General features: G+C 40.6%; 59 protein-coding genes and 1 pseudogene (1 of these 60 running past the window's edge). 24 read left to right on the forward strand and 36 right to left on the reverse strand.

Annotated features, from left to right (window positions below):
• Nucleotides 1-640 (forward strand): DUF4184 family protein (locus LGZ98_RS10955; RefSeq protein ID WP_262978076.1); only part of this gene is annotated, 640 nt, incomplete at its 5' end.
• A 148-nt stretch (nt 641-788) separates the two neighbouring features.
• Here LGZ98_RS10955 and LGZ98_RS10960 read toward each other — a convergent pair.
• The 3 genes from LGZ98_RS10960 to LGZ98_RS10970 form a co-directional block, all read right to left on the reverse strand.
• Nucleotides 789-1,055 (reverse strand): hypothetical protein, encoded by a 267-nt coding sequence (locus LGZ98_RS10960; protein WP_262978077.1) that lies wholly within the window; start codon nt 1,053-1,055, stop codon nt 789-791.
• 219 nt (nt 1,056-1,274) lie between these two features.
• A complete protein-coding gene (locus LGZ98_RS10965; RefSeq protein WP_262978078.1) occupies nt 1,275-1,574 on the reverse strand; it encodes a hypothetical protein in 300 nt (99 codons plus the stop codon).
• A gap of 790 nt (nt 1,575-2,364) precedes the next feature.
• Nucleotides 2,365-2,622 (reverse strand): type II toxin-antitoxin system ParD family antitoxin, encoded by a 258-nt coding sequence (locus tag LGZ98_RS10970; protein WP_228902570.1) that lies wholly within the window; start codon nt 2,620-2,622, stop codon nt 2,365-2,367.
• 327 nt (nt 2,623-2,949) lie between these two features.
• On the opposite strand from LGZ98_RS10970, the gene LGZ98_RS10975 reads away from it, so the two are divergent.
• A complete protein-coding gene (locus LGZ98_RS10975; RefSeq protein WP_262978079.1) occupies nt 2,950-3,531 on the forward strand; it encodes a beta-class carbonic anhydrase in 582 nt (193 codons plus the stop codon).
• A gap of 150 nt (nt 3,532-3,681) precedes the next feature.
• On the opposite strand, the gene LGZ98_RS10980 is transcribed toward LGZ98_RS10975, so the two are convergent.
• From LGZ98_RS10980 to LGZ98_RS10995, 4 genes are all read right to left on the reverse strand, one after another.
• Nucleotides 3,682-5,283 (reverse strand): APC family permease, encoded by a 1,602-nt coding sequence (locus tag LGZ98_RS10980; protein WP_262978080.1) that lies wholly within the window; start codon nt 5,281-5,283, stop codon nt 3,682-3,684.
• 60 nt (nt 5,284-5,343) lie between these two features.
• Complete coding sequence (locus LGZ98_RS10985; protein ID WP_262978081.1) at nt 5,344-6,924, reverse strand: aldehyde dehydrogenase (NADP(+)); 1,581 nt, start codon at nt 6,922-6,924, stop codon at nt 5,344-5,346.
• Nucleotides 6,925-6,966: 42 nt separating this feature from the next.
• On the reverse strand, nt 6,967-7,887 hold the full coding sequence (locus LGZ98_RS10990; protein WP_262978082.1) for a dihydrodipicolinate synthase family protein: 921 nt from the start codon (nt 7,885-7,887) through the stop codon (nt 6,967-6,969).
• A 303-nt stretch (nt 7,888-8,190) separates the two neighbouring features.
• Nucleotides 8,191-9,027, reverse strand: a complete 837-nt coding sequence (locus tag LGZ98_RS10995) for an AraC family transcriptional regulator (RefSeq protein ID WP_113040559.1) — start codon at nt 9,025-9,027, stop codon at nt 8,191-8,193.
• 306 nt (nt 9,028-9,333) lie between these two features.
• Between LGZ98_RS10995 and LGZ98_RS11000 the strand changes: the two genes are divergently transcribed.
• The 5 genes from LGZ98_RS11000 to LGZ98_RS11020 all read left to right on the forward strand — a co-directional run bounded on the left by LGZ98_RS11000 (nt 9,334) and on the right by LGZ98_RS11020 (nt 13,988).
• Nucleotides 9,334-10,284, forward strand: coding sequence for a 4-hydroxyproline epimerase (locus tag LGZ98_RS11000; protein WP_113040560.1), 951 nt, complete (start codon nt 9,334-9,336; stop codon nt 10,282-10,284).
• Complete coding sequence (locus LGZ98_RS11005) at nt 10,281-11,408, forward strand: NAD(P)/FAD-dependent oxidoreductase (protein WP_262978083.1); 1,128 nt, start codon at nt 10,281-10,283, stop codon at nt 11,406-11,408. Before LGZ98_RS11000 ends, LGZ98_RS11005 begins: the two co-directional genes overlap by 4 nt.
• Nucleotides 11,405-11,659, forward strand: coding sequence for a (2Fe-2S)-binding protein (locus LGZ98_RS11010; RefSeq protein WP_113040562.1), 255 nt, complete (start codon nt 11,405-11,407; stop codon nt 11,657-11,659). Before LGZ98_RS11005 ends, LGZ98_RS11010 begins: the two co-directional genes overlap by 4 nt.
• A 2-nt stretch (nt 11,660-11,661) precedes the next feature.
• On the forward strand, nt 11,662-12,945 hold the full coding sequence (locus tag LGZ98_RS11015; protein ID WP_262978084.1) for an FAD-dependent oxidoreductase: 1,284 nt from the start codon (nt 11,662-11,664) through the stop codon (nt 12,943-12,945).
• A gap of 80 nt (nt 12,946-13,025) precedes the next feature.
• Nucleotides 13,026-13,988: a P1 family peptidase gene (locus LGZ98_RS11020; protein WP_262978085.1), complete on the forward strand. Its 963-nt coding sequence runs from the start codon at nt 13,026-13,028 to the stop codon at nt 13,986-13,988.
• A 218-nt stretch (nt 13,989-14,206) separates the two neighbouring features.
• On the opposite strand, the gene LGZ98_RS11025 is transcribed toward LGZ98_RS11020, so the two are convergent.
• Entirely contained in the window at nt 14,207-15,190 is a 984-nt protein-coding gene (locus tag LGZ98_RS11025) for a class I SAM-dependent methyltransferase (protein WP_262978086.1), read from the reverse strand.
• A 620-nt stretch (nt 15,191-15,810) separates the two neighbouring features.
• On the opposite strand from LGZ98_RS11025, the gene LGZ98_RS11030 reads away from it, so the two are divergent.
• Both LGZ98_RS11030 and LGZ98_RS11035 read left to right on the forward strand, forming a co-directional pair.
• A complete protein-coding gene (locus tag LGZ98_RS11030; RefSeq protein WP_262978087.1) occupies nt 15,811-16,044 on the forward strand; it encodes a hypothetical protein in 234 nt (77 codons plus the stop codon).
• Nucleotides 15,999-17,234, forward strand: coding sequence for a stiblene epoxidase (locus tag LGZ98_RS11035; protein ID WP_262978088.1), 1,236 nt, complete (start codon nt 15,999-16,001; stop codon nt 17,232-17,234). The genes LGZ98_RS11030 and LGZ98_RS11035 overlap by 46 nt, the downstream gene beginning before the upstream one ends.
• 114 nt (nt 17,235-17,348) lie before the next feature.
• On the opposite strand, the gene LGZ98_RS11040 is transcribed toward LGZ98_RS11035, so the two are convergent.
• Nucleotides 17,349-19,052, reverse strand: a complete 1,704-nt coding sequence (locus LGZ98_RS11040; protein WP_113040566.1) for a glycoside hydrolase family 18 protein — start codon at nt 19,050-19,052, stop codon at nt 17,349-17,351.
• Nucleotides 19,053-19,453: 401 nt separating this feature from the next.
• Between LGZ98_RS11040 and stlA the strand changes: the two genes are divergently transcribed.
• The 6 genes from stlA (at nt 19,454) to LGZ98_RS11070 (ending at nt 24,209) form a co-directional block, all read left to right on the forward strand.
• A complete protein-coding gene (gene stlA, locus LGZ98_RS11045; RefSeq protein WP_113040567.1) occupies nt 19,454-21,052 on the forward strand; it encodes a phenylalanine ammonia-lyase StlA in 1,599 nt (532 codons plus the stop codon).
• 127 nt (nt 21,053-21,179) lie between these two features.
• Nucleotides 21,180-21,317, forward strand: coding sequence for a hypothetical protein (locus LGZ98_RS11050; protein WP_228902209.1), 138 nt, complete (start codon nt 21,180-21,182; stop codon nt 21,315-21,317).
• Complete coding sequence (gene ydfG / locus LGZ98_RS11055; RefSeq protein ID WP_113040568.1) at nt 21,277-22,026, forward strand: bifunctional NADP-dependent 3-hydroxy acid dehydrogenase/3-hydroxypropionate dehydrogenase YdfG; 750 nt, start codon at nt 21,277-21,279, stop codon at nt 22,024-22,026. Before LGZ98_RS11050 ends, ydfG begins: the two co-directional genes overlap by 41 nt.
• 131 nt (nt 22,027-22,157) lie before the next feature.
• Nucleotides 22,158-22,520 (forward strand): DUF1283 family protein, encoded by a 363-nt coding sequence (locus LGZ98_RS11060; protein ID WP_113040569.1) that lies wholly within the window; start codon nt 22,158-22,160, stop codon nt 22,518-22,520.
• Between the two features lie 21 nt (nt 22,521-22,541).
• The gene (locus LGZ98_RS11065) at nt 22,542-22,814 is read left to right on the forward strand and encodes a DUF1161 domain-containing protein (RefSeq protein WP_191214686.1); all 273 of its coding nucleotides are present in this window, start codon (nt 22,542-22,544) and stop codon (nt 22,812-22,814) included.
• A 363-nt stretch (nt 22,815-23,177) separates the two neighbouring features.
• A complete protein-coding gene (locus LGZ98_RS11070) occupies nt 23,178-24,209 on the forward strand; it encodes a metallophosphoesterase (RefSeq protein WP_113040571.1) in 1,032 nt (343 codons plus the stop codon).
• Between the two features lie 145 nt (nt 24,210-24,354).
• Here LGZ98_RS11070 and bioD read toward each other — a convergent pair whose 3' ends face one another.
• Complete coding sequence (bioD, locus tag LGZ98_RS11075) at nt 24,355-25,029, reverse strand: dethiobiotin synthase (RefSeq protein ID WP_113040572.1); 675 nt, start codon at nt 25,027-25,029, stop codon at nt 24,355-24,357.
• Between the two features lie 119 nt (nt 25,030-25,148).
• Between bioD and LGZ98_RS11080 the strand changes: the two genes are divergently transcribed.
• A complete protein-coding gene (locus tag LGZ98_RS11080) occupies nt 25,149-25,271 on the forward strand; it encodes a hypothetical protein (protein ID WP_262978089.1) in 123 nt (40 codons plus the stop codon).
• A 53-nt stretch (nt 25,272-25,324) separates the two neighbouring features.
• On the opposite strand, the gene mlc is transcribed toward LGZ98_RS11080, so the two are convergent.
• Nucleotides 25,325-26,536: a sugar metabolism global transcriptional regulator Mlc gene (gene mlc / locus LGZ98_RS11085; protein ID WP_113040573.1), complete on the reverse strand. Its 1,212-nt coding sequence runs from the start codon at nt 26,534-26,536 to the stop codon at nt 25,325-25,327.
• A gap of 251 nt (nt 26,537-26,787) precedes the next feature.
• The gene (locus LGZ98_RS11090; RefSeq protein WP_113040574.1) at nt 26,788-27,702 is read right to left on the reverse strand and encodes a LysR family transcriptional regulator; all 915 of its coding nucleotides are present in this window, start codon (nt 27,700-27,702) and stop codon (nt 26,788-26,790) included.
• A gap of 204 nt (nt 27,703-27,906) precedes the next feature.
• Between LGZ98_RS11090 and LGZ98_RS11095 the strand changes: the two genes are divergently transcribed.
• Nucleotides 27,907-29,136: an MFS transporter gene (locus LGZ98_RS11095; protein WP_223121351.1), complete on the forward strand. Its 1,230-nt coding sequence runs from the start codon at nt 27,907-27,909 to the stop codon at nt 29,134-29,136.
• 154 nt (nt 29,137-29,290) lie between these two features.
• Nucleotides 29,291-30,307: a hypothetical protein gene (locus tag LGZ98_RS11100; protein ID WP_113040575.1), complete on the forward strand. Its 1,017-nt coding sequence runs from the start codon at nt 29,291-29,293 to the stop codon at nt 30,305-30,307.
• A 109-nt stretch (nt 30,308-30,416) separates the two neighbouring features.
• Here the strand turns inward: LGZ98_RS11100 and LGZ98_RS11105 are convergent, their stop codons facing one another.
• The 14 genes from LGZ98_RS11105 to LGZ98_RS11170 all read right to left on the reverse strand — a co-directional run bounded on the left by LGZ98_RS11105 (nt 30,417) and on the right by LGZ98_RS11170 (nt 41,737).
• Nucleotides 30,417-30,566 (reverse strand): hypothetical protein, encoded by a 150-nt coding sequence (locus LGZ98_RS11105; protein ID WP_158536448.1) that lies wholly within the window; start codon nt 30,564-30,566, stop codon nt 30,417-30,419.
• The gene (locus LGZ98_RS11110) at nt 30,566-31,102 is read right to left on the reverse strand and encodes a hypothetical protein (RefSeq protein WP_113049487.1); all 537 of its coding nucleotides are present in this window, start codon (nt 31,100-31,102) and stop codon (nt 30,566-30,568) included. The genes LGZ98_RS11105 and LGZ98_RS11110 overlap by 1 nt, the downstream gene beginning before the upstream one ends.
• 575 nt (nt 31,103-31,677) lie before the next feature.
• A complete protein-coding gene (locus tag LGZ98_RS11115; RefSeq protein WP_262978090.1) occupies nt 31,678-32,235 on the reverse strand; it encodes a recombinase family protein in 558 nt (185 codons plus the stop codon).
• Between the two features lie 6 nt (nt 32,236-32,241).
• Nucleotides 32,242-32,523: a virulence factor gene (locus LGZ98_RS11120; RefSeq protein WP_228902223.1), complete on the reverse strand. Its 282-nt coding sequence runs from the start codon at nt 32,521-32,523 to the stop codon at nt 32,242-32,244.
• On the reverse strand, nt 32,524-32,715 hold the full coding sequence (locus LGZ98_RS11125; protein WP_228902225.1) for a DUF5397 family protein: 192 nt from the start codon (nt 32,713-32,715) through the stop codon (nt 32,524-32,526).
• A gap of 140 nt (nt 32,716-32,855) precedes the next feature.
• A complete protein-coding gene (locus tag LGZ98_RS11130) occupies nt 32,856-33,824 on the reverse strand; it encodes a hypothetical protein (protein WP_262978091.1) in 969 nt (322 codons plus the stop codon).
• Between the two features lie 796 nt (nt 33,825-34,620).
• Complete coding sequence (locus LGZ98_RS11135; RefSeq protein ID WP_113040579.1) at nt 34,621-35,181, reverse strand: hypothetical protein; 561 nt, start codon at nt 35,179-35,181, stop codon at nt 34,621-34,623.
• A gap of 52 nt (nt 35,182-35,233) precedes the next feature.
• Complete coding sequence (locus tag LGZ98_RS11140; protein WP_113040580.1) at nt 35,234-35,479, reverse strand: acyl carrier protein; 246 nt, start codon at nt 35,477-35,479, stop codon at nt 35,234-35,236.
• 12 nt (nt 35,480-35,491) lie between these two features.
• Nucleotides 35,492-36,268, reverse strand: coding sequence for a hotdog family protein (locus tag LGZ98_RS11145; protein ID WP_228902237.1), 777 nt, complete (start codon nt 36,266-36,268; stop codon nt 35,492-35,494).
• Between the two features lie 5 nt (nt 36,269-36,273).
• Complete coding sequence (locus LGZ98_RS11150) at nt 36,274-37,527, reverse strand: beta-ketoacyl-[acyl-carrier-protein] synthase family protein (protein WP_262978092.1); 1,254 nt, start codon at nt 37,525-37,527, stop codon at nt 36,274-36,276.
• Between the two features lie 892 nt (nt 37,528-38,419).
• The gene (locus LGZ98_RS11155; protein WP_011146467.1) at nt 38,420-39,799 is read right to left on the reverse strand and encodes an ATP-binding cassette domain-containing protein; all 1,380 of its coding nucleotides are present in this window, start codon (nt 39,797-39,799) and stop codon (nt 38,420-38,422) included.
• A 202-nt stretch (nt 39,800-40,001) separates the two neighbouring features.
• Nucleotides 40,002-40,667 carry an SAM-dependent methyltransferase gene (locus tag LGZ98_RS11160; protein WP_113040583.1) on the reverse strand — a complete coding sequence of 222 codons (666 nt, stop codon included), beginning with the start codon at nt 40,665-40,667 and terminating at the stop codon, nt 40,002-40,004.
• A complete protein-coding gene (locus LGZ98_RS11165; protein ID WP_011146465.1) occupies nt 40,667-41,539 on the reverse strand; it encodes an aKG-HExxH-type peptide beta-hydroxylase in 873 nt (290 codons plus the stop codon). Before LGZ98_RS11165 ends, LGZ98_RS11160 begins: the two co-directional genes overlap by 1 nt.
• A gap of 60 nt (nt 41,540-41,599) precedes the next feature.
• Nucleotides 41,600-41,737, reverse strand: coding sequence for a hypothetical protein (locus tag LGZ98_RS11170; RefSeq protein ID WP_011146464.1), 138 nt, complete (start codon nt 41,735-41,737; stop codon nt 41,600-41,602).
• 350 nt (nt 41,738-42,087) lie between these two features.
• Here LGZ98_RS11170 and LGZ98_RS11175 point away from each other — a divergent pair.
• The 3 genes and pseudogenes from LGZ98_RS11175 to LGZ98_RS11185 form a co-directional block, all read left to right on the forward strand.
• A pseudogene (locus LGZ98_RS11175) lies at nt 42,088-42,639 on the forward strand (ABC transporter substrate-binding protein); the annotation flags it as partial.
• A 634-nt stretch (nt 42,640-43,273) separates the two neighbouring features.
• A complete protein-coding gene (locus LGZ98_RS11180; RefSeq protein ID WP_011144683.1) occupies nt 43,274-43,729 on the forward strand; it encodes a ParC-related protein in 456 nt (151 codons plus the stop codon).
• The gene (locus LGZ98_RS11185) at nt 43,726-44,043 is read left to right on the forward strand and encodes a type II toxin-antitoxin system RelE/ParE family toxin (RefSeq protein WP_011146462.1); all 318 of its coding nucleotides are present in this window, start codon (nt 43,726-43,728) and stop codon (nt 44,041-44,043) included. Before LGZ98_RS11180 ends, LGZ98_RS11185 begins: the two co-directional genes overlap by 4 nt.
• A 326-nt stretch (nt 44,044-44,369) precedes the next feature.
• On the opposite strand, the gene hcaD is transcribed toward LGZ98_RS11185, so the two are convergent.
• Genes hcaD through hcaE form a run of 6 tightly spaced genes read right to left on the reverse strand, consistent with a single transcriptional unit; the run spans nt 44,370 to nt 49,543 of the window.
• A complete protein-coding gene (gene hcaD / locus LGZ98_RS11190) occupies nt 44,370-45,539 on the reverse strand; it encodes a phenylpropionate dioxygenase ferredoxin reductase subunit (RefSeq protein ID WP_113040584.1) in 1,170 nt (389 codons plus the stop codon).
• A gap of 1 nt (nt 45,540) precedes the next feature.
• Complete coding sequence (locus LGZ98_RS11195; protein ID WP_113040585.1) at nt 45,541-46,494, reverse strand: 3-carboxyethylcatechol 2,3-dioxygenase; 954 nt, start codon at nt 46,492-46,494, stop codon at nt 45,541-45,543.
• Nucleotides 46,484-47,326, reverse strand: coding sequence for a 3-phenylpropionate-dihydrodiol/cinnamic acid-dihydrodiol dehydrogenase (gene hcaB, locus LGZ98_RS11200; protein WP_011146459.1), 843 nt, complete (start codon nt 47,324-47,326; stop codon nt 46,484-46,486). The genes LGZ98_RS11195 and hcaB overlap by 11 nt, the downstream gene beginning before the upstream one ends.
• Nucleotides 47,326-47,643, reverse strand: coding sequence for a 3-phenylpropionate/cinnamic acid dioxygenase ferredoxin subunit (gene hcaC / locus LGZ98_RS11205; RefSeq protein ID WP_011146458.1), 318 nt, complete (start codon nt 47,641-47,643; stop codon nt 47,326-47,328). The genes hcaB and hcaC overlap by 1 nt, the downstream gene beginning before the upstream one ends.
• The gene (gene hcaF / locus LGZ98_RS11210; protein WP_228900449.1) at nt 47,643-48,185 is read right to left on the reverse strand and encodes a 3-phenylpropionate/cinnamic acid dioxygenase subunit beta; all 543 of its coding nucleotides are present in this window, start codon (nt 48,183-48,185) and stop codon (nt 47,643-47,645) included. The genes hcaC and hcaF overlap by 1 nt, the downstream gene beginning before the upstream one ends.
• Entirely contained in the window at nt 48,182-49,543 is a 1,362-nt protein-coding gene (gene hcaE, locus LGZ98_RS11215; protein ID WP_262978093.1) for a 3-phenylpropionate/cinnamic acid dioxygenase subunit alpha, read from the reverse strand. Before hcaE ends, hcaF begins: the two co-directional genes overlap by 4 nt.
• A 136-nt stretch (nt 49,544-49,679) precedes the next feature.
• On the opposite strand from hcaE, the gene hcaR reads away from it, so the two are divergent.
• The 3 genes from hcaR to LGZ98_RS11230 all read left to right on the forward strand — a co-directional run bounded on the left by hcaR (nt 49,680) and on the right by LGZ98_RS11230 (nt 52,432).
• The gene (gene hcaR, locus LGZ98_RS11220; RefSeq protein ID WP_011146455.1) at nt 49,680-50,564 is read left to right on the forward strand and encodes a DNA-binding transcriptional regulator HcaR; all 885 of its coding nucleotides are present in this window, start codon (nt 49,680-49,682) and stop codon (nt 50,562-50,564) included.
• A 116-nt stretch (nt 50,565-50,680) separates the two neighbouring features.
• Nucleotides 50,681-51,580, forward strand: a complete 900-nt coding sequence (locus LGZ98_RS11225; RefSeq protein WP_262978094.1) for an alpha/beta fold hydrolase — start codon at nt 50,681-50,683, stop codon at nt 51,578-51,580.
• 69 nt (nt 51,581-51,649) lie between these two features.
• Nucleotides 51,650-52,432, forward strand: coding sequence for a fumarylacetoacetate hydrolase family protein (locus LGZ98_RS11230; protein ID WP_113040589.1), 783 nt, complete (start codon nt 51,650-51,652; stop codon nt 52,430-52,432).
• A gap of 349 nt (nt 52,433-52,781) precedes the next feature.
• Here LGZ98_RS11230 and LGZ98_RS11235 read toward each other — a convergent pair whose 3' ends face one another.
• The 4 genes in view from LGZ98_RS11235 to LGZ98_RS11250 are tightly spaced (at most 40 nt apart) and all read right to left on the reverse strand, a layout consistent with a single transcriptional unit that may run on beyond the window.
• Nucleotides 52,782-54,131, reverse strand: a complete 1,350-nt coding sequence (locus LGZ98_RS11235) for an amidase (RefSeq protein WP_262978095.1) — start codon at nt 54,129-54,131, stop codon at nt 52,782-52,784.
• Nucleotides 54,128-55,522 (reverse strand): MFS transporter, encoded by a 1,395-nt coding sequence (locus LGZ98_RS11240; protein WP_262978096.1) that lies wholly within the window; start codon nt 55,520-55,522, stop codon nt 54,128-54,130. The genes LGZ98_RS11235 and LGZ98_RS11240 overlap by 4 nt, the downstream gene beginning before the upstream one ends.
• 17 nt (nt 55,523-55,539) lie before the next feature.
• Nucleotides 55,540-56,802, reverse strand: a complete 1,263-nt coding sequence (gene purD / locus LGZ98_RS11245; protein WP_011146450.1) for a phosphoribosylamine--glycine ligase — start codon at nt 56,800-56,802, stop codon at nt 55,540-55,542.
• Between the two features lie 40 nt (nt 56,803-56,842).
• A protein-coding gene (locus tag LGZ98_RS11250; RefSeq protein WP_011146449.1) for an ATP-grasp domain-containing protein crosses the window boundary here: on the reverse strand, nt 56,843-57,671 show its 3' portion. The gene runs 359 nt beyond the window's last position; only the last 829 of its 1,188 coding nucleotides appear in the window; its start codon lies beyond the right edge, outside the window; it ends in the stop codon at nt 56,843-56,845.

Raw genomic sequence — 57,671 nt, forward strand, 5'->3', positions numbered from 1 at the left:
TGTTGGGTTATATGATGTAGCAACTACTGCGCATCACTTACCCGGATGGTTTTATACCGCATTTCCTTTATGTCTATTGATATTTTTAATTGTACGTCTTTTGTCATATCCTTTATCCGTTCTTTTCCCAATACCTTTTACTCGTTATGAAAAACAGGGTTATAAGGACGGAGTTGTTTTTGTGCTGTCGTTATTTCTAGGAGCTGTAACCCATATTGTCTGGGATGCATTCACACACGATAAAGGTTTTTTTGTCGAGCTAATTCCTCTATTAAAATTCCGCATTTTACATTCCATTACCAATGGGCAGGGGGTAAGTATATATAAAATTCTACAGCATCTCAGTTCATTATTAGGATTATTTTACCTCACCATGAAGTATTGGCGATATCAGAAAAAGTTGGACCCTATTATGCAAAAGAAGAACAAAAGAAAACTTTACCATTTAATTGTTATTGGGTTTATCTCAGGTTTTTTAACATGCCCTGTAGCATTGTTTTTATCCTGGGAGGTATCAGGGATAAATATAAGCAGGTTTATTTTTAAGGAACTTACTCTGTCTGTATCGGTTTTTTCTATTATTTTGATATTTATTGCGTTATGGATAAGGTATTCTTCTTCGAAGAATAAATCGGTTTAATAAAGATCTATTGACATTCAAATAGATTGATTCAAACAACGTAGCCAATAAAGGAAAAATAGGAAATATTATTTTTCATGAAAAAAGCAAAAACCCCGTTATTTTTAACGAGGTTTGTCAATTTTATGAAAAAGTCTACAATGAGGTTTTATCTATCTATTTGACCTTCATAGTAAGCAACATATAGTCCATTACCACAATATTTAGATTTTTTTAAACGCCATGTAACTCCATTTCCTTCATTAAATCTATCGGCAAAACGGTCCTCAGCATGAACAACAGATCTAACAGGTTTCCCATTAGAAAATCCTTGATCATTTACACAGTTTTCATATCCGCTAAATGCCGATGCAGTCCCAATGCCTCCGATTAATGCTGTTGCTAATGCCCCAACTGTTAATAATTTCTTGAACATAAAACTCTCCTTAAATAGTTTCAGAATTTACATATTCAAACATATTACTTATCAAAATCATATGTGACAATGCATGCAAAATCTAAGTCATCACATCGATGATGTTACAATTTTAAAATTCAAAAACTGCTTATATTTTTCATCTTAGATTAGAAACCTAACTGCCATTATATTGTCAGTGTTCTAAAAAGCCTCTAATAAGAGGCTTTCGGTATAATTTTAAATTTCTCTACCTTCATAGTAAGCAGCGTGAACTTTCCTGTTACCCTCATAACACTCTCCATAATACCCTTTAAAATACCATTTAATCGTTTTATTAACATTAGACTCATACCGAGTAAATACATTAGCAAAATTGTTAGTGGGATTACGCAAAGTTATTTTATACTTCAAACCAGAACTATCTGCGCCTGCTATTTCTACGACTTGGGTCGGACAATCACCAATTGCCGATGCAGTCCCAATTCCTCCGATTAATGCTGTTGCTAATGCCCCAACTGTTAATAATTTCTTGAACATAAAACTCTCCTTAAATAGTTTCAGAATTTACATATTTAAACGTATTATTTACCAAAATCATATGTGATAATGCATGCAAAATCTAAATCACCACATCGATGATGTTACAATTTTAAAATTCAAAAACTGCTTGTATCTTTCATCCTAGGTGGAATTAGGCTGGAAACCCAAATTCCATTTACCATAATAGTAGCAGAAATCAAAAATGGCAAATCTAATATATAATGATAATTTATTTTCCTATAGTTTTTCATGAAACTATCTTTAATGCCAGTATATTTAACCTCTCTGGAATTTATGATTTATCTCACATGTTTAATCTGGAAAGGTAACAATCTGGTGGTGTTTTAAATAAGGGCAAGTCGGCGCTGACAATTGAGATCGTTTATATTTCACCCACTCACGCCGGATGGATTTTCTGGTAATAATGTCAACTACCCTGACTCTGGATGATATTAATGTGATTAACATCAAACATTTTCACTCATTATTTTTTGAGAATAATCATGGTAAAAAATTCTTTTTATAATTATTGCCTTCAAATGCTATATCTATTAATTATAATATTCCTGAATAAGTACTTTTATCGTAATTATATGACTACCAAATAAAAACATTAAGGTTAATCGTCAAACATAACTAAACATGAGCCTCAAAAAAATACCAGTGTGTTCATCCAGAAAAGTAGGAGAGGAGGGTAACAACATATTAGGTAGGAGGAAGGCTATCCACCGTAACACTGGAAAAGGGAGGGATGTCAAAAATCACCGAGTCTATGTGAAGTTGTTTATCATCTAAGGTTATTTAACATAATATACATTATGCGCACCATGATAACCAAATAAGAAATAAACGCCTGCGTCGCCGTGATGCAGCAAACTAATGGAGATGTCGCTAGTAGCTCGAAAGTTCTTTTCAGTAGTTCATCGTGATAACGCCTCGCCTGGTTTTGACCAAATTGCTGTATCGTATAACGACCAGATTGGATCATATCACCAACGAACCCGTTGAAATGTTCACCAAGGGTAACACTAGTTACTCGTGCCATAAATTCGCCTCTTCATGTATTACTGAATAATACAATACTTCCCTACCCCACTTATATGACCGGCTGTCTGAAATTTAGCTTCCATTGGCAGAGTAATAACCTATAGCTCGCTGCTCTTGTGCATAAGTGCATACAGACGATTTACTTGACCAGTACAAAGGATACGAGTATATAGTTTTTCATAAGTTTTTTTTATATATCTGTATTTTCAGCCTCATATTCATTTATCTAGATGGATGTCCTAGCTTTATCAAGAAGTTGATTTTTTATCTATATCTTTGTTTTATATCATAATTTATTAAACCGGAAAATATGAAGGGAGGAAGGATGAGCTGTGTTATCAAAGAAATAAGTGACGCTAATATTGCATATGCAGCAACTTTTGGTGATAAAAAAAACCTTGGTTTACCTGCTGTCAGACGATTTGCCATATTGACGTGTATGGATGCTAGGTTAGATCCAGCAAAATTTGCAGGTTTATCTGAAGGTGACGCTCATATTATTCGTAACGCAGGCGGAAGAGCCAGTGATGATGCCATTCGTTCACTTATCATTTCCTATAAACTTTTTGGCACAAAAGAGTGGTTTGTCATTCACCATACTAATTGTGGGATGGAGCTTTTTACAGACAATATCATGGGCGATCTGCTAGAAAGCAGCCTGGAAAGCGCGATAATGACGGAAGAGGGATTTAAAGATGTCGGCAACGGTACAGGATCATCTGAGGGAAAATATATCAAATGGCTTACCATTAACAATCAAGTTGATAGCGTAGTTGAAGATATTCATCGTATTCGTACCCACCCTCTTGTCCCCGCAAATATCTCCATATATGGGTACATATATGATGTGAGGTCAGGAAAATTAATTGAGGTTCCTGAAGCAGCAAGCATTGCAGAAGGTGCTTAATTTTTCAGAAAATGAGGACGTTCGGCTAGAATGAATCTATGCTCATCTCCATTTTTGTAACTATTGATCTGAATTTATGATGAGCTTATTTAAAGCTATCGGCATCAATGTGGACAAGGATGTCCATGCCTCAATGAGTTTCCATCAGCACTAATCCTCATCCTCCGTTGGTAAAATAGCATTGGGTAAAGCACTAAAAGTTCCCCAATAGAAGGCGATTAGAGCGATCACTGCTACTGCAACAATATCCCAAGGTGCAGGAATAATGCCTTTACCGCCAAATGTTCCTAAATAGGATAGAATGATCATGGCACTGTAAAAACTAATCAACCACAGGGCCGAAGTTATCTGTTGGCGCAAACTTACTTTGCCTATAGGAACTTTATTTTTGAATAACAAGTAGATAAAGAACAAGACAATTTGTAATCCGAGCAACCAGGAAACGGTTTTCCAACCAGACCAATAAACAATGAAAGCGGAAATAATAAAAGAAAGCGGGCCAACGAGCGCAAACCATTTAACATAAAAAGGACGTTTTATCTCCCTGGCATTACGGCGTAAGGCAGAAGCGGTTACTGGCGCTAATGCGTAGCTCAAAATTAACGCCGCAGAAACAACACTGATGAGTTTTTCCCATGAAGGAAAAGGCAATGTCCAGAAAACAGAAAGAATAAACGTCAACCAAAGTGCAGGACGTGGTATCCCCGATTTTTCATCAACATGGGTAAACACATTAAATAACGTCCCACTTTTTGCCCAACCATAAACTACACGGGGAGTGGCATTCATATAAATATTCCCAGTACCGCTTGGAGAGATCACCGCATCACATACCACCAAAAAAGCGAGCCACCCCACTCCGAGGATTAAGGCTATATCACGAAACGGCAATGAAAAATATTGCCCAATGTTATTCCAGCCCCCGAAGAGTAAATCAGAGGGTATCCCGCCAAGGAAAGCTAACTGTAATAAAACATAAATAACCGTAGACAGTGAAATAGACAGAATGAGGGCAATAGGAATTGTCTTTTGGGGTTTTTCCACTTCACCAGCGACAGAAATAATGGGCGTTAGACCAAGATAAGCAAAGATAATGCCCCCCGTTGAAACCGCAGCTTCAACACCCGATACCCCAAAAGGAGAAAATCCGTGAACTTGCAAATTACTCGGATTGAAATAATTAAACAGGACAATAATGACGAGCAGCGGAACGATGAACTTGAAAATACTAATAATATTGTTGGATTTCGCAAAGGTTTTCACGCTGTTGTAATTAAGATAAAAGAAAAATGCTAATAAAATAAATTGAACCAGCCAGCCTGTCAGTGTCGGATCACCAGAACCAGGTTGACTCAGAAATGGAAACCACGCCGCCGCATATTGTCGAGCGGCGACGACTTCAATGGCTATTAAGCTGGAAAACGCAATTAAGGTGATAGAACCCATTAAATATCCCATGAGTTCACCGTGAGAAAACACCGGATAGCGGATAATACCACCTGATTTCGGCAGTGCCGCGCCCAGCTCGCAATAAACAATACCGAGTAAGAGCACAGCAATACCGCCAATCACCCAAGAAAAAATCCCTGCCGGTCCTGCAATAACAGACACATGACTGGCCGCAAATAACCAGCCAGAGCCAAAAATAGCCCCTAAGCCAATGAAGGTTAAATCCGTGAGTGTTAACTGTTTCTTAAATTTACCCTGCCCTGAACCGGATTTTGGTCGTGAAGAGGCTTCGTATAGCGCCATAATTATTCGCCTTTTTCTGTTTCTTATTTGATATACGTCAACGTGGAGTCACTGCGCGTTTTACAATACTTCCCGACTCATTACCCCATTGATTAATCGAGAAATATTTAACGGATTATGGTCTTGCAGTGCGGGGGGAAGTAAGGATTTGGGATAGTTTTGGAAACAGACCGGGCGCAGAAAACGCCAGAAGGCCAGTGTACCAACTGAAGTCCCCCTTGCATCCGAAGTCGCAGGGTAAGGCCCGCCATGAACCACGGCATCACAGACTTCAACGCCTGTTGGGTAGCCATTGACAACCACCCTGCCCGCAATGTTTTGTAATCGTTGACTGAGCTCGTGTGCATTCGCTAATTCATCGTGCTCACCAATCAAGGTAGCGGTAAGCTGCCCCTGCAAACAGTCAATTGCGTGTAAAAGCTGATATTGGCTTTCGACTTCGACCACAATAGCAACAGGACCGAAAACCTCCTCTTGTAACAGGGCATTTTTATTCAACAACAAGGCAATATCTGCGCGATACAACATCGCACTTGCCTGATTTTCATGATGTTCGCCAATGGCTAACCGTGTCATTAAGGGTTCATCATCCAGTTGATGAATACCTTTTTGGTAATTGAGTAATGTGCCACGGTTTAGCATTGACTGTGCCGGACGAAACGTGATCTCCTGCGTCAAGTGAGCAATAAATTGATCAAATTCTGGTGAACGAATACCCAAGATGATGCCTGGCTTGGTACAAAACTGCCCGCTACCTAATGTGAATGAATTTGCCAATTCTTGGGCGATCTGTTTTCCTCGCTGTACTAAGGCGTTTGGCAGCACAATGACCGGGTTGATACTCGACATTTCAGCAAAAACCGGAATAGGTTGTGGTCGCTGCATAGCCATATCAAACAGTGCACGCCCACCAGCGAGTGAGCCGGTAAAACCAACGGCTTGAATAATTGGGTGTTTGACGAGATCTGCTCCCACGCTATTGCCATAAATCATATTGAATACACCTGCGGGCATTTGTGTGGCGATAATAGCGCGTTCTATCGCTTCTGCTATGGCTTCAGCGGTAGCCATATGACCGCTATGTGCTTTAAAAACAACGGTACAGCCCGCCGCTAATGCTGACGCCGTGTCACCACCAGCAGTTGAAAAAGCCAAAGGGAAATTACTGGCGCCAAAAACCGCAATAGGACCTAGAGGAATATGGCACTGGCGAATATCAACTCTGGGAAGCGGTTTTCTCTCAGGTTGCGCAGTATCAATACGGGCAGCATGAATATCACCACGGCGTAACAGCGTGGCAAACAGCCTCATTTGCCCGCTCGTTCTCGACCGTTCACCTTGAAGTCGAGCTGGAGGCAGAGCCGTTTCTTCTGATACAAGGGTAATAAAGTCATCACTGAGAGCATCAATTTCATCGGCAATTTTATCTAAAAAAACAGCACGTTCTTCTAACGATGTCTGGCTATAACGGGTAAATGCATCGGCTGCCGCTTGGGCGGCGAGATCGACCTCATGTCGTGTAGCCTGATAAAACGCATAACCTATTGGTGAGTTATCCACCGCTCGCTGGCTGTGCAAACAGCGTTCTCCCTCTGCTTGCCTGCGCCCCCCAATAAACTGCATACCTGAATGTTCCAACATAACGATTCCTCCGAGGGTATCAGAAACAAGTTACAGCCCAATTCAGAGACCTACATCAGGCAATGAAGGACGATTAGCGAGAGCTTTTTCTACAATGGCGCGTACTTCAACCAATGTTTCCCCTTCAAGTGGTAAACGCGGTGGACGGGTAATGGCACTACCACGGCCAACCATTTCTTCACACAGTTTGATGCATTGCACCAAATCAGGGCGGAAATCCAAATGCAACAGAGGCATAAACCAGCGATACAATTCCCGAGCTTCTTCATAACGTTTCTGTTTAGCCAGACGGAATAAAGTCTCTCCTTCCCGAGGAAAGGCATTCGACATACCTGAAATCCAACCTTCTGCGCCCACTGCGACTGACTCTAAAACGACGTCATCCAAACCGGCAAAAAGAATGAAGCGATCGCCTGCCTCGTTGGGAATATCACTAAAAGGCCGGGTATTGCCTGATGAATCTTTAAATGCAACGATATTTTCGCAATCGGCCAGAGACGTCAGAATTTTCGGCGTAATATCATTTTTATACAGCAGAGGGTTGTTATATAGCATGACGGGTAAATCGGTAGAGGTCGAAATTGTACGGAAATACTCCCTGTTTTCTTTCGGTGTTGGAGTATAAACCAGAGGTGGCATGATCATCACCCCATCAGCCCCTGCCTGTCGGCATTCAGCAACCATTTTGCACGCATTATCGGTTGTCAATTCTGCGATACCCGAAAGAACGGGAATTTGCCCACCAGCAACATCTACTGCGAGTTCAACGATAGTACGCTTCTCCTTCATAGACAGAGATGTGTTTTCCCCCACAGAGCCATTGACGACTAAACCGGAAACCCCATCTTTAATCAGGTTCGTCATTACCTTCTGTGTGGCGTCCAAATTAATGGAAAAATCGGGGTTAAATTGCGTCGTCACTGCCGGGAAAACCCCCTGCCAGCTAACCTTTCTCTTGCTCATAGCTCTATCCTTTCGATCGTCATTTAAAATGCAAATTGTTTTTATTTTGTTAATAAAATGTGATTCATTGGTTTTAGTGGAATGATGGCGATTTCACTACTGAGAAGCTTGTGACTTTTCACAGTGAACAATGACGAAATCAGCATAATAGGAATGGCAAACTTAAAGCTGAGAGGCTTTGATGGAGTCGATAATTCCTAATGACAGGTAAAAAGACTGGCTTCTCAAATATATGATTAATTAACCCAATCTCGTACAACAAATTGGATCACGAAAGAGCGGAAGTATTAGTAAAACGGCAAATTACTCCAATCCTATTGACTGACGAAAATCACTGGGAGTGAGTCCAGTTGACGCCTTAAATTGCCGAGTAAATGCACTGTGATCAGTATAACCACATTGCAAGGCAACATCTGTAATAGGTAATTTCGTAGCCAGCAATTCCGACGCTTTTTCAATTCTGATTTTGTGGATCATCTGCCGGGGTGTCAGGTGAAAGATGCGTTTACAGTAACGTTCCAATTGAGCAACCGAGAGACGTGTTAAATGAGTTAGCTCTTCGAGACGAATGGTTCGATCAAAATTTTCACGAATATAATCATCAACGATAGCCAACTTTTGGTACACAGGATGATTTTCCTTAACTTCCATCAAATCATGAGAAATTCCTGCCATACCAATAACTTGATTATGTTGATTATACAATGGCAATTTATATGTCATGCACCAACCTGCTTTACGTCCATGATAAAAATGGAGCTCCAGTTGGTTTTGGATAATTACCCCTTGATGCAACACACGTAAATCCTGTTCGGTGTAACAACTGCCCATCTGAGCAGGAAAGATTTCGGAAGAGGTTTTACCGAGTAGCGAAGAGATCGACTTAAATCCGCAGCGTGTGGCTAGCGTAAGGTTCACAATTAGATAACGTGCTTTGATATCTTTGATAAAGAAAACCACACTGGGAATCGCATTTAACAATGGTGTAATTAAGGCAACCGCATTGAGAATATCTTGCAGGTTATTGGGTTTGTGATTAACTAATCCACTACAAAGCGCCGATAAAAACTCAACATTACAAACATCATAACCATTTGTGCTAATGCCGTTTTTTTCATTGTTCCGGTATATATTCATCATCTGTATCTCCAATCTATTAACATTAAAATAGGATTTTTGACTCGTGTTTAGCTATTTATATTCCGCCTTCCTTATTTAACTATTTGATTTTATAGATCAATTTATAAATTTTCTGGTAAAAACAGAAATAATCCTTATCAGGTTTATTTATAATTTTTCATTTCATTATCTTATTGGAATGTCTCACTGATAATTCAGTGATTCTTTCATTGTGCTGATTTCAGCATATTGCAGTATGAAATTCATCAAGCGACAAACGAAATACTACGCCACCATTTATTAAAAATACGTTAATTGGGTGGCTTTATGGCAGATAAGCATGATTATCAGATGGTTCGCGTCATTGATTCACACACAGGTGGAGAACCTACCCGCACGATAATCGAGGGATTTCCATCTCTTGGCAAAGGAACCGTTGCCAAACAGCGTCAACGCTTTGAAGCCGAATTTGATCACTGGCGTAAGGCTCTCATTCTTGAACCAAAAGGGAATGATATGTTGGTAGGCGCACTTTTATGTCCGTCTACTGTACCTGACGCCGATATGGGGGTGATTTTCTTTAATAACGCGGGATATTTAGGCATGTGCGGACACGGCACTATGGGTCTTATTGCTTCGCTCTATCATCTAGGCTGGTTGAACCCTAGCAAGTATAAAATTGAGACCCCTGTTGGGATTGTAGAGGCAGTGCTCCATAAGGATGAAACCGTGTCTGTTTATAATGTTCCCTCTTATCGTTATCAGCAAAATGTCACCGTGAACGTGCCAGGTGTGGGTGATGTTAATGGAGATATTGCCTGGGGAGGAAATTGGTTTTTTCTGATCGGTCAACATAACCTGTTTCTAACCCTTAACCATATCGATGAACTTACGCAATACAGTTGGGCAGTTAGGCAGGCACTGGAACAAGCGGGGATAACCGGTGAAAACGGTGAGTGTATCGACCATATTGAATTGTTCGCTCCTGATAACGATACAGATAGTCGTAATTTTGTATTATGTCCGGGGAAAGCCTATGACCGTTCACCGTGTGGCACTGGAACAAGTGCTAAGTTAGCCTGTCTGGCGGCGGATGGAAAATTGCAGCCGGGTGAAATTTGGCGCCAATCCAGCATTATTGGAAGTGTTTTTGAAGCCCAATATCAGTGGGTTGGTCAAAAAATTGCCCCAGTGATCCGGGGAACAGCGCATGTTTACGGTGATAACAAATTAATCATTGCCAATAACGATCCTTTTGTCTGGGGAATCAATGTATGACCCCTCCCCAAATATCGGATGTCATTATCGTTGGTGCTGGCATCATTGGAGCCGCATGTGCTTATCAGTTGGTACAAGATGGTTTGAGAGTTGCTGTAATTGATGATGGTGGTAAAGGGGCAACACAGGCAGGGATGGGGCATCTCGTGTGTATGGACGATAATCCTGCGGAACTGGCACTGAGTAGTTACTCATTAGATATATGGCGAACATTCACCCCCCATATGCCAAAAAATTGTGCATGGCGTAGATGCGGCACACTTTGGCTGGCAGATGCAGAGGACGAAATGGAACTGGCTGAGGAAAAAAGCGCACGTCTTGCCTCCTATGAAATCGAAAATATTCCGATGACAGCGACACAAATTCATCAGATGGAACCGATGGTGAGGAGTGGGATTGCCGGCGGCTTGTCTGTTCCTGCGGATGGGATTGTCTATGCACCCAATGTCGTACACTGGTTTTTTACTAGCTGTAATCAAAAGATTCAGTTTATTACAGGACAAGTGCACGCCTTAGAGCCTCAGACCGTTGTGCTGCGTGATGGAAAGAAATATTGTGCGCCGAGAATATTGCTAGCAAATGGGCTATGGAGCACACATCTGTTACCTGAATTACCGATTGTCCCTAAAAAAGGGCAACTGGCGATTACAGATCGTTACCCTACCTGTATCACACATCAACTGGTGGAATTAGGGTATAGCGCCAGTACACATACTTTGGATGGTACGTCAATCGCTTTCAATGTTCAGGCCCGCCCTACCGGTCAGCTTTTAATTGGCTCTTCACGCCAGTTCCATAACGAACAACACACTATTGATCTCTCCCTACTCCGTTCTATGCTCCAGCGCGCACTTTATTTTTTACCTCAACTTGGTCAGATGAATATTTTACGTTGTTGGTCTGGCTTTCGTGCTGCGACTCCAGATGGCTTGCCGCTATTGGGGCAACATCCTGATTACGAATGGCTATGGCTGGCTGTGGGCCATGAAGGATTAGGTGTAACGACCGCACCGGGCAGCGCCAAAATCATCTCTGCATTGATGCTGAACAGAAAAACGGAGATTGATCCACTGCCTTACCAACCCGCACGTTTCACTGCTATGGCCCGTCAGAGGTTACCATGACACTCAAAAAACCACCATTTACTGCTTTGTTTATTGATGGCGAACTGATCACAGTTCCTGCGGGGATTACTGTAGCGGCGGCGCTAGCTTATATCGGTAGTGAGCATTGCCGTATATCTGTATCACATCAATTGAGAGTGCCTTTTTGTGGTATGGGGATCTGCCAGGAATGCCGTTTAATGATTAATGGTCGCCGTCGTGTAGCGTGCCAGACAGTTTGTGAAATGGGTATGAAAGTCGAGAGGATCTGAACATGGCAACACCATCTTTTTCTACGATATTACACTGTGATGTGCTGGTTGTTGGCGCAGGACCGGCAGGATTGGCTACCGCACAGGCTGCGATACAAGGGCAACAATCCGTTATCCTGATTGATGACAATCCCAAAGCAGGCGGACAAATTTGGCGTCAAGGGCCATTTCATACATTGCCGCCGATGGCGAAAAATTATCTATCGGTACTATCAGAAGATGCATTGATCTATTTACCCAGTTGTAAAGTAATTGCAGTAGACAGCCAATGCGTAATGGTTGAAACGGCAAGTCGGCACCGAATAGTTCACTACCAACGTATCATTCTCTGCACCGGCGCTAAAGAAAAATTACTTCCCTTTCCTGGATGGACATTACCGGGTGTCACGGGCGCAGGCGGATTACAGGCGTTGATAAAAAGCGGTCTCCCCATGATTGGTGAGCGTGTTGTTATTGCAGGTAGCGGTCCCCTTTTGCTCGCGGTTGCCGAAACAGTAAAAAAAGCAGGAGGGAACGTGGTCGGTATCATTGAACAGGCGCCTTTACACCGCTTATTTTCGTTTGGCTTACGACTGCTCCGCTGGCCTAACAAGTTGCATCAAGCCATCGCTCTCATGCCACTTAAAAATTACTACAAAAACAGTATGGTGTTGGGAGTGGAAACCTCGGTAGAAGGCAGGTTAACTGGTGTGTATATCAGTAATAAAGGGCAAAAACGAAAATTACCCTGTACCCGTTTAGCTTTCGGTTTTGGTTTAAGGCCAAATACGGAATTGGCACAATTGCTTGGTTGCTTGCTGGACGAACAAGGAAATATCCAAGTAGATGCGTGGCAACAGACTACTATACCTGGTGTATATGCAGCGGGAGAATGCACAGGTATTGGCGGCAGTGAGCTTGCATTGTGTGAAGGATTTATTGCCGGGTTTGCAGCGAGTGGTAAATACGTACTAGCTGAAAAATGGCAACAGAAACGAAGAAAATGGCGGTGTTTTGCCACAGCAATAGCACAAACGTTTAAATTAAATAGAGAGATCACACAGGCACTTCCCCCCGATACCTTGATCTGTCGTTGTGAAGACATAAGTTTAAACGAACTTGAACCATTTCAAGATTGGAATAGCGCAAAAATGGCAACACGGTGTGGCATGGGAGCTTGTCAGGGAAAAATCTGTTCTGCCATTCTCCACGATATCAAACATTGGGCAATACCATCCCCTCGCATTCCACTATCACCTACCCGTCTTGAAACGCTGGCAGCAGGAGACACGGAAGAGTTTGTTTAGTCACCTTTTGCTATGATTCATCTCGATAAACATTAAAACTTGTAATGTATTACTTTAAAAATCAAGGTGTGGACATATTTATGTATAAGACAAATGGAACAATTTTGGATGTACCGGGTGTTAAGGTTGGGCATGCTGAAGATAAATTGGAGCAAACCGGTTGTAGCATCATTATTTTCGACGACGGAGCTGTTTGTGGCGTTGATGTCAGAGGTTCTGCACCGGGGACAAGGGAAACCGAGCTTTTAGATCCCATTAACACTGTTCAGAAAGTCAATGCAGTGGTGCTAAGTGGAGGGAGCGCTTTTGGATTAGATTCCGCCTCTGGCGTAATGCGCTATCTTGAAGAAAGAAAAAAAGGATTTGATACCGGTGTCGCTATCGTACCTATCGTTCCTGCCGCAATAATTTTTGATCTAAACTTTGGTGATCCTGCTGTTCGTCCTGACGCTGAAATGGGCTATCTTGCGGCACTAAACGCTTCTGTAACCCCTTTTCCATCGGGAAATATTGGCGCCGGCGCCGGGGCCACTATAGGTAAGATGGCCGGTTTTGACAAAGCCATGAAAGGTGGACTTGGAACAGCATCGGTTAAATTACCTGGCGGGCTGACAATTGGCGCAATGGTTGTTGTAAATGCTGTTGGTGAAATCAGAGACCCTAAAAATGGTAAAACCATTGCAGGTGCATGTGATAAAAATGGTCATCTTATTCCCTACATTATAAAAAATAATAAAGATAATAATTTCATTCAAGGGGCAAATACGACTATTGGCATAATTTGTTGTAACGCCAATATGAATAAAAGCCAGATGAAAAAAGTTGCCCAGATGGCTCATGATGGTCTTGCGAGAACGATATACCCTGTTCATACCATGAGTGACGGGGATACTATTTTTGCAGCGGCAACAGGTGGTGTGGATTCATCGGTGAATACTGTTGGTATTCTTGCTGCCGAAGTCATGGCTGCTGCGGTTTTAGATGCGGTAAAATCAGCTAAATCAAAATTTGGTGTTAGAGGTTATGCCGATTTAGCGGATTAAAAAGTTCGGTGCAAAAACTGCGACATCTAGCCAAACGCACGAATGCAATTGTAGTAACAGGGCACGATCCGGATGCCTGGCCAATATTCCGTAAGGCACCGGAATATTACGATTAACTCGAATTCATCAATGCAAAATATAGCCAGAAACTAGAAAGTGGATGTTTCTGGCTTGGTACTCATTTTACTAAAGCTTAACTTACTCTCCGAGAATAACCGCTATTCCTCCCCTCCCCCTCTTAACCAATCATTGACAAAAGACTGGGCATTTTCAGATTTAAATCCAATCGAAGATATGCCGGTTGGCTTCCATAAAAGCTCAATAACACGAATCTTTTGGTTATAATCAAGAGCATTAAATATTTCACGTAATTGTTCATTTAAAAGTAAATCTTGAAATTGAAGAAAATATTCATCATTGAATTGATCGCAACATCCTGCAAAAAGCTTATTACCGTTCTCACGATTGAACCCACAACATCTCACACGCTTAAAGCCAGCTTTATAATAAAAATCGCATATTTCATCATATCTGTATGCGTTGACGATAGGATTCAAAAATGCATCCACATTAACAGCAACCTGATCAACACTATCATCTAAATGATTAGCTGTACTATCGCCATATTGATTTCGACTTAAGTTTTCGCACAGCTTATTCATTAAATCAGTATTTAAAAAATATTCTTCTGCATGATTTTGTTTTACAAAAATCTGCAAAAGTTCCCGCTGCCTCAATCGTTCATATTCTCCTATAGCGTTGTATAACCAAATTAGCGCGATACCCTCTTCATTTAATGAACGTGAAGCTGCTAAAAAACCCTCTTGTGGACATTCCATATGATGGATAACACCGGTAGAAACAACAACATCAAATTGATTATCTCGTGTTAGCTTCTCAATCGTATTATTTTCTAGCGTGACGTTATCCAACTGATGATAAGATATCAACTTATCTGCCACCTCTAACGCTTTATCCGTCATATCAATACCTACAAATTGGGTATCGGGATACATACTTGCCAGCCCTAACAAACGATGTCCCGTTCCACACCCTAAATCAAGCACATATTTTCCCGTTAAATAATCCGGCTTAAATATAAGCCCTATCACCGTGGCCATATCATAAATAAGATTGTCTCCAATGGCGGAACTAGGATATGGATATCGGTTATACATCGCTTTGACGTCCTGATTACTCATATTTATTTCTCCGAACAAAATGACAAATCAATAGTAATAGCCCATGATCACGAATAATAGATTACAAATAATAGTATAGAAGTCACCCTCATAAAATTCATGACAACGAGTAATAAAATATTTCATAATTGGGAGAAAAATATATTAAATTCAATTAGAATGGAAATAATTTCATATTAATCAGAATATTAATGGAGATAATATATCTACTGAAATAATATTCAACCATCAAACTTTCCCTTAACTTGCTAGAGAATAGCAGAGTTATTACTGATCATATTAATAAATATCTTAAATAGTTGAAGATAGAAACAAGATGAATATTAATCTATTCACACAAACATCATTTACTGTCATGTTATCTTGAATACATAAAACAAACACGAAGTTAGATTAACACATATCACTATAAAATATTCATTTTATGAAAAATTATAAAATATAAACATTAAAAATTCACTTTATCAATTTAAACGATCAATTTTTTAATTAAATATTATTTAATAAACAGACACATAACTTTTTTACCAAATATTTTTAGAGATAAAACCCCAAGCTTTCTTGCTCTATTTCGATGTACAGTATATTTTTATTTTAAATACTATAAAAAAGTCATGGCTGTGATTAGATATAATCACCACGATTTAGCCAGAATCGTTCATATCTATACCCTATGGATTTCAAGATGCATCGCGACGGCAAGGGAGCGAATCCCCGGAAGCATAGCGAACAATGTGACCGAGGTGAGTGAGTGCAGCCAACAAAGAGGCAACTTGAAAGATAACGGGTATATAACAGGAGAAATATTATGCACGTCGGTATTATTGGGGCGGGGATTGGGGGTACATGTTTAGCACATGGATTACGTAAAAATGGAATCAAAGTGACGATATATGAACGAAACTCTGCTGAATCCTCCATACTTCCCGGTTATGGAATTCATATTAATACATTCGGCAAGCAGGCACTGCAAGAATGCCTCCCGGATGAAAACTGGCTAACCTTTGAGGAGGCATCAAGATATATTGGCGGACAATCACGGTTTTATAATGAACGTATGCGTCTTCTCGCCGTTCATGGCGGTATTTCTCCAATGGCAGGAAAAATTATTTCCGAACAACGTTTGTCAATTAGCAGAATTGAACTGAAAGAAATACTAAACAAAGGGCTTTCAAACATAATTCAATGGAACAAAGCATTCGTCCGTTATGAACATATTAAAAACGGTGGCATTAAAATTTTCTTTGCCGATGGCAGTCACGAAAATGTCGATGTCCTTGTCGGTGTAGACGGCAGCAATTCAAAAGTACGTAAGCAATACCTTCCTTTTATCGAAAGATTCGATGTTGGTGTTAGTATGATCATTGGTCGTGCGCGTCTTACCCCGGCTCTCACAGCTTCGCTACCCCAAAATTTCCGGGATGGTACACCCAATAGTATCGTACCTAAAAGCCCCGACTGGTTGTTCATCTCTATGTGGCGTGCCCCAGTTAATATCCATGTAGAGGCATCCTTAGCAGAAATCGATAATTTTATCGTATGGGTTTACGTAGCAGCAACAGATAGTTTTCCTGACAATATCACCGATTTTTCCGCTGAAACCCTCTGCGATCTGGTCCAATCGCGTATGATTCCGTGGGACCCAAGCCTACATACTCTGATTAAACAAAGTGATATGGAAAACATATCTCCGCTACATTTACGCAGCATGCCCCATCTTCTACCTTGGAAATCCAGCACCGTCACATTACTTGGGGATGCTATTCACAACATGACGCCAATGACAGGCTCAGGCGCGAACACAGCGCTGCGAGACGCACTTTTGCTCACGCAGAAACTTGCCCGTGTAGCGTCCGGCCACGAAGAGTTAATCAAGGCAATTTCAGATTATGAGCAACAAATGCGCGCATATGCTAATGAGATCGTTGGAATTTCACTGCGCAGCGCTCAGAACGCTGTAATACATTTTTCAATACCACCATTGAAACAACGGCATTTGAACATAAGAAGAAATACATCTCGAAGTTATCAATACCGACGTTAATATTCCGAGTAAATTGTCATACCTGAATGAATTCCATATCATTACTAGATACACTTATTATAAAAACAACCCGCCACCAGTACATAGATCATACTGGTGGCTTGGTTTAATTAATTATGCAATTTTTACCCAAGGATAAGCATCAGATGTTTCTGCGCCGTCTGGCACGGTGCCTCTACTCCACCATTTAGCTTCCCAATTTTGATTGTTCCAACTCACTCTATCGCCGGCATTATATGCCCTATTTGCATCCCAGACAGGGTAATCACTCCCTGTATCTGGATTAACTGGATCAACCGGCTCAACATTAACACCCTTGAAATAGAATGGTGCCATATCTATTTTTTCCGTGATTAACTCACAACCAAGCCCTTCCCTAGCTGCATTGACCAATAAACCACGATCTTGATCTGCGGTCCATGTAAATATTCCTCCCAGATTCTTTTCTAGTACATATTGTGCTTTAGATTTAACGGAACGAGGGGTATCAAGAGAAATAAACAACTGACTATCCTTATTATAGAGATAATCAGCGTCTGCTATTTCATCGGTATATAAGTCAAAATTATTTCTTCCCCTCTTTTCTTCCAAATCCAGATAATTATATATCGTGTCGTACCATTCTGTGGTCCCTGATTCAAACGAACCGGTTGTTGTAATCTTCGGTTCTTTTTTCGGGACATAACCAGGATCATAACTGCCGGATAATGGAGAATAACTATCAATAATCGTATTTCTGGCATTGCGTGAATAACCGGTGTAACCAATATTGATGGCAGATGCAGGTACGCCAAGGCTCAATAAATATTCAACCGCCTTTTCTACACTATTCTCACCACCAAGATAATTACGGAGATTCGTGTGATGTAACACCTTTTCAGCCCACGGAGTACCAAAGAAATCATAGGTCATAACATTAATACCATATAGTCCAACTTGCAGTAATTCAGGTATTTTTGATTTTTCCATTTTCTCTGGTACCGCCGAACAAGCAATGCTTATTTTTATATCTGAACGCCCTGCTTCTTTAAAAGCAGCAGTTAAATCTTTAATTAAACTAACATAATAATCGCCATCGTCTGGCGCATACATGTTACCTTCATTTCCAGCAACGCCCGGATACTCCCAATCAATATCAATTTCGGTAAACATAGGGAAACGTTGGAATATATCAACTAAACTCGAACAGAAATAGGATTTTAGTGTTTCGTCTCTGACCATATTATAAAAGCCATTACTCATGGTCCAACCACCAACACTAAATGACATAATAAGATCATGGCCTTGAGCTTTTGCAGCTTGTTGAACTTTAGCCAATCCACCTAATACGCCCATACTTTTAGATTGATCAAAATCCCTTGGCATTTGGATATCTTGCCAGCCAGAATAAGTACAATTCTGATAAGATTGGCAATCTCCCCAAGCATCTGTGAATGTCACTTCTCCATTATTGGTGCGGGCAAATAATGGCGCTTGCTCTTTAATTTGCTGCTTTTTTTCGCCCTCATCACCTAATATTCCACAGAAACCAATAACTAATTTATCATAAGCAAAAGGATTATCTAAAAGGTGCTGTAAATCTATTCCTCTACCTCGACGAATGGGATCTTGATTTCCTTGTAATCTACCGTCATATTGCGACCAATCTGTATAATAACCAAAAACTTTAGGTTTATTACGTGTGTCATATTTATTATAGACTGGTAATGCGGTTCTTCCCGATGTGTAACTAAAATTTATTGTTTCAGTTGATGGATTGAAATTATCTATCTGATAAGACTGTTCACTAAGCGAATCTGTCTGGATTATTTTTGACATAAATCACCTCGACTAGATATCAGTTTATTTTTCGATGAACACTCCAATTGCTTTACTTACGTGGTAACATAATTACATTCTAGTTTGTATTCTTAGGAAAACAAATAATTGTTATTTGTTTGATTGTTAATGGTCAACTAAAATTTATGTCAACGGAATTTATATTACCGATCATTTATTATCATATAACAAAAACAAATAATTGCAAATTGCAAATATATTAATTGCCATTATTACAATTGCCTCCTCAATTAAATTTGTAAATTAATTTTTACGAACCATTTGTTTTAATTTTATTTCAAATTGACTGTATTTTATATTTTATATCTATACTAATTTGTATCCTTAGGGGTGTTCGTTTCTTCAAAATATTATTACCATTCTTATATATGGAGATTAAAATGAAAGCTAAAGATGTTCAGCCAACCATTATTATTAATAAAAATGGCCTTATCTCTTTGGAAGATATCTATGACATTGCGATAAAACAAAAAAAAGTAGAAATATCAACGGAGATCACTGAGCTTTTGACGCATGGTCGTGAAAAATTAGAGGAAAAATTAAATTCAGGAGAGGTTATATATGGAATCAATACAGGATTTGGAGGGAATGCCAATTTAGTTGTGCCATTTGAGAAGATCTCAGAGCATCAGCAAAATCTGTTAACTTTTCTTTCTGCTGGCACTGGGGACTATATGTCCAAACCTTGTATTAAAGCGTCACAATTTACTATGTTACTTTCTGTGTGCAAAGGTTGGTCTGCAACCAGACCAGTTGTCGCTCAAACAATTGTTGATCATATTAACCATGACATTGTTCCTCTGGTTCCTCGCTATGGTTCAGTGGGTGCAAGCGGTGATTTAATCCCTTTATCTTATATTGCACGCGCATTATGTGGTATCGGCAAAGTTTATTATATGGGCGCAGAAATTGACGCTGCTGAAGCAATTAAACGCGCAGGGTTGACACCATTATCGTTAAAAGCAAAAGAAGGTCTTGCTCTGATTAACGGCACACGGGTAATGTCCGGTATCAGTGCAATTACCGTCATTAAACTGGAAAAACTATTTAAAGCCTCAATCTCTGCGATAGCCCTTGCTGTTGAAGCATTACTTGCATCTCATGAACATTATGATGCCCGAATTCAACAAGTAAAAAATCATCCTGGTCAAAAAGCGGTGGCAAGTGCATTGCGTGATTTATTGGCAGGTTCAACTCAAGTTAATTTATTATCCGGGGTTAAAGAACAAGCCAATAAAGCTTGTCGTCATCAAGAAGTTACCCGACTAAATGATACCTTACAGGAAGTGTATTCAATTCGTTGTGCACCACAAATATTAGGTATAGTGCCAGAATCTTTAGCTACCGCTCGGAAAATATTGGAACGGGAAGTTATTTCAGCTAATGATAATCCATTGATCGATCCAGAAAATGGCGATGTTCTACACGGTGGGAATTTTATGGGGCAATATGTCGCCCGAACAATGGATGCATTAAAACTGGATATTGCTTTAATTGCCAATCATCTTCACGCCATTGTGGCCCTTATGATGGATAACCGTTTCTCTCGTGGACTACCCAATTCACTTAGTCCGACACCCGGCATGTATCAAGGTTTTAAAGGCGTCCAACTTTCTCAAACCGCTTTAGTTGCTGCAATTCGCCATGATTGTTCTGCATCAGGTATTCATACCCTCGCCACAGAACAATACAATCAAGATATTGTCAGTTTAGGACTGCATGCTGCTCAAGATGTTTTAGAGATGGAGCAGAAATTACGCAATATTGTTTCAATGACAATTCTGGTAGTTTGTCAGGCCATTCATCTTCGCGGCAATATTAGTGAAATTGCGCCTGAAACCGCTAAATTTTACCATGCAGTACGCGAAATCAGTCCTCCTTTGATCACTGATCGTGCATTGGACGAAGATATAATTCGCATCGCGGATGCAATTATTAATGATCAACTTCCTCTGCCAGAAATCATTTTTGAAGAATAAAAAGAGAATCACTGAAAGTCCTTCAATCATCTCTTGACTAAAAATACAGAACCCCATTTATACCCAATGGATTTCAAGATGGATCGCGACGGCAAGGGAGCGAATCCCCGGGAGCATAGGTAACTATGTGACCGGGGTGAGTGAGTGCAGCCAACAAAGAGGCAACTTGAAAGATAACGGGTATACTGATGACAGAAACAGTACGAGTAAAAAAGGGGTTTTGTATGATCGTTTTTGTGACAGGAGCAACTTCAGGTTTTGGTGAATCAATTGCCAGAAAATTCATTCAAAACGGTTCTAAAGTTATTGCAACTGGACGCCGTAAAGAACGGTTAGAAAAATTAAAAGCTGAACTGGGTGATAACTTTTACTTTGTTCAACTTGATGTCACTGATCGGGCCGCTATCAATCAGGTTGTAGAACAATTACCAGAATCACTCCGTCAAATCGATATTTTAGTCAATAATGCCGGTTTAGCGCTTGGATTAGAACCCGCTCATCGGGCTAATCTGGATGACTGGGAAATAATGATTGATACCAATGTCAAAGGGCTTGTCAATATGACCCATGCTCTACTGCCTCAAATGGTAGAAAGAAATCATGGGCATATTATTAATATCGGTTCTACCGCTGCAAGTTGGCCATATTCCGGTGGAAATGTTTATGGCGCAACTAAAGCCTTCGTCAAACAGTTTAGTTTGGGCTTACGAGCAGATTTGCAAGGAAAAAATATCCGAGTCACTGATATAGAACCCGGTTTAGTTAGTGGAACTGAGTTTTCTTTAGTACGTTTTAAAGGCGACAATGATAAAGTGAATAAAACCTACGATGGCACGCAGGCATTAACCGCCGAAGATGTCACTGAAGCTGTTTTTTGGGTCGCTAATTTACCTGCTCATGTCAACATTAATACATTAGAAATGATGCCAGTTTGCCAGTCATTTGCCGGGCTTAGTGTACACAGAAATGAATAATTACACTCTTCTTGATAATTTGTTGAACATATTAATGCTATCTTATAATTTATCTATCTGATAGTTTCTTATTGTGCCATCTAAATTGGCTCCACTTACTCTACACTCAAGAGGATTCAAGAGGATAAAAGATGAATATTTGTAATTCTTTGATATTAAAAGCAATGCCAGCTATCGCTCTGGCAATACCATTGTTATGGCAAACGCCAGCATTGGCGGCAACCTGTACTTCCGGAAGTACCTGCGTCACAGTGAGTGGTAGCGGAGATTCTGTGCTCGATAAAGAAGCCGCCCGCCAAAGTAAAGAACAATGGGATGAAACAAAGAATCTTCGCACTAAAGTTAATAAACGTGCTGAGAAAGAGTTCGACAAGTTCGATAAAGCGATTGATGCTCGTGATGCATGTATGAAAAGTACCAATATCAATGCTTATTGGGAACCCAATACCGAACGTTGTTTAGACAGCAATACAGGTATGCCCATCAGACCGTAATATAAGGTGATGACAATGAAGATGAAGAAAGCGCTTTTATTTAGCGCATTGATCTTTACCCTATCCCCATTCGCACTTGCTGCACAAGCTTCATGCGAAAGCGTGAAAGAGCAAATTGCGCAGAAAATTATCAATAATGGTGTGCCGGAATCTGGCTTTACATTGGAAATTGTTGCTAATGACCACATTGAACAAGCCGGTGGTAAAATCGTTGGGCATTGTGAAAATAATGCCAAAAAGATTGTGTATACCCGGCAAGGAAGCCAATCTCAAGCTCATCCGACCGCCAAATAAACCCACATTATCTTTCTGAAGGAAGATACCCAAAGTTCAGAGAAAATATTACGCCAATATTTTACCGTTGATGAATGATGAGATGAATAGAGGTCGAGGCTATACGCCTTCGGCCCCTTTTCACGTTATACCCGTTATCTTTCAAGTTGCCTCTTTGTTGGCTGCCCTTAGCAAGCTGACCTGAATGATAGCTTTAATATAGTTTCCTATGTGAACCATTAGCTTTTTTAAAACTGACAATCTAAATAATCAACTCTAATATCATAACGTTTTGAAACAAAAATATTTACCGAATAATTATACTGAGTTAAATATCTTATTTGCTCAAAAAATCATATTAAAATTTTAAAATAGGAAACCGTTATGAGTGATCTTATCGCTAAGAAAATTTTCTCTATCATGGTGTTTTTCATAGCATTAGCTATATCAGGATGTAGCGCTGTCGCAGGAAATCAAACAGAAGCCCAGAAATTTAATGGCAACAGCAATTATAAAATTGCCGTGATGTCAGATCCTCAGCCGTGGCGTTTATATCCTGAACAAGGCGATCCTAATGCCGACAAAAAACCGTGGGAAGAATTAAATAGAAAAGTAGCAAACAGTATCAATACTATTTATGAACGCAATCATCTTGCTTTTGGCATCATTAATGGTGATCTTACCGAGTTTGGACGCGCTAGCACCAGAAGAAGCCTTAAGGAGATATATACATCAAAAATCAAATTCCCGCTATTTATGGGATTGGGAAATCATGATTATGCAAATAATGTTAATGATTGTACTTACCCCGAAGGCTTTGATTTCAGTCGTAATGCCTGCGCCAGATCCGCTGTATTTGATATGGCAGAGAGAATAAATGGTTATAGTAAAGTATTGAATAATTTCTCCTATGACTATGACAATAAAGCATGGAAAGGCAGTTTATCTTATTCATGGGATTTCGGTGATATTCATTATGTTCAATTGCAAAACTATCCTACCTATAGTGTCAATTTGGAGCACTATATCAGCCCAACCGTTTATATTACAAAATCCCTTGATTGGTTGGAAAGCGATCTCAAATCTGCTCAAACAAGAGGAAAAGCAGTCGTTTTAAACTTTCACGATGGGTATGACCATTTTATTGATAATAGCAGTTATGCTGAAAAAGAGAGATTTAGATCATTGATTGAACAGTACAATGTTATGGCTGCTTTTGTTGGGCATTCACATTTTCTTGACGAATACACCTCCTATATCTTTGGAAACGCAAAAGTCTATGACAGTGGAGCACTATTTAAAGGTGATTTCTTTATCATTGATGTTAACAAAAAATGCATGGAAATATCTGCATATAATGGCATAAATGGTATTCCCAAGTTTATTAAAAGAATGACGAGTGTTTGTGGTAAATAGAGATCAAGATTATTATATCATATTGAGATTTTAGGTTGTTGATGATAAACCTCACTTTTCTACAAGTGAGGTTTTATTGTTAATCGACCGCCAGTCACAATCACAATATTTTTTATGGTATTCGTTCAATATGATAAATCCACACTTATTCCCCCCTAACTTGTTTTAATATAGTGGAAATCTCCAAGTAACAGGATAAATCTTTTTCTTCCGGACGTAAAATATAAGGAATTTCACCTAACTGTGGCGCATTAATGTGACGGCGTAACCTATCCATCACTTTCGTATAGTGCGATAAACCAGGGTTAATTCTGTTAGCTACCCACCCTACTAACTGCAATCCATCATTTATTATTGCCTGCGCGGTTAAAATTGAGTGATTTACACAGCCAGATTGAATACCAACAACTAAAATAACTGGGATTTTTTCCCGAATCACCCAATCAAAATAAAAAGTTTCATCATCCAGTAATACACGCCAACCGCCGTTACCTTCAATAATAACGCGATCTGCTTTATTACTAAGATTATTTAATCCTTTTCTCATCTGTTCGAAATCAACCTGATTGCCTTCACAATACCTGTTTTTCCAGATAACTGGGTTAATTTCTTCATATTTAAGTGGAACGGGAGAAGATTTTTGTAGAATCACACCATCTCGATTACGCATACCTTCTTCTGTTTCATACCCTTCTGTGGCTATAGGTTTATACCCTACTGCCGTTGCTCCATCACGATTAAAAGCTTGTAATAATGCACGGGTAACAATTGTCTTACCTATGTTGGTATCTGTCCCCGTAACAAATAGGCGCGTTAACATAAATTCTGTTTTCCATAATGACAGATAGAACCCGGTTAATGAGCGCTTAAGTCTAGAGGATGCGACTATAAGGGAGATTGCGTTAGCTCAATGTTTTGTTTAATTGCTACGCCAATTTAGTGAAAAAATTTATATATACCCAATGGATTTCAAGATGCATCGCGACGGCAAGGGAGCGAATCCCCGGGAGCATAGATAACTATGTGACCGGGGTGAGTGCAGCCAACAAAGAGGCAACTTGAAAGATAACGGGTATAAAGTTAATATTACAACCAGAGAACCTCTATCAAGTATATTATCCTTTCATTAAACTGATCAATAATGAACCATCATATAAAGCTTTTTTAACTGACGCTACCGTGGATAATGTACCTGAATTATTGAATTTTGTTGCAACCAATTCAATCTGTTTACTATAGGCAGGCAAAGCGTGTTGTTGAATACATTCACTAATCACCGGATACAAAACTTGTTGTGAAGCATTAAGAGGAGAACCCATCAAAATTTTTTCTGGGTTAAATAAATTGACCATCATTGCGATAATATGCCCAATTTTTACTCCGATATCACGAATAATATCTACTGCCAGAGTATCACCGTTATTAACCGCCTGACAGAATGACTCAACGGTCAGTGGTTCACCGTTTAGTAAAGAATCGGGTACCATTGCCAACTGCCGTTTTGCTCTGGATAAAATATGGCTGATGCCTACAACCGTTTCCAGACACCCAACATTCCCACAATAACAGCGTTCACCATCAGGCTGAGCCTGAATATGCCCTACCTCCATGACACCACAGTTGCCAGCATGCAATGTTTGCCCCGCAATAATCACGCCAACACCAACATGTTCATCAATGACCATTTGGATAACATTCTGACAATTTTTTGCTGTGCCATATAGTGATTCAGCTATCGTCCAGGCAGTTATTTCATGTTGAAGAAATACCGGTAATCCGGTGCGACGATGCAGATATTCTCCTATTGGCAATTCCTGAACCTGGTAATAAGGGAAACTGTGGATTAAACCTTGGGTCGGATCAACAATCGCATTTACCGTCATGCTAATTGCCGTCAGACGCTCAAGATGAGATTGATAGCGACCAAAAAATGCATCAATCTCATCAATAATGCTATCTAAAAAGGATTTTTCCTTGTTGGCCGGTAATGGTAAAACATCTTCAATAATTAACTTGCTACTTAAATCACGCAGTCCCAATATTAAACTTCCCAAGTTAATACTGACACACAGGAAATGCCAACTTTCAGAATCAAGCTTCAATCCGGTCGCCGGGCGCCCTCTAAATCCTAAATCCAAAAATTCCGTTTCCATGACTAAGTGTGCATCGACCAATTCACGGACAATCTTAGTAATACTGGCTGGAGCAAGTTGAGCTTTTTTGGATAGCTCAATACGGGAAATTGGACCATATTGATCAATTAACCGATAAACAGTACCAATATTAATCTGTTTTATCTGATCAATATGCCCTGGTTGTCGATCCATTATTTACCCTTTTACGCTCTATACCCGTCATCTTTCAAGTTGCCTCTTTGTTGGCTGCACTCACCCCGGTCACATAGTTATCTATGCTCCCGGGGATTCGCTCCCTTGCCGCCGCGATCCATCTTGAAATCCATAGGGTATAATTAATTCACGTTTCAAAATAATTGTTGGCTGATTATGTCGAGGTTTTAGGCAAAAAGTATGATTCTTTCAATAAATATGTGATATTCAGCACGAAATTTAGCTTATTTCTACTTATTTTTTCCATTCAAAATATTAGATATAAGTAGGTTTATCAGCCTGTCTGCGGCGGCCGATATTGGCCGGTTCTTGTGATTTACCAACCAGACCTCAGAATAAGAGTGGTTATCAGCTAATGGAATATACTGGACACCATCCACTTTCATTCGAGTAAAAGATTCAGTCACAACACTGACACCTAATCCAGCAGAAACCAGCCCAAGAATGGTCATCGCTTCGCCTGCTTCCTGTGAAATCATCGGCGTCACGCCTGCTTGAGCAAGTAATGTGATGATTTCATCATACAAAGCAGTCCCCACTTCGCGCTCAAAAAACACCATCGGATAGCTCGACAACATTTCGAGCTTTATTCCCTGTGGAGCATATTCCAACAAAGGATGTCCATCATAAACAGCAAGCCTAAAAGGTTCCCGAAATAATAGCCGATACTCAAGGTTATCGGGTAATTGGGTATTACGCATGATACCAACGTCGATCCGTCCCGTCAGTAATGGCGCAATCTGCTGTTTAGTATTCATCTGATGCATATGAATAGCGACTTCCGGGTAACGTTCCCGAAATTGCCGTAAACTCAGAGTGACCTTATTCATAAAAGGTATCGTAGAGGTGAAACCGATAGATATTTCGCCTAATTCCCCTTTTTGCATTCTTGCTGCTTTTGTTGCAGCAGCATCAACCTGAGCCAGGATCAGATAAGCTTCTTTCAGAAACATGTTACCTGCCGGCGTCAAGCTCACATTCCGGTTATTACGTTCTAACAACCGCGCATTTATACTATTTTCAAGTGATTGAATCTGTTGGCTTAATGGCGGCTGTGAAATATTAAGCCGTTCTGCCGCACGACCAAAATGTAATTCCTCTGCCACTGCAATAAAGTAGCGTAAATGCCGTAACTCGATAGCCATAATCACCTTTGAGATCTAATACATATTATTGTTAATGATTAATATATTAGACAAAATATTTTGCAATTCATATGCTTGATCTTCATCAAAATATAAGCTAGCTAATGAGTTAAGTAAGGAAATTATGTGAGCGCCAGCCCTAGTAGTAATACCAGTCCTAGTAATACCAGCTCTAGTAATAATAGTAGTAATATCGGTGAAAATTTGACTCCCGGTAATCATCTTGTCCAAAATGTTCAAAATAAGAAAAGTCATATTCAGAAAGATGATCCTCTATATATTAGAGTGACGTTGTCACTCTTTACCGTAGGGTTAGCTGCATTTGCCCTACTCTATTTCGTTCAACCAATCTTACCCATGCTGTCGGATGATTTCGATGTTTCTCCTGCCACCAGTAGTTTATCTTTATCCCTTTCAACGGGAATGCTGGCATTGGGCTTATTAATCACCGGTCCTCTGTCTGATGCTATTGGCCGTAAAAATGTGATGGTAACAGCGCTATTTGCCGCCGCATTTTTCACTTTACTCAGTGCATTTATCACCAGTTGGCATGGAATTCTGGTTGTACGCGCTCTGGTTGGTTTGTCTCTCAGTGGCGTAGCCGCCGTTGCAATGACTTATCTTAGTGAGGAAATCCATCCTAACTTTGTTGCTTTATCAATGGGACTTTATGTTAGTGGTAATGCTATTGGTGGCATGAGCGGGCGATTAATATCAGGTGTTATCACCGATTATTTCTCATGGCGGGTTTCTGTCATCGTATTAGGTTTATTAGCATTAATTGCGGCAATGATGTTTTGGCGTATGTTACCTGAATCGCGCCATTTTAGGCCAAGTTCTCTCAAACCTAACTCTTTATTAATCAATCTGAAATTACATTTTCGTGATAAAGGATTGCCATTACTGTTTTCTGAAGCCTTTTTACTCATGGGCGGCTTTGTTACCCTATTTAATTATATAAGTTATCGTTTATTGGATTCGCCCTATTATTTCAATCAGTCAATTGTCGGTATGTTGTCTATTGTTTATCTGGCAGGAACATGCGGCGCATCCAAAGTCGGCACATTAACCCATCAATATGGACTCGGAAAAGTGCTAATTGCGATGATAACTATGATGCTAATCGGTACGCTTATTACCTTATTATCATCTGCGGTGATGATTATCATTGGGATGATAGTCCTCACTTTCGGTTTCTTTGCTGCACATGCTGTTGCCAGCAGTTGGGTCGGACGTCGTGCTCGCCGGGCCAAAGCACAAGCGTCTTCCCTTTATCTGTTTTGTTATTACTTTGGTTCAAGTGTGGCTGGTACTTTGGGCGGTATATTTTGGCTCCAATTAGGTTGGCATGGTGTTGTTTTATTTATTGCTATTCTTCTCTCTTTGGCTCTACTTTTAGGGTTTAAACTCGCCAAACTTCCAGAGGCAAAATAATAGAAGACCAGAATTTTTTATCCGCCAGGTAATGTCCTTCACTTTCTGATTTGTCAAAAATTAATGTGTTTTTTTGCCGCGATATTAAAAATCGTGGCAACATTATTCAACAAAAAAACAAACATTAATACTCATATATAAGGAAGAGTTAATTATGGGAAATTCCATATTTGAAGGTTTCACTAAAGAGGAAATAAAATTGGCATATGAATTTGATATGCTAAATCAATCTATGGTGATGGCAGAAGCGAATGCCTATGCGCTGCAAAAGCAGTTATATCGCCTTAGCCAACCACAAAAACTGCTAAATAAAATAGGTCGGAATGCACTGGTGGAGATTAAAGATACGATGATACGTTCAGTGCCTGCTTCAATATGTGCAGGATTGGCAGGTGCTGCTACGGCATCAGGTGGCCCCGCTATCTCTTTTCTCGCCAGTGCGGCAGCGGGAAGTATTGGTGGAGAATTGGCAAAACCTATTACGTCAAGAACCGGTGTTCATACTCAATTGTATCCGACCTGTACCGGCAATACGATTAAAAACATTGAGCAAGAGGTACAGGGGAAATTACAGGGAAAATTGAGTGGTTACCCTAGGCTATATGAACTATACCGTACCTATATAAACAAAGAATATACGCGGGATTTTGTGCTTGATACCGCACTGGCAAATACACCTGATGTGGTTACCAGTGCTATAACAGAAGGTGTCAATAACTGGACGGCGGGTACTTTCAGTTCCATGTTGAAATATGGTCCAATACCTATTGTGGCTTTAACTGCGGCGGCGGGATTAGATCCTCGTGGTATTTATAATAAAGGCAAAGATACATTTCATGCTATGGCTAGCATAAAACCTGGCCCACACGCAGGGGGTAATCTGAAAGCGAAAAAACTGGAAAAATTACTATGTACTTATCAGGAATATTTACCCTATCTGGAGCAAAATTTATTTCGCGCACGAGATTGCTTAACGAAATTGATTGAATCGCTGAACAGCAATCTGGATAGAAAATTAAATGTTAAAGCATTCATGAAAAAATCCCCTAATCTTGCCTTATCATATAAGAACGCTCACATGGCATCTCAAGAAATTATCAATATGCTTGAGTTATTAATTATGCTGGAAAAAGAAAGGGAGAATCAGGTAGTTAGGGAAACCTGTTTATAAGATTAATCCTCTTTTAGGTACGTTAACGCAAACCAAGTGACCTAAAAGAGGGTTCTAATCAAGGTGGTGTACTTGACGGTATATAAAACACTTACCAACCCTCTTGGTATCATTTATACCCGTTATCTTTCAAGTTGCCTCTTTGTTGGCTGCACTCACTCATCCCGGTCACATCGTTATCTATGCTCCCGGGGATTCGCTCCCTTGCCGCCGCGATGTATCTTGAAATCCATTGGGTATATACAACTAAGCCATTCACTAATTAATAATGACTTGAAAATCTGTAGAAATTAAATTGGCTAAAAAATTTGAACTCACTTTATTTTTTACAAAAAAAGATAGATTTGGAAATATAGAATCTTTACCACTATAACTCAATTCACCCTCTTTTATAATATAACAACAGGGTTCAATTAAATTTATGCTGTACTCTCCAGCTCCTGTATCATCGGAATATATACCAAAATTATCAAAACCGTTCTCAACATATTCCCCATTATTGAAAAACCAATCTTGAGTTGGCTGCTCCCTGGACATTTCTGCCGTAAAATTTCGGGGAGTGAAAAACTGTGCTTTAAACGTGAATGCAAGATAAAGATTTGAAATATTTGGATAACAAAATAAGTTGCGAAATTCTGAAATATTCTGGCCATCTAACCATATAAATCCTGGAGTACAAATGCGAAAATTCAAATTCTCCGCATTCCATTTCTCTATCTTTCTATCGGGTGCTAATGGGAATTTCATCACGATACCATTTGGAGCATATTTGTTTACATAAATATTAGTCATCATTGTGCCTCATCTTTTAATGGATTTTCCTGGCTCAATAGCCCCAACCTTGTTTATTATCTCTTTTTTACAGTATAATGCCATAAGTGGATTACCGCTAATATTCCACGATCAAAATTACTTCACATTCATCACACTGCTAGCAAAAATAAGAAAATACCGAAATTTATTTAGGGTAAGTGCAAAACATTAACCTACTGAAAAATTATTATCAGCACTGATATCAACATTAAAATAATATACAGTAAGATTATTCCCATATGGAAATAAACAGGAAATCGGACAACAAGAATACGCCAGATTAATACCTTAAAAACCTTTTGGAATTTTAGCTCGATTACGCAACGATCGACTTCTCATAAAAGGCGACACAGACGTCGCCCCCTAGTTATTTTTCCTGAGATTTAACAATCACCTCCCAGAATCTTTATATGGTCAAACGGCCTCGTAACACATTACGGGTTTCAATGGACGATTGGCTAAATAGATTTCCGGTACTATTTCGAAATGCTTGGTTCACTTCAACGGCTCGAATAGTTAGCCTCGCGGTCGCCTCAGAATTAGGAATTTAAAGTACGTTAAGCGTGTCTAGAGGCTGGTACCCAGCGGTAGAGAGTAGGTACAGATACACCAAGGTTCTTTGCCACCTCTTTAGGCGGTGTTCCATTGGCTAGCAATTTCTTGGCAGCGTCTATTTTGCTAGGCGTCATTTTGGGTTTGCGACCACTTTTACGACCGCGTTGTCGAGCTATCGCCAAACCTACCTGAGTACGCTCCATGGTAAGGTCATGTTCCATTTCAGCCAAACTGGCCATCATATGAAAAAAGAAGCGCCCTGAGGGGGTTCCGGTATCAATTACATCCGTCAGACTTTTAAATTGAATATGCTGTTGATGAAGTTGATTAACCATATCTACAAGATGTTTAACACTGCGCCCCAAGCGATCCAGTTTCCAGACAACCAGCGTATCCCCTTCACGTAACTGCTCCATAGCTTTAGTTAATCCAGGACGTTCGGCCCGAGTTCCACTGACCTTATCTTCAAAGATTTTCTGGCACCCTGCCTTAAGCAACGCATCACGCTGAAGCTCCAGATTTTGATCTTGCGTTGAAACACGAGCATAACCAATCAACATAATAATCTATTGACCTTTAACCACAGGCGTAAAATCAGACCATTGTTCAATTCTGAAGGCGCGAATGTCACGCACTGAGGGAGGAAACCACGATTGGGCCTTGAGGGATTGGATCGCCACAAAAAGCTGGGCCATGTTTTCATCTTCGCTGACATACAGACTGCCCTGGACGCGTCTAAAACCATATTGAGCCAGCATTACACCGATTTCAGCGTAGGCTTGCGATACCCCTTTGGGGTGGTGTTGTTCAGTGTCGGCGACAACCAAATCAAAAGCAATAGCGTACATTCAGGCAGCCTTGGGGTCATTGTTAGCGTGGGTCAGACGGTATTCGGTTTTTTCACCAGTTTCTACCAGGACAACTTCTATCATCCAGTCACCATCCTCCAACGGACGCAGCAGCGGCCCTATTTCATATTTTGGCCCAAACACACCAAAGCTTTTTATCGTGCCAACGGGTACAGGTGGTGTTGTTATCATGGACGATCCTCATTATTGAAATTCATTGATAATGTAGTATTTTGAGAATATCATTTCAAGAACGATTTTCGAGAACGCCAACCCCTTGATGTTGTGTCCTGCAAGGGAACAGCGGAACCCTTTCTCATAAACCCTCGTTTTCAAGAACAAGGAGAGCCTATGCCTCGCCGTTCCATCTTATCCGCCAATGATCGTACAAGATTACTCGCATCATTTTCGTCACCACCGGGATATTGATAAACATAATTACGTTTAATTTCTTTTGTCGTGCCGGGGTCAATAATTTGTCCTATAATTCTGCCGGAAAGATCATAAGACTGGTCCGTAATGGCATGGTTTACATCAACTTTACGGAGTTGCCGATGTGTATAAATAGAGGTCACATTTTTCGATTCCATATGTGCACCATCAAAACCCGTCACCGTAGAATTTGTGATCATCTCACTATCTGAATATTCATATTTAAACGTGGTAATCGTTTGCTGGTTATTCACCGGATAATAAACGTATTCTTTCTGTATCCCACTGGTCTCAGTAATAAGTAGAGTATTTCCCCAATCATCGCTTTTAATATTAACACTCTCTTCTCGTGAAGTATTGGTCTGTAAGTCTGTGTAACGCGTTAACACATGAGAGGGTTGTTGTAAATTTTCTGGTTGTTCGGAAAAGCTTTTTGACGGATCTTCATTGTAAGTAATTTCTGTTGTGATCCTCTTATTATCTTGTGTTTTTGCTTCTTTGGTCATTAAATGAAATTTATCAAACACCCTTTCTGTTACTGAAATAACATTTTGACCGTTTAAAACACGTTCAATGGATGAATAGGTATATTTCCCTGTAACCAGATACAAATTATCTTGACTGGAATCAAAGCTTGTCCGGCCAGAAGAATAGCCCAAGAAATTATGTACTGAACTATATTCATAGGATTTGCTGATCGCAGGCTGCCCATTACCAGGTTGAATAGTCAGTGCAGCAGCATAAGGAATAGATTCCGTGTCCGTCACTTTATGTCCATTCTCCTTATAACTCACCAGCTCAACATAACCTGTTGGTGTACGAAAAGCGCTAATAACCGGAAATATTCCTTTTAATGTCTGATAGGTCATCTTAAATCTGGCAGAATCCATAGGACCAGAAGCATCATAATGCAAACCTTGAATTATAAATTAAATCAAATGCTTCACCATCTGGAAATTCAAGTACAACCGTTTTTGCAATGTCACTCGATCCAATTCGTTTAAGTGTTTCTATAATACCATTCTTATTATAAACATAGAAAGTGTTACTATCGAGTTTATATACGCGTAAACCAAACCCATTATTTAACGTTGTTAATAGCGAGAATGATAAGTTAAGTACCTGTTCAACATTACCGACATTATTTGGTCTTAACGTGATAATATTGATATTTGCGCTATATTGACCCGTTCTTGGATCGACACCAGTATTAATATAAGATCAAAAATTAAATGCATTGTAATATATATCGTTAAATTTTATTTTAAATTTCCTGTTTGATTAATTAAGAACACAGCAAAACAAAATATCCATTTAACCATTCATTTATGTACAATAATAGATATCGCTATATTCCTATTTCAATAATGGAATATCTTAATTGCTGGTAAACACACATGTGATTACCAGCAATAGATAAAAACGTTATTCAATAATTAACTTATTCTTGCAATACTTAACGAACGTCCGATATTAACCGAGGATATTCTAAATTTATGCTGGCAACCGTAGTTATCAATGATTGTAACATCATGATATCCATCATAATAACCACTCGTCCATGAACATCCTGTCACATGGAGCACTTCAGCAGCAAGCTGCGTGTCTGGAATAGTTACGGTATAAGAATGGTCCATTCCATAACATTCTCCATAATACTGTGAATTAAGCTGTAATAGAAATAATATCAAGTTCAAAGCCATAATATGGCCCTTGCAATTCAGGAATAATTCTGACACGATAACGTTTTGATAAATCGTCTTCAAATTCCTTCAAGGCGTTCATGATAAATTCGCTGTATTTCCCTTGTGCAAAAAAGATAAATTGCGTGGTTGAAGGATTGATAGAAACATATTTACCAAGCGCATGGCGTAACGTCTTAATAAATAGTGAACCATCTTCATTTAATTCGAATAATTTTCTGTCTGTCGTCGTCCTATCCATAAAATTGCCTTCACCTAAAAGATAAATATTTATCTCACGATGGTCACGGCGCAGTAAAAACTGTTTATTGATATCCAAATCGAATATTCTTGGTTTAACAGTTTTATCAAGTAAATGATCTGGAATAACAAATTCAATCAAGAAACGACGCCCATTCACGATAATAGGTAAATGTTCTCGATCAATTGAGAAACAGCACAAATTTCCAACCCACGAAGAACCTTCTGTTTCTGAATATGCTGAATATAAAGCAGCAACCTTACCTTGCTCTAGAATGTTCATTATAACCTCTTCATATTAGTGGTGAAAAAACAGTATTAAATCAAAATTCAGCTTACAGTTTTGATTTTACATAACCAGTGAGATCATCTAATGTTGAAATAGAATGATCTGAAAAAAGTTCAGCTTTAAGCATAATGCCATACGTTTCCAATACAAACACTTGAATTTCCACATAGTCAAGGCTGTCAAATTTAAGTGAAGCAAAATAAGATTCTGGTGTTATCTCTTCCTCTTCTATATCCTTCATCATTAATATTCTATTTTTTATTGCAGTAAAGATATCACTTTGTGTTGGCATTTCGCTTTCCTTTTATTTCATCTTAGAGATAATTGAAATCTTTGATACAAAAATAGGGTTTTTATCATATAAACATCGATAATAAAAAATACGGATATAATCTTTAGGGCCATTCTTAATCAATAAAGGAGGATTTAATTCAACACAAACATCCGGAGAAGATAGTAATATCGTACTATTAACAATGTCCTCCCTGATCTTAATCGCTTGTCCGGTATGCAAAGTAAAAGATCGATTCAGATAATCCTGTAAATGGTTAAAATGGTAGTGTTCAAAATCAAGAAAACTTGTCGAATTAATAACAAGATGAAAAGCAAGCGCATCCAGAAACCATCCAATAGATGTGACACTGGGGAAATAATGTCTAAAGACAGCATATTTTTCACAAACTCCTTTCCTTGTTATCGTCAATTTTGGGCAGTTATCTTGAACAATCCAATTTTCAATTGACTCCGTTGTATTTTCTACACTGGTATTGCCGGATAACGCACTTTTTCCGCACGGATTTTCCAATTTAAACGTTTTGCTTTTAGTATCAATTCTCAACTGATGTGGTAATCCAGTATAAACATATTGACGGAATGACGTATCAATATTCAGTATTCCAGATGTAAAAGCGGAAGTTAATTGAGATAACTGTTGCCTGACATAAAGCAGACTCAACATTCCCTGCACCGGGTACTGCTGCATATTGTGCAAAAATTCACTTTTCTCCGAATAATGGATAGGATTAAAATCCCCAGAGAAATTCGACCAATGTTCAATATCTTCCATTTCAAAAATCAACATATCAGTTACCTTACCTTAGAGATAACCAACGCAGCATTATGTCCCCCAAAACCTGCACTGATATTAAGCACCACTTCTGGTTGAACGGTGTAGCAATGTTGATTAGGTAAATAATTAAGGTCGCAATCTGGATCAGCCCGATGTAAATTCAATGTTGCTGGCAAGCAATTTTCAGTTAATGCCTTTACACAGACAATAGTTTCGAAACTACCGGCGGCAGCAATCAGATGACCGGTATAAGATTTTGTGCTTGATATAGGTACCTGATAAGCATATTGGCCTAGTGCTGCTTTAATTGCCTGAGTTTCATAAAGATCATTTAACGGTGTCGAAGTACCATGAGCATTAATATAGTCAATATCTTCCAGCGAAATCTGCGCCTGCTCGATGGCTTTGGTTATCGATAATATTTTAGGTTCAATATCTTCTGTCGGCCGGGTTAAATTAGCGGCGTCTGAATATTGAGCGTAACCTTTGATTTCGGCCAGAATCGTTGCCCCACGCGCGACGGCCGAATCATAATCTTCCAGACAAACCACCGCCGCTCCTTCGGCCAATACAAATCCAGAGCGATCAAGACTAAATGGGCAGCATGCGAGATTGGGGTCCGTTTGCTCTTTCGACAATGCATTCAGTACATCAATACTCCAAATATTACATTCTCGAATAAGTGATTCAGCAGCCCCGGCAATCATACATTTTGCCCGCCCTGAGCGAATAATTTCAAAGGCATCACCTATCGCCATTGTACCCGTTGCGCAAGCAGCCATAATGGTATTCTGATAACCACGTAGTCCATACATGATCGAACACGCCGCCGTCATGGAACTTGGCATGGTGATAAGATTACTCATGGGATGAGCTAATTTAACTTTCTTATACTGGCAGGCATGATCTCCGGCATTATCGACAGCTCCCCAGCCACTGCCAAGTATGATCCCACATTCGTATTTATCGTAATATTCAACAGGTGATACGTTCACGCCAAATGCTTGGGTAAAAGCTTGATAAGTCGCTTTCAACGCCATTTTTCCGCAGTCAGAAAGCATATGAGTCAACTTTTTTGGTAATAACTGATAACGTGATGGATTGGGTGCAAGGAAAGAAAAGAAACGTGAATTAATGAATGAGTTAGGAAATTCAATTCTGCGAAATTGATGTTGTTTCTCGATAATACTTTGCCAACATGATTCAATATCTTCACCAATTGGTGTTACGGCGCCCATACCTGTAATAACAACTCTTTGAGTTCTCTGCATATTGGTTACCATTTATACATAGATTGATAATGTCAATTTTTCTAGCTATAAAATAGGCTAATGAAGACATATCACCATAATCATAAATAAGTATTTTCAATACTCCTGGCTAATATAATCGTTATTTGTGAATTACGTAAAACTAACTGATAGATTATTTTACCCATGTAATAAAACCGATGATAAATATCCATAAACAAATATATTATTATTTTAATATCATTATATTCAGCCTACAAAATAATTGATTACACCATATTAGACTGTATTATCATGGTAAATCCTAAAAATTTATTTACCATTAACTCATTATTCTGTTTAATAAAGCACATCATTGTATAAAAACAAAATATAAATAATGACTTTAATTATTGCGCAGTTGTTTATTTCATAACATATGAATTCAATGATTATATTAATAATCTAACAATGTAATTAAAGAAAAGAGAAATAGTAAATATTTCACATCATTCCTGTGAATGAGTACTGAGGTACATTGCCCAATCTTTCTCTACATCAAATCTGCATCAAAACATATACCCTGCCCCCTTGTTTGTAATATACTGCCCACAACTGGATAAATACACAGCACTGTGCATCTTCATTGTCCAGTTAATGTAATAACACCGGAGACAACATATACCCTATAGATTTCAAGATGGATCGCGACGGCAAGGGAGAGAATCCCCGGGAGCATAGATAACTATGTGACTGGGGTGAGCGAGCGCAGCCAACAAAGAGGCAACTTGAAAGATGACGGGTATATGGCTGAAACAGGCAAGGATACAGGAGTGTTCAGTGGTAACAAAATCTGAGGCAAGCCCTGACTCAGTGATAAAGCAGCAGTTCGATACCCTCACCGTCGATAAAAAGGGTACTCCCAAAGAGTCGCTTACACGTTGTGGCGAACCTCCACAATCAGCAAAGACTCACTTAGCTTATCGATAAGCTTGCTGAATACCTGACGAGATTGAAGATCTAAATTAGCATCCCACTCATCTAACATCAGGATCTCTATCTTATCCACTGCTTTAACAGAGATTTCCTTAAGAAATTCCCGCAGTTCCTGCCCAGTCGACAGATTCCTTTCATTAGTTTTTTCAAAAACAAGTTCATGATGTGCCGGAAGGTAATAAGCCGATTCACCCAATTGCTCCTTGAGCCAGCAAAGAAAAGTAGACTTACCCACTCCATTCGGCCCCCTAATTGTGATTCGGCCAGACGACGGGACTGGCTTAATAATAAGTTCTTTTAAACTTGCCAAGTCTGGCAAAGTGCCATGAGTTTCGTATTTCAAACGATTCCATTGGATTCGTTCCTCCAAATTCTGCGATGTCTTTGGAGTTTCTGCAGCCTGTCCTAGCCCCTTGAGCCTCGCACTCAATGCCGACCAACTCGTAGAATAGAAAATCACGACATACGCGTGCTGAAGAATAAGAACCTGGCGAGGTAAGGTTGCAACTAGAACCGTGAGAACAGAAGGATTGTCCATATTTTCCAAGAAGAGAACACTTGTCCAGACAAGTACCGGTGCCATCATTAGTAGCATTCCCAACGCTGAAGCAAGATTATTCCAGTATTGGCTACGGACGGCTGTTCCTAAAGCCAAACTCTGTCGGACTTTCAGTTCACTTTGATAAAGAGACTGGTTGTATTTATTGCCCAATAGGAAATTGTCCCACGCCAAAGATAAAACACGTTGAAGGGCTGTTCTGGCAGATTGTGCTTCTGCGCCCTTTACATGAATTCTTTTTCTAAAGAAAAAAATGACGCTCGAAACAAAGGCAAGACCAACAAGGTAGGACCATGCAATCGACGTATCAAGGACAAGAGAAAGAGCAAGTACATTCAATGAAACATTTAGAACAACAGAGGCCCAATCAAAGATAAATTTGGAACTTTCATTAAAAACCAGAAACCCTTCTGAGGACACATAGGGCAAATGATAGTCTTTAAACTCTTTACTCGTTCGAATAGAAGCCCGATTCCAGAAATTAAGACGAAACCTTTCTACATATTTTTCAAGTGCAAGAAACTTAGACTTCTCAAGAAAAACCGCAGCTAAGCTAGAAGGAATATAGACGAGTGTAAGAGAAAGTATAAAAAGGACAAGATACAGAGTAAAATTCTCATTAGCACTTACCTGTTTTGCCAGCCCCGCTATCCAATAAGTAGAGGAAGCCACAATCAACTGTTGGACAATAAGAAAAAGCAAAGCAAAAGCAAATGCTTTATTAATTAAAAATTCAATAGCCGACTTTTTTACTTCCATCTTAATCTTATTTTTCTTTCAGTAGATACAAACTTCAATTGTCCACTGGAAATTCCTCTGGGAATTCCTGCATAACTGTGAAGCCAATGCGTCTTAGGTTCGAATACGTAATTACTTAACTTAACTCCGTCTGCAAGCTCAGCCTCAAAATAAAAATGGATAGCATTTGCACGTTGAGACGCCTTGCATTCGACGGAATACTCTATATCTGAGCTCTTATCCAGTCCAAGATTAAATCGGCGAATAAGTTTTGGTTCAGAGCAGACTTCCACTCCATCTGATTTGATAATTTTTTTCTAATTAAATTGCAGAATAAACATTCAAACCCGGACACTAGTTCTGCCGGGACAGGACCAAATCGAGAGGCGTAACTACTCAATAAAAGATCAAAATCAGCGTTCAGTTCAGGCAAGTGTATAAATTGATATTTAAGACTCACTTTAGAAGGAATCAGCACTTTGATACTTGAGTGTCTAGTACAAAAATCGTGGCAGATCTCAACAATACCCTCGTCGATTCCAAAATAACCCAAGGTTTCTGTCACAAGAACATCCGGCGGATTCTTCAACTGGACATCAAAAGATTTTTTGCTAATGTACTGGATATTTTTTCTTAAGCCCCTATTGAGTATTTGAGCAACAATACTACTAGCTTCCAACATGTCTATATAAGTAACTAATCCATTAGTTTTCTGAGCTAACATCTGAGTTAGAACTCCAGTTCCTCCCCCCAAATCAACTACATGAGAATCCTCTTGAACAATCCTATCGATTGCAGTTTTGAAGCAGTTCAAACGATGTTCATCAGCAAGCATTCTCGAATGGTACAAAAGCGGAAATGCTTCCATAGAGCCTTTTATTTCAACCATTATGCAAGCTTCTTCTCTCGTCCTACCATCAGATCAAGATACCCCTGACACTTCTGCATAATTGACTGGCCTCTTTCCGTGATTAAATCCTTATAATTAGGAAGATCGGCCAAAGAATTTAATGCTTCCAGCGCCTGTATAAGCATCTTATCCGATGGCGGATGAACGTGGCATTTTTCTGGTTCTCCGAGATAGTTTCGTCTCACCAAAAGAACTTCTACAGCTACGACGATACTATGAAAGACTTTATCGATAGGGCGCTTAATGTTGAGTATTGCTGATTTTGCAAAATTGGCTTCATTCTGGAGAAGCTTGTAGTCATGGAAGTGCAAATATCGGAGTTCGTCTATAAAAACTAAATTATGAGTAAGTTCATGGACCAATAATTCCGTGAGATCTTGTACGTGCCAGTGTTTACGGCTGTTGATCCAAATCACACCCACAGCATTCGAGGTGGAACCGCCCCCTGAATTCTTTGAGTCTCTCAGAAATAAACTATCTATCGCCATCTGAAATACAGCGTATATCTGTGGCATCCTTAGCTTCAATTCTTCTAATGCAGCTAACAAAAACTCCAGTCGTTGCTTACGAACATCGTCTTTTAGACTATCGCCAATCAGAGACGATTGATCTCTATCATTTAACAAAGCGTCTGTTCGATAAAGCTCTACCAGCTTGTCTTCCATTTCAGGATCCTCGACTATCTGAGTTCCTACACTCTCTAACCGCGGAACGTTGGGTTGATAGCCCTTTAAAAAATTATGAAATCCAAGCTCCAATTCTTCAGACGTTTTGGGAGCCGTTTTTGATTTTAATGCACTAAGAACAGCTAGATTTCTGTAAACCTCGTTAATACCAATGAGGTGTATCACACTATACCCCCTTTGAAAAAAAGAGGGGATACTGTCGAATCAAATCCCCCCTATTTATAATTAGACCAAATCATCATAAGCGATCATTCGAACATGAACGAAACAGCCTTCCTCATTCCGCATAACTTCAACATTGTCTTGTGCTTGTATGAAATCAAGTTCGTTTAGATCTTCTAAAATCTGTTCAAGAGTAGCCATATTCTTTCCCCCTTTTTAACCGTAGTTAAAAATAAAGGTAGAAGTTGATCAGAGTTCTGTCAATTGAGTATTTACAAAAAATTCATGGGACGAAGCCAAGTTATAGCCGTTTAGTTACAGTTATAAACATGTGAATATGCTTGACCACTACTCATTCCTCTTGGTAGAACAAGTCATAAACAGGAAGCTCTGACTATTGAATACAACCATAGGATCTGGCCGAATACCATTCGCGTACGTCTTTGTTCCATTAAATTTAAAACTAAAATCCCATTTACAGAAGAAATAATATCGGGTATTGCCCAATTTGTAGTATCAATCTGAAAAAACGCGTTATTACTGGAAAAATCATGATGAAAAAAACAATAAAAAACATATCCTTATTCACAGGAATTGTGCTTGGAAGCTTGACATTAGCTCATGCAGCAATTATTCCACCCGGTACACAACTGGCAACCAACCAGAATATTGTTCGTCATAATGGCTCAGAACCTGCTTCTCTTGACGTGCATAAAGTTGAAAGTGATGTTGAGTTTGATATTATAAACGACTTTTTTAGTGGATTAATTAGTATAGGAAATGATGGTAAGTTTAATCCTAATTTAGCGATCCGTTGGGAAACCAACGATAATAAAACCTGGGTATTTCATCTAAGAGAAGGAATAAAATGGTCTGACGGTTCACCTATTACCGCTCATGATGTGGTTTTTAGTTGGAGACGTTTAATTGATCCCCAAATGGCATCCCCGTATGGCAGTTATATTGAAAACATGTATATAGTAAATGCCAAAGATATTCTTGCTGGTAAGAAAAAAGCCAATGAATTAGGTGTAAAAGCATTGGATAATTTAACGGTAGAAGTAACATTAGAGCAACCGCTATCCTATTTTTTAAATATGCTTCGTTTTTAAATAATTTTGTCACCAATAGTTCTAATAATACATCATTATATCATAATGATATTTATGATGATCTGATCAGTAAAGCCAAAGCAACAAACAACATAGAATATTTCCAGCAAGCACAAGATATTCTTACAAAAGATGTCCCGTCAATTCCTATTTATTACTATGTTAGTGCCAAATTAATAAAACCTTATATTGGCGGATATTATATCAGTCCACTTGGTCTTATGTCATCGAAAGATCTCTATGTTATTAATCATTAATAAGAGATGTTTGTAAGATTAAAATAAAGATTACGGTTTTTAACCGTAATCTCAGACCGCTGACAAACCTCATTGAAAATAATGGGGTCTGTTCTTTTCATAATGAATCCTAATACAACCCATTTTCCTCATTGACTCGATTCAATCGCCCGTCAGGGGGTTAGATACTGTATTTGCATTTTCTGCAACCCGCGAAAATGGGCGAGAGCATAAAAAACTGTGGGGCATTTATGTGGCAAGGAAAACTGCCTGTTTTCCGTTCAGTTATTGGGTGATAAATAATAAATCGCTTTGCAATTTACTATAATTTGCTCTATAAATTACAGTAGTCTACATTGTGAAATATTTAGAAATTGCGAGGTGACAACATGGCTGAAACTATTGACCACGGCACCCTCTCACATCTAGTGGAGGCCGGAGCCGTTAAAGGAGCGCACATCGTAGGCCAGCCAGGCGGCTGGGCCGTGATGGTGCGCTATGGAATGCACGAGCGACCACTGGCCGCACAGCGCAGCCGCAATGTGCGGCTGTTCCGCAAGTTCGAAACGCTGGTTTCCTACCTTAAAAAAATTGGCATTGCCCGCTTCGACGTGGATTCATCAAACTACGCCCCCGCTCCCCCCAATACCTCAACGCGCAGGCCAGATCGTGCCGAAGCGCTCAAGCGTACCCACGAGGCTGCTGCATATGATGCGTGGTTTCGTGAGCAGGTGCAGCAAGCCATAGATGAACCCGGACCGGGTATCCCTCACACTGATGTCAAGGCCAAATTTGCCGCCAAACGTGAAGCCTTGCGTAAACGCATTGTACAGGGTCGCGCATGAAAATCATTTGGCGAAAGATCGCGGAAGCAGATCGAGAACGTATCTTTGATTACATCGCACAAAACAACCCCAGCGCCGCGCTTGAGCTTGACGCAGACTTTGATGCTAAAATCGAACTCGCTGCGCAGCGGCCTAAACTGTACCGCCCCGGCCGTGTGCACGGTACCCGTGAAATCGTCGTGCGGCCTAATTATGTGATTGTCTATCGCATCAAGGATGAAAGCGGTACGGTAGTTGTGCTGCGCGTGCTCCATGCGGCCCAGCAATGGCCCCCGGCCAAGTCAAGCGAGAGCGTTTCTGGTGGGAAAGTCTGAGGAAGAGTAGCATTTGAAGAAGATGTGACGATTAATGCTTTCGTAAATCAAGCGCTAGAAAATGAAGTCAGTAAACATCATGTAGGGCCTTAATAGCCCCATCGGATTAATGACAAAAGTGCTAACCATCGGGAGCCGGTCTTTGATCTAATAGAGGTACTGGAAAATCGATACCTCGATATACTAAAAGCCCCCACACGACAACAATATGATTGACATCAACAGAACCCCACTTTTTAAATGGGGTTCGTCAGCAATCTGAGATTACGGTTTTTAACCGTAATCTTTTTCAGAGGCAATAATAAAATCATTCATTGTCAATAAAACTACGCCGGAACAACCGCAGGATTAGCAAGTAATTTCCGTAAATTGCGCATTTCCCTTCCCTGATTAATCGCCACAGCACCGACTAAAACTTCATTTTCTGTACCAAATAAAATGGCCTTATCTGATTGCAAATCACCCTGAATATGCCACTCTTCAGCCTGCATGTTACCAACCATTTGGATGTTAATGCCCCATTGATCAGTCCAGAACCACGGCGCGCCTGGCTGCGGGGGGGCCAACCCCATCATGGCATGCGCGGCGATGGTCGCCTGACGGTTAGCATTTTCCCAAGTTTCACGGCGCTGTAGATCACCTGTCAGCGGTTCTCTCTGAAGGCAAACATCCCCGGCAGCAAAAATATCCGGTTCAGAAGTCTGGCAACGGCTGTCAATGACGATACCGCCATCAGTCACCAAACCAGCATCAGCGGCAAGCTGATCCCTGAATTCAGCGCCGATACCATAAATAATAATATCTCCGATCACCTTTTCACCGGTGTTCAATATAAGCACTAATTCACTCCCTTGTTTTTGTGCGGAAACAATGTTGGTATCAAGGAAGAATTGTACCCCTTTTTCCTGATGACGATTCAAAAGATAATCCTGCAATAATGGAGGAGCACAACGCCCCATGATGTTATCTGCCTGTTCGATAACCGTCACGTTTGCCCCCAATTCACAAGAGGTTGCCGCCAGTTCCAGGCCAATCACACCACCACCAACAATCAAAATCCGTTTGTCTTTTTTCACCGCCTGGCGTAAACGTTGCGCATCATCCAGCGTCCTCAAGGTATAAATATTTTCACCCAGCTGATCGAGCAGCGGAAATCGTCTGGCTCTTGCCCCCATAGTGAGCAGGAGTTTGTCATACCTGAGCTTGCCGCCATTTTCTAAAACAACACAATGTTTCGATGGCATAATCTGGCTGACCAACTGGCCTATGCGCAGATCTATCTGGTTTTCCAGATAAAAATCTTCGGAGAACAGGTATTTAGGCGCTTCCTCTGGGTTGATTAAATAGTCTTTTGATAAAATTGGCCGCTCGTAAGGCGCATGATATTCCTTACCAATTAAAATAATATCGCCATCAAACTGCTGCTGCCTTAAGGTTGCGGCAGCCATAGCTCCCGCTTGCCCTGCTCCAACGATAATAAAAGTCTGATTCCGCATATTATGCTCCTATCTGAGTGACAGGTTGAGCACTGACCATTGCCATCCCTGCCAGCCACTCCTTAATAGGTTGGTAATAATGCCGTTGCGCTTTATATTCGCCATAAATAGAAAGTGCCGCAAAAGCCGCAATCCAACAGCGAATTTCCTGTCCACCTTTCCCGCCCTGAATGGCGATTCCTCCCTCGGTTAACGAAGCAAGACGCCGAATATCGCCACTACAAAAAATACGCAATAACTCGTCATCCCACTGTGGATTCAACGGAGCAACGATATTCTCGCCACGAGCCAACGATTTTCCAACCTTAATTACCCGGATTTGCCGTTTTTGACGCGCTTCTTTTGTCGGATTTCTCCCGGCAATCAACCCTTCTTCAACTTCCGGCGGAACCTGTCCCATTTGTGGTATCGGGGGATCATGTGATAAGCCACCAGAGCCTAACAGCAATACCCGTTGATCTGTTGTGAATAGGAATTGACCCACTGCACGACCTAACTCAACAGCACGACGGCAGGTCGGCAATGGTTTAGCTGCACAGTTAATAAATATTGGGATAGTTGGATAACGCTGTAAATTCTGGCAAAGCAGCATCAATGGCTGAGTAAAGCCATGATCGACCTGCATACGCCAGGAGTGAGCCACATCAATCCCTGAATTATATAAGGCAGAAATTAAATCCTTCGCGGTGTTTTCAGGAACATTGAGTGGGCCTTTACCAATATCCCAATCCCCCACTGCATTCGCTCTTACTCCAACGCAAAATGCCGGCATGAGATCATAAAAAAAACCATTAAAATGGTCGGGAGCGAAAATCACTATCAATTGTGGATCGTAGTCCTTTATCTGTTCAGCCAATTGCTGAAAAACCTGCCGAACATGCTTTTCCGTCGCTTCAGGCGGAGAACCAAAACCCATCAAAGGTGTGTGTGAAGTACAAATCAATTTAACGGTCATCTGAACTCTCCTTCTTGGTCGGAGACATCACTCCCGCTGTCGTTTGGCGAATGCCACGGATACTTAATCCGGCATCAGCCGTTATCATCACCCCCGTTAAAGTGCGGTTATTGGCACGGGAAGCCAACATGACATACGGACCGGTGAAATCTTTTGGCTGAGGTATGAATTGCAAAGGTAAAATTGCACTGAGACTTTCTAATGACAGGTTATCTGTAATGCATCTATCTTGCTGAGATAGTGAAGCCGCCCCACGAAGATCACTTGGCATACCACAAGGCGCAACACCATTAACCCTGATAACTGGCGCTAATTCATAAGCTAACTGGCGGATCATGCCGACCGCACCGTGCTTGCTGGCGGTATACAACACCCCTCCACCACCAGAAAACCATGACGAGTTTGACAACGTAAAAATCATGCTGCCTTCTGATGCGGTTAGCGCCGGTAACGCGGCTTTAGCCCCTAGAATATACCCTTTCAGGTTAACCCCCATCAGCTCATCAAATCCTTTATCAATCTGCTCTGGTGAGGCGTCAAGCAGGCTAATTTTGTGATCCCATATCCCGGCATTACCAACAAAGCAGTCTAGTTTGCCAAAACACCGAACAGTTTCAGCCACTGCTCGCTCATTGTCCTCAAAAGAGACAACATCACCGTGAATAACACAGATATCGTTACCAAAACAGTGTGCCAAAGCTGTCGCTTTTTCTGCCGATAACTCCAAAACGCCCACTTTGGCGCCTTCAGCAATAAAACGCTCTATTAAAGCCAAACCTAAACCGGAGCCACCGCCTGTTAATAAAATGACTTGATCTTTGATCCAACTCATTATTGCTCCTCCGATACAGTGATATAAATGTTTCCGTCTTTAACAACAACAGGATAGGTCTTCAATGGATCTGTAGCAGGAAGGCAAAGTGCCTTCCCGGTTCTAAGACAAAAACTGGCCGTATGCAGTGGACACTCAACTGTCGCATTGTCTTCCAAATACCCTTCGGATATAGAGGCATTACCATGACTGCACCGGTCATCAACAGCAAAGAATTCGCCATCATAGTGAAACAACGCAATATCCGGTGTGTATTCAACCTTACGCGCTCCTCCGTCGGGCAATTCTTCAACAGTACATACGAATAATTGACTCATCAGAATAAGACACTCAAGTTATGGAAAGTTAAGACTGCCTGATCCAAGGTAATTTCACGTTTGCAAATCAGCCAGCTATCCGTTTTTGGATTACGGCGAACACAATCTAGCCGCTTACCAACATAAAAAGCTTCATCTCGCTCTTTTTGTGAACGGTACAGCAAATAATTGGACTGAACATGAAATTGGTCAGGCAAATCCGTTTCAGTAATCACTAAGTTTGTCAGTAGATGACGTGTACGGGATGGGGGTTCCTCTGCCCATGCCATACCGGTCTCCAACCGAGCTATCCGGCGTTCAAGCTGAAATTTATTGTCATTGAACAACCAAGTGGTTGGCGGCTGGATACTCTTACGGCGATCGCGGGTTTGGGCATTAACAATGGTACGCATGGTATAGCTGAGATCTTCTGATAACAACTCAAGCCAATCGCGAAATCTCCACTCATCCAGTAATGCAATTTCGTAATACAAGAACTGGCTTATTTCATAGTGCAGTTCCGGCGATACTCTTTTTTCCTGATTAACAATTAACTCTTTCATTTGACCAACTCCTGCTGATAAACCCGGCTTTTTTCCTCTATCTCATCCCAGGTTTCACTGGTGAGTAAGTCAGCCCAACGCTGATACATACCACGGGCAACGGTTTCGGAAAAAACATAATTGGTCACACCCGGAATTCCATCATCCCGCACTCTTTCTTGTCCCAATCTCATTTCCATGCACAAGGTGCTGTTACGGGCTTTGTAACCTCTAAGTACCTTCTGAATTTCCACCCAATTTTCTGAATCATCCTGTTCGAGAAAACCTGCCGGACCAAATGCACGGGTAGCACTGTTTTCAAAAGCGGCTTTTACTTCCAGAGAAGCGGCTTTATCTGCGATGCAGAACGCCCAAACTTCCACCTGATCAGGTCCACGTGGATGCCACACCCGCATGGTTGCAGTACCGTTAAGCCAGGAAAGTGTCGGGAAAATATTGTTGTGACCGGCAAGACGCAGTGCCCTGACTTTTCCCAACCGCTGCTCTGCCTCAGCATAGGTTTCACGGTAGTAACGGGCAACGGCACCATCAACCCAAACGTTGGCATCGGGTTTTTCGGTCAAGAAAAATCCACAACCGTGACCATTCTGAGCAAATTGCACGGCATCTTTTGCCGTTTCCCAAACTGGTCGTGAAGTCTGATCAGCACCTAATGCTTTTTTATCGTCGCCATCCTTTACGCTCAAAACCTGTACAGCGGAGGCATGACTGAATAAAGCATGGTATTGATCACCGGCAAACTGTTCAGCGGGTAATTTCCAATTACAATTGATGAGCCATTTTTGCACACCACCAATCACTTCGGTCCCTCCTTCGCGGCGATCAAGCACACCATCAAGATACCAAGCCATATCACCGAGATAATCAATCAAGGAGGGGGCTGTCGTATCCCAGTTACCGAAAATCAATCCTTTATAATTTTCCACACACGGCACTTCCTGAAGTCCCCATTGCTCTTTGCAAAGCCCATGTGGATAAGCGCACGCTTCCAACGGAACGTCGATTAATCGACCGTCCACACCATATGACCAACCATGATAAGGGCAAGTAAAGGCACGGGTATTACCGCTATCTGCGTAACAAACCCGCATGGAACGATGGCGACATTGATTTAGGAAAGCTTTAACGGAACCATTTTTCTGACGGACAACAACAACACTGTCCTCTCCCATATAAGTATTGAAAAAATCACCCGGATTGGGAATTTGGCTCTGATGAGCTAGAAACAGCCAACAACGGCCAAATATTCTTTCGAGTTCTAATTGATAGAGCTCGGGATCGATATAAATCTGAGGAGTTACACGACCGGCTCGGGCATCAATCAGGCGGTAAATATCTGAATCTTTGCTCAATGTCATATTATTCAGTCCTCAAGTAAAAGAAAAGTTGACTTTTTGCCAACATGCAAAATGAATGCTATTAATAGATTAATATTTTGTGAAATACATTGTTTGTTTAAATTAAGACTTTTTTTCGATATGTGAGGAAACAGCAATGGAATTAAGACACTTACGCTATTTTATTGCGGTGGCAGAAGAATTAAACTTCACTAAGGCCGCAAAAAAATTGCATACTGCACAGCCTTCGCTAAGTCAACAAATAAAAGATTTAGAAGATTATATTGGTTCTACACTATTAGAGAGAAATAAACGCAGAGTCTCTCTAACCAAAGCCGGAGAAGTTTTTTTACAACAAGCCCGGCTTATTCTTGAAAATGCAGAGAAAGCAAAAAAAATGGCCCGCAGAGCGGCACAAGAACAAATTGTGCTAACTATCGGATTTGTCCCATCAGCAGAAGTTAAAGTATTACCTGAAGTCATCCCAATATTTCGCTTGGCTCATCCTGGAGCAAAAGTAGAACTTATTAGTTTATTTAATCCAGGACAAGAAGAGAAATTATTACAAGGTGACATTGATGTCGCTTTCATGCGCCCGCCAATAAAGAGTGATTCTATTGATTTTAAAGTCATTCTTAATGAACCGCTGGTGGTTCTGATGCCTGCTAATCACAGGCTAAGATACTGTGAGAAAATTTCAGTCAACGACCTACAAGGAGAAAATTTTATTACTCCTGATCCAACACAATCTGGTGTATTACAACAGATTATAGAAAATTATTTTACTGAACATAATGTCGTACCTAATATTATTCAAACTGCTAATAATATGCTATTAATTTTAAACATGGTTAGTCTAAATTTAGGGTGTGCAATAGTACCCTTCTATATTACCAGCATCATGACAGATGCCGTTATTTGCCGGCCATTATCAGGATATTCTCCCACAATAGAGTTAATAATGGCATGGCGAAAAGACAACACATCAGAATTATTATTGCACTTAATAGATGTTGTTGAAAATAAATATCTGCAAGAATAAAAATAAGCATCATCGTTTTTTTCTTTCAGACTAGACATATTAAGTATTAGTGAATATTACCCGCTGTCGTTATATTAATAACGTATTAATTTAAAATAAATAAGGAAGATATCATTATGTCAATATCAGCGAATCTTCAACATAAACTTATACAGCCCGAATTACGTTCGCTTTGGTCTGCCATTGCCAGCGGTGAAATCCATCTACATCATCTCAATGTAAAAGGGATAAAAACTCGTGTTCTTGAAGCGGGTAACGGACCTACTCTGATTTTCTTGCATGGTATTGCAGGTCATTTAGAAGCTTATATGCGCAACATACTGCCCCATGCTGCCCATTTTCGTGTACTGGCAATTGATATGCTGGGACATGGCTTCACGGATAAACCTGTCCGTTCCTATGAGATTATCGATTATGTGGAACACCTACGGGATCTTATTGAAACATTAAATCTGAAGAAAATTCACCTTTCTGGCGAGTCGCTAGGCGGATGGGTTGCAGCCCGGTTTGCGGCAAAATATCCGCAATATATTCACCGTCTGGTATTGAACACCGCCGGTGGCATGATTGCTGATCCAAATGTGATGGAACGCCTGCGCACACTGAGCTTAAATGCAGTGAAAAACCCCGATCAGGAAGCTACCCGCAAGCGTCTTGAATTCCTGATGGAAGATCCTGCAATGGTGACAGAAGACTTGGTTGAAACCCGTTTTGCCATTTATCGTCAGCCGGGTATATTGTCCGCAATGGAAAACATCATGTGCCTACAAGATATGGATACCCGTTTACGTAACCTTTTGACCGAAGATGAACTGGTAAAGATCCAGGCTGAAACCCTAGTGCTATGGACTACACACGATCCGACTGCTGCGGTTTCAGTAGGTCAGCGTCTTGCCGGGCTTATCGAAAATAGCCGTTTTGTCGTGATGGAAAAATGCGGTCACTGGCCTCAATATGAAGACCCGGACACATTCAACCGGCTCCATATCGATTTTTTACTCAACGGCAACAAATAATGTCCCTTTCAGACGAGTGATATTCCAGTTGGAATGTCACTTCTGTGGTTTGAGCAGGAGCAACAACAGATGAATAACGTCATAACCCATCTTGGCGAAAAATTGTTTCAGTCATGGCAGAGTCATCAAGCCATCGATCCTATCTCTAGTGAATATCCAGAACTAACATTGCACGACGCCTATCTCATCCAGCAAAAAGTGATTGCTTACCGGCTGGAAACAACTGGAGAGAGAATTGTCGGTAAAAAAATCGGGATTACTAGCCAAGCAGTTATGGATATATTGAACGTCGATCAACCCGATTTTGGCATTCTCACCTCAGATATGCATTACAAAAACAATGCCACTGTACCCATTGAGCAATTAATTGCGCCGAAAGCTGAAGGCGAAATTGGTTTTATCCTGAAACACAATCTGTGTGGACCAGGTATTACAGCAGGAGATGTACTCAGAGCAACAGATTATGTCGTGCCCTGTATCGAAATTGTCGATTCCCGTATCCGTGACTGGAAAATAAAAATCACAGATACTGTTGCTGATAATGCCTCATCAGGGTTATTTGTCATTGGCAATGGCGCCCGTCTGCCCTCAGAAATTGATTTAGCTGCCGTGACAATAACGCTAGAGAAAAACGGTAAACTGGTTGACACTGGCATTGGTGCCGCTGCACTAGGGCATCCAGCCAATGCGGTTGCCTGGCTAGCGAATATGCTAGGAACACTGAATATGGCGTTACTCCGTGGAGAAATCATTCTCTCTGGCTCCCTCACCACCATGGTGCCAGTTAATACGGGTGATCAGTTGAAAATTAACTTACTCGGTGTGGGATCTGCCAAGGTCAGTTTTGCTTGAAAAATTAGCCTTAGTTTATTAATAGGAGTCATAAAAAGCCCCCACCAAAGTTACTGGCAATAAAGTTATTAGTAACTTAGTTATTAGCAGGGGCGTAAATGGCTTATTATCATTTCAAGCCTAATAGAATGTATTCCTTTCGTTAATATTATTTTTACCAAATTAAAAACAATAATTTCATAAGTTTCGTGGTAATACACATCTGTCATTCCGCAGCTATATCTGTAATATACTGATTTAAAATCGTTTGTATAAAATTTATGCATTTGTTAATTCTTAATTAAAACAACAAATTATGAATGCGGTGCGGAATGTCGGACACATTCGTCGTTTTCAGCGACAACATTCATCATGTCTTGAGTCGTATTTTAAGTTCTGTATTGCTGAAACCGATACGGCATTCAATCAATTCCGCAAGAGCAAGGGCGTTTTTTTCTTTTTTTCGGTTACATACGATCTGTAATGAAAATGGTAGCCCCTGACTGTTTAATCCTGTTGGGATGGAGACCGCGCATAAGTCAGCAAAGTTCACGAAACGGGTGAAGTCATTTGGGGGTTGATGTTCATCTTTTTCAGCTATAGGCCAAGAAGGTTCTGGGGTTGTAGGAATTACTAACGCATCCACATTCTGAAACCAATTCGAAAATATCTTCCGTACGTGACGACAGAATATCAATGCTTCCGAATACTCTTTCTCCTTTATCTCTTTGCCACGTTCTAATCTTACTTTAATTGTATCGCTGAGGGAGTTCTGTGAATTACACAAATATCCATAATTCTGCCAAGCCTCAAACGCAGTAATTATAGAATTAGCTTTCATGCACTGCGATAAAGGATATGGGAAAGGTTTCTTTTGAGTTACCATACCCATTTGAGAAAAAACTTTCAGCAATGACGCATAATGCGAATCTGTTTCCTTATCTAAAATATGTTCTTCTTCTGACGGTAATATGCCAATATTCAGATTATTAATGCATGAGTGATACGCTAAATTTGGGTTCAGCTGATTATAGATAATGAATATATCAGATGCATGTCTGGCAATAATTCCCACAGTATCCATCGTCTGGCTTAATGGAAGCATACCTGATGATGACAAATTGCCCATCGATGGCCGAAACCCACTTACGCCACACCAAGCAGCGGGTATACGTGCAGATCCACCCGTGTCAGTTACAAGCGCTATCGGTGTCAGACCGGCTGCCACTGCTACAGCGGAGCCATTACTTGAGCCACCTGGGGCAACTTTCTGTGATTGTCCCCAAGGGTTGAATGGCGTCGGGCTATTTTCCATGATGCCCGCTACTCCCATACCGAGCTCTACTGCTCTGTGTTTTCCTGTCAGAATCATTCCCTGTTTCAAGAGGGTAGCTACCACTGGTGCCGTAACATATGCTTTTTGACTAAAACAGTTCGTGCCTCCTCCAGTGACCTTACCTTTCAGATCAAAAAAATCCTTAACAGCAAAAGGAATGCCATGGAGAGGGCCACGCCAATTTCCTGATCGTATTTCCTGTTCAGCATGTTTTGCTGCGGTCCGCGCATCAGCTTCATAGATTTCTGAAAAGGCGTTCAACTTATGGTCGTAACATAAAATACGCTTCATGTACTCATCTAAAATCTCAACAGGTGATATCACTCCGCTGCGTATTCTTTCTCCTAATTCATTAATTGAAAGACTGATAATTTCATCCATCATTTATCTGCCTTTAGTGTTATGGAATTGTGATATTCATCAATATCATTTTTTACAAAAAGAAAATTGATAATCAAAATGGATAGAGTGGCTATGATAATAGTAATAACCGCATACTTCATGTTTAAAATAAAGAGTTTTTCACTGTTTACCATTTGCCCAAAAACTGCCACGGCAAAAGCGGAACCTATCTGACCAGTTGCACGGGAAACTCCTGAGGCAACGCCAGTGTACTGTTTCGGAGTACTTTGCATAAATAAAGATGTTGACATTGGTGATCCCAGCCCTCCACCAAAACCAATCAACACAAGTGGAACAAAAAGATAAGCATAGTCATTGTTGAACTGTGTAACCAGTAATCCACTGAAACCGACTAATCTTATCATGGCCCCAACAATCATCATGTGGCTCGTCTGGTAACGGCGTGCAAGCCATCCAGAGACCTTATTTCCCAATATGACACTGATTGAGAGCGGTAACAGGGCCATACCCGTTTGCGTTGCACTCAGGTGCTGAATATCCTGAAACCAAAAGGTCAGAATAAACATGGCACCAAAAAAGGAAAAAGCGCCAGAAAAGAAAATCCATGAAATAGCGCTAAAATTTGGCCGCCTGAACAGCTCCAGTGGAAGCATAGGAGCTTTACTTCTTCTTTCTACCACTATGAATGCAGTCATGATGATTAAAGACAAGCACAACAAGATAACTGAGTTCAAATTGATTTGAGGAGAGTCATTCAGCCGGATGACACCAGCAATAAATAGAAATATTGTCAGGAAAAGAAGTAGCTGGCCTTTTATATCCATAGTTAAACTTTTATGTTCATGCTCTGGAGACTGCACCCTAAGTGTCAAAAAGATCCCTGCTAAGCAGAGCGGCACATTTACTAGGAAAATCGATCTCCACGACAGATATTCGGTCAGCCACCCTCCTATGACAGGCCCCGCCACCAGAGCGATACCTCCCCAGCTCGCCCAGCTGGCAATGGCACGGGTTCGTTCTGTTTTATCTGTGTAGGTATGAGTGATCAAAGCAAGTGAACCTGGTACGAGTATGGCGGCGGAAATACCCTGAAGCACGCGACCGGTTAATAAAATAGCGGCTTCACTGCTAATTCCACACAAAGCGGAGGAGAGAGTGAATAATCCAAGCCCTGTAATGTAAACACTTTTTGAACCAAAACGATCACAAAGAGCTCCCCCTGATAGTAACAAACTTGCAAATAAAACCAGATAGGCATTTACAACCCATTGTAACGTTGTTACACCAAGTGAAAGGCTCTCTTTAATAGTCGGTAAAGCTACATTAACTATGGACGAATCCAGAATGACGAGTATGTAACTTATATTAGCTGCGAGCAGAACATTACGCTTGTTACGCTTCATGTTGTCCATAAGCATTCCCCGATTAATTACATTCCACTAGGAGTATTGATATTCAGCGCAATATCGGTACGGTAATGCATCCCTTCAAAATGGACTTGCTTGACCGTTTCATACAACTTTTCTCTAGCCTCGTTGAACGTCAGGGCTATTGAACTTAATGCAATAACTCTTCCTCCATGACTTATTAGTTTTCCATCATCAGATACAACGGAGGAATGAAAGATATGAGTATCTTCTGAAGGTAACGGCAAGATGAGCTCATCACCTTTTCGCTCGGTAAAAGGATAACCTTCAGACGATATTTGTAAGGCAACAGAAACAAGCTTACTCCAGCGTACATTTGCTTTGCCCAGCTGTTTTTGTAGGGTCAATATGAATAATTCATGAAGGGGACTCTCAAGTCGTTCAAGGATCGTGAAGACCTCTGGATTACCCAGCCGACAGTTGATTTCAAGAAGGCTCGGCATTCCTTTTTTGTCAATCATGACACCAAAATAGAGGAATCCTATATATTCGATTCCTTCAGAATTAAGAGCTGCCAGACAAGGTTCTACAATTTGGGTAATGATAGCCTCATGCTGTGCGGAGGACAGTACTGGGGAATAAGCTCCCATACCACCAGTGTTAGGGCCTTTATCCCCATCAAGCAGCTTTTTATAATCTCGGCTTTCAGCCAGTGGTAGATAGTTTTTTCCGTCAAAGAGGATGGTGTAAGAGACTTCTTCACCTTCAATGAATTCTTCAACCAGCATTGGTCCGACATTTCTTGTGAAAAACTCTTCCAGCGTGTTTTTAACATGCTGGCGATCCTGGGCTATCACTACACCCGTTCCCCCATGAACCATACCGTCTGCTTTGATAACCACAGGTAAAGGTAATGTGTCGGCAAATTTTTGGGCCTGTTCCTGTGATTCACAAATTGCGCTGTAAGGTGTAGGTATTTGATATTTTTTCATGAATTTTTTGGAAAAGCCTTTCGACCATTCAAGTCGGGAGGCTTCACGAGTCGGGGCAATGATGGGTAACCCACGAGATTTAAAGTAGTCGGCTACCCCAGCTGCCAAAGTTTGGGTCGGTGTGATAAGCGTAAAGTCTGCTTTTAGTTCCAGAGCAGCCCTAGCCAGCCCCTCAACATCTCCTGAAGACACTGGAATATTTTCCATTCCGGGTGCGCATGACGTAGCCGGATTACCTGGGGCTAACCATACTTTTTCTACTGCTGGGTCCTGTAATAATTTCCATGCCAGCGCCTGTGCGCCGGCACCTGAACCTGCTATAAGGATTTTCATTATAGTCTTCTCTCAAAACACAGGGTTAAAAGGAATTTCATCAGTTTTGCCACCTGACTAAATCATCGATCCAGTCGGCAAAATGTTCAATTCGTTCAGTAAGTTGTACATCACTATTGCCGGTAATTATGGCGCTAACAACGTCATCGGTATAAGTTGTTGCCTGTTGATAAATTTGCCCGACTCTCCCTGATAAGCAGAGTGTGGATATCCAATCATAAGGAACTGAATCTGGCAAAGAAATCAGATATGCCGGACGAACAGGAACGCGAATTGATGCTGCGAATTCTCTTGGTTCAGTCCGGACTTTCAGTACATCATTGATACCTGCACAACTCTGTATCCAAGCTTTATGTATATTTATCCCCCAAGTGTGTTCTATTAACTCCCCCGTAAGTGAACCCGCAGTACGGGCCGCAATCTCGCATAAAATTAATCGGTCATCGGCGGTGTGGAATATTTCGGCATGAAACCCGAGGGTAGGCGCAGCAGGCAACGCTGATATAGTTCGATAGGTAATACTGTTCAGTCGCTCTGCCAAGGGGGTAGCAGGATCAATAGTACGGCTACCAAATATACCTGCATGCTGGTAATCAAGAGCATTATTGATATAAGCGCAGGGAGCAAAAAATGAATCTCCTGCTTCATTAATTACACCGTTAACATGATACATATTTCCAGAGATAAACTTTTCTACCATCCAGCCATCAACGGTTCTGTCGCGGAAAAAATCGGATACTTCTCTGAGACTCCTACATACCTTAACGTATTTCGAGCTGCATCCATCCACCGGTTTTATCACAACTGGGAAATTATGCTCTTCACTGAAAGTTAGAACATCCAGCCAACTGCCAAGTCGTCTAAACGGA

Source organism: Photorhabdus kayaii, assembly GCF_025384895.1.
In the GTDB taxonomy this organism is placed as follows: Bacteria; Pseudomonadota; Gammaproteobacteria; order Enterobacterales; family Enterobacteriaceae; genus Photorhabdus; species Photorhabdus kayaii.

Coding starts and splice junctions, on each gene's coding strand:
- LGZ98_RS10985 (WP_262978081.1), bottom strand. CDS start 6,924: ATGTTGGAACATTCAGGTATGCAGTTTATTGGGGGGCGCAGGCAAGCA.
- LGZ98_RS11115 (WP_262978090.1), bottom strand. CDS start 32,235: ATGTTGATTGGTTATGCTCGTGTTTCAACGCAAGATCAAAATCTGGAG.
- LGZ98_RS11090 (WP_113040574.1), bottom strand. CDS start 27,702: ATGGCTATCGAGTTACGGCATTTACGCTACTTTATTGCAGTGGCAGAG.
- hcaD (WP_113040584.1), bottom strand. CDS start 45,539: ATGCGGAATCAGACTTTTATTATCGTTGGAGCAGGGCAAGCGGGAGCT.
- hcaB (WP_011146459.1), bottom strand. CDS start 47,326: ATGAGTTGGATCAAAGATCAAGTCATTTTATTAACAGGCGGTGGCTCC.
- stlA (WP_113040567.1), top strand. CDS start 19,454: ATGAAAGCTAAAGATGTTCAGCCAACCATTATTATTAATAAAAATGGC.
- LGZ98_RS11230 (WP_113040589.1), top strand. CDS start 51,650: ATGAATAACGTCATAACCCATCTTGGCGAAAAATTGTTTCAGTCATGG.
- LGZ98_RS11150 (WP_262978092.1), bottom strand. CDS start 37,527: ATGCAGAGAACTCAAAGAGTTGTTATTACAGGTATGGGCGCCGTAACA.
- bioD (WP_113040572.1), bottom strand. CDS start 25,029: ATGTTAACGCGCCTATTTGTTACGGGGACAGATACCAACATAGGTAAG.
- LGZ98_RS10965 (WP_262978078.1), bottom strand. CDS start 1,574: ATGTTCAAGAAATTATTAACAGTTGGGGCATTAGCAACAGCATTAATC.
- hcaF (WP_228900449.1), bottom strand. CDS start 48,185: ATGAAAGAGTTAATTGTTAATCAGGAAAAAAGAGTATCGCCGGAACTG.
- LGZ98_RS11000 (WP_113040560.1), top strand. CDS start 9,334: ATGGCAGATAAGCATGATTATCAGATGGTTCGCGTCATTGATTCACAC.
- LGZ98_RS11225 (WP_262978094.1), top strand. CDS start 50,681: ATGTCAATATCAGCGAATCTTCAACATAAACTTATACAGCCCGAATTA.
- LGZ98_RS11035 (WP_262978088.1), top strand. CDS start 15,999: ATGCACGTCGGTATTATTGGGGCGGGGATTGGGGGTACATGTTTAGCA.
- LGZ98_RS11020 (WP_262978085.1), top strand. CDS start 13,026: ATGTATAAGACAAATGGAACAATTTTGGATGTACCGGGTGTTAAGGTT.
- LGZ98_RS11180 (WP_011144683.1), top strand. CDS start 43,274: ATGGCTGAAACTATTGACCACGGCACCCTCTCACATCTAGTGGAGGCC.
- LGZ98_RS11235 (WP_262978095.1), bottom strand. CDS start 54,131: ATGATGGATGAAATTATCAGTCTTTCAATTAATGAATTAGGAGAAAGA.
- LGZ98_RS10970 (WP_228902570.1), bottom strand. CDS start 2,622: ATGGCACGAGTAACTAGTGTTACCCTTGGTGAACATTTCAACGGGTTC.
- LGZ98_RS11005 (WP_262978083.1), top strand. CDS start 10,281: ATGACCCCTCCCCAAATATCGGATGTCATTATCGTTGGTGCTGGCATC.
- LGZ98_RS11065 (WP_191214686.1), top strand. CDS start 22,542: ATGAAGAAAGCGCTTTTATTTAGCGCATTGATCTTTACCCTATCCCCA.
- LGZ98_RS11145 (WP_228902237.1), bottom strand. CDS start 36,268: ATGTTGATTTTTGAAATGGAAGATATTGAACATTGGTCGAATTTCTCT.
- LGZ98_RS11170 (WP_011146464.1), bottom strand. CDS start 41,737: ATGGCTACTCTTGAACAGATTTTAGAAGATCTAAACGAACTTGATTTC.
- LGZ98_RS10995 (WP_113040559.1), bottom strand. CDS start 9,027: ATGATGAATATATACCGGAACAATGAAAAAAACGGCATTAGCACAAAT.
- LGZ98_RS11060 (WP_113040569.1), top strand. CDS start 22,158: ATGAATATTTGTAATTCTTTGATATTAAAAGCAATGCCAGCTATCGCT.
- LGZ98_RS10980 (WP_262978080.1), bottom strand. CDS start 5,283: ATGGCGCTATACGAAGCCTCTTCACGACCAAAATCCGGTTCAGGGCAG.
- LGZ98_RS11160 (WP_113040583.1), bottom strand. CDS start 40,667: ATGGTTGAAATAAAAGGCTCTATGGAAGCATTTCCGCTTTTGTACCAT.
- LGZ98_RS11195 (WP_113040585.1), bottom strand. CDS start 46,494: ATGACCGTTAAATTGATTTGTACTTCACACACACCTTTGATGGGTTTT.
- ydfG (WP_113040568.1), top strand. CDS start 21,277: ATGATCGTTTTTGTGACAGGAGCAACTTCAGGTTTTGGTGAATCAATT.
- hcaC (WP_011146458.1), bottom strand. CDS start 47,643: ATGAGTCAATTATTCGTATGTACTGTTGAAGAATTGCCCGACGGAGGA.
- LGZ98_RS11155 (WP_011146467.1), bottom strand. CDS start 39,799: ATGGAAGTAAAAAAGTCGGCTATTGAATTTTTAATTAATAAAGCATTT.
- LGZ98_RS11185 (WP_011146462.1), top strand. CDS start 43,726: ATGAAAATCATTTGGCGAAAGATCGCGGAAGCAGATCGAGAACGTATC.
- LGZ98_RS11120 (WP_228902223.1), bottom strand. CDS start 32,523: ATGTACGCTATTGCTTTTGATTTGGTTGTCGCCGACACTGAACAACAC.
- LGZ98_RS11135 (WP_113040579.1), bottom strand. CDS start 35,181: ATGAACATTCTAGAGCAAGGTAAGGTTGCTGCTTTATATTCAGCATAT.
- mlc (WP_113040573.1), bottom strand. CDS start 26,536: ATGGATCGACAACCAGGGCATATTGATCAGATAAAACAGATTAATATT.
- LGZ98_RS11015 (WP_262978084.1), top strand. CDS start 11,662: ATGGCAACACCATCTTTTTCTACGATATTACACTGTGATGTGCTGGTT.
- hcaE (WP_262978093.1), bottom strand. CDS start 49,543: ATGACATTGAGCAAAGATTCAGATATTTACCGCCTGATTGATGCCCGA.
- LGZ98_RS11110 (WP_113049487.1), bottom strand. CDS start 31,102: ATGATGACTAATATTTATGTAAACAAATATGCTCCAAATGGTATCGTG.
- LGZ98_RS11025 (WP_262978086.1), bottom strand. CDS start 15,190: ATGAGTAATCAGGACGTCAAAGCGATGTATAACCGATATCCATATCCT.
- LGZ98_RS11040 (WP_113040566.1), bottom strand. CDS start 19,052: ATGTCAAAAATAATCCAGACAGATTCGCTTAGTGAACAGTCTTATCAG.
- LGZ98_RS11100 (WP_113040575.1), top strand. CDS start 29,291: ATGGGAAATTCCATATTTGAAGGTTTCACTAAAGAGGAAATAAAATTG.
- LGZ98_RS11140 (WP_113040580.1), bottom strand. CDS start 35,479: ATGCCAACACAAAGTGATATCTTTACTGCAATAAAAAATAGAATATTA.
- LGZ98_RS11125 (WP_228902225.1), bottom strand. CDS start 32,715: ATGATAACAACACCACCTGTACCCGTTGGCACGATAAAAAGCTTTGGT.
- LGZ98_RS10975 (WP_262978079.1), top strand. CDS start 2,950: ATGAGCTGTGTTATCAAAGAAATAAGTGACGCTAATATTGCATATGCA.
- LGZ98_RS11010 (WP_113040562.1), top strand. CDS start 11,405: ATGACACTCAAAAAACCACCATTTACTGCTTTGTTTATTGATGGCGAA.
- hcaR (WP_011146455.1), top strand. CDS start 49,680: ATGGAATTAAGACACTTACGCTATTTTATTGCGGTGGCAGAAGAATTA.
- LGZ98_RS10960 (WP_262978077.1), bottom strand. CDS start 1,055: ATGTTCAAGAAATTATTAACAGTTGGGGCATTAGCAACAGCATTAATC.
- LGZ98_RS10990 (WP_262978082.1), bottom strand. CDS start 7,887: ATGAGCAAGAGAAAGGTTAGCTGGCAGGGGGTTTTCCCGGCAGTGACG.
- purD (WP_011146450.1), bottom strand. CDS start 56,802: ATGAAAATCCTTATAGCAGGTTCAGGTGCCGGCGCACAGGCGCTGGCA.
- LGZ98_RS11130 (WP_262978091.1), bottom strand. CDS start 33,824: ATGACCTATCAGACATTAAAAGGAATATTTCCGGTTATTAGCGCTTTT.
- LGZ98_RS11240 (WP_262978096.1), bottom strand. CDS start 55,522: ATGGACAACATGAAGCGTAACAAGCGTAATGTTCTGCTCGCAGCTAAT.
- LGZ98_RS11070 (WP_113040571.1), top strand. CDS start 23,178: ATGAGTGATCTTATCGCTAAGAAAATTTTCTCTATCATGGTGTTTTTC.